Origin of the sequence: Pseudomonas sp. Irchel 3E19 (assembly GCF_900187585.1) — a bacterium.
Taxonomy (GTDB): Bacteria; Pseudomonadota; Gammaproteobacteria; order Pseudomonadales; family Pseudomonadaceae; genus Aquipseudomonas; species Aquipseudomonas baetica.
Genome location: NZ_FYDT01000035.1, coordinates 1 through 56489 on the forward strand (window position 1 = coordinate 1; position 56489 = coordinate 56489).

The 56489-nt window shown below is 59.1% G+C and carries 57 protein-coding genes (1 of these 57 running past the window's edge); 34 read left to right on the forward strand and 23 right to left on the reverse strand.

Annotated elements, in window-relative coordinates:
- The 3 genes from CKW18_RS30800 to CKW18_RS20275 all read left to right on the forward strand — a co-directional run.
- A partial coding sequence (locus tag CKW18_RS30800) for a hypothetical protein (protein WP_218274351.1) occupies positions 1–218 on the forward strand: 218 nt, incomplete at its 5' end.
- Positions 219–239: 21 nt separating this feature from the next.
- Positions 240–1388: an efflux RND transporter periplasmic adaptor subunit gene (locus CKW18_RS20270; RefSeq protein WP_095190430.1), complete on the forward strand. Its 1149-nt coding sequence runs from the start codon at positions 240–242 to the stop codon at positions 1386–1388.
- A 13-nt stretch (positions 1389–1401) separates the two neighbouring features.
- Complete coding sequence (locus CKW18_RS20275; RefSeq protein WP_095190431.1) at positions 1402–4428, forward strand: multidrug efflux RND transporter permease subunit; 3027 nt, start codon at positions 1402–1404, stop codon at positions 4426–4428.
- A 180-nt stretch (positions 4429–4608) separates the two neighbouring features.
- On the opposite strand, the gene CKW18_RS20280 is transcribed toward CKW18_RS20275, so the two are convergent.
- The 5 genes from CKW18_RS20280 to colR form a co-directional block, all read right to left on the reverse strand.
- Positions 4609–4836 (reverse strand): hypothetical protein, encoded by a 228-nt coding sequence (locus CKW18_RS20280; protein ID WP_034153490.1) that lies wholly within the window; start codon positions 4834–4836, stop codon positions 4609–4611.
- Between the two features lie 2 nt (positions 4837–4838).
- Complete coding sequence (locus CKW18_RS20285; protein WP_095190432.1) at positions 4839–5552, reverse strand: lipopolysaccharide kinase InaA family protein; 714 nt, start codon at positions 5550–5552, stop codon at positions 4839–4841.
- A 4-nt stretch (positions 5553–5556) separates the two neighbouring features.
- Positions 5557–6225 (reverse strand): class I SAM-dependent methyltransferase, encoded by a 669-nt coding sequence (locus CKW18_RS20290; RefSeq protein ID WP_095190433.1) that lies wholly within the window; start codon positions 6223–6225, stop codon positions 5557–5559.
- A gap of 161 nt (positions 6226–6386) precedes the next feature.
- A complete protein-coding gene (locus CKW18_RS20295; protein WP_095190434.1) occupies positions 6387–7661 on the reverse strand; it encodes a HAMP domain-containing sensor histidine kinase in 1275 nt (424 codons plus the stop codon).
- Positions 7651–8334: a two-component system response regulator ColR gene (colR, locus tag CKW18_RS20300; RefSeq protein ID WP_095190435.1), complete on the reverse strand. Its 684-nt coding sequence runs from the start codon at positions 8332–8334 to the stop codon at positions 7651–7653. Before colR ends, CKW18_RS20295 begins: the two co-directional genes overlap by 11 nt.
- A gap of 219 nt (positions 8335–8553) precedes the next feature.
- Here colR and CKW18_RS20305 point away from each other — a divergent pair, with 219 nt between their 5' ends.
- On the forward strand, positions 8554–9297 hold the full coding sequence (locus CKW18_RS20305) for a phosphatase PAP2 family protein (RefSeq protein ID WP_095190436.1): 744 nt from the start codon (positions 8554–8556) through the stop codon (positions 9295–9297).
- A gap of 193 nt (positions 9298–9490) precedes the next feature.
- On the opposite strand, the gene groL is transcribed toward CKW18_RS20305, so the two are convergent.
- From groL to CKW18_RS20325, 4 genes are all read right to left on the reverse strand, one after another.
- The gene (gene groL / locus CKW18_RS20310) at positions 9491–11137 is read right to left on the reverse strand and encodes a chaperonin GroEL (protein ID WP_095190437.1); all 1647 of its coding nucleotides are present in this window, start codon (positions 11135–11137) and stop codon (positions 9491–9493) included.
- A 49-nt stretch (positions 11138–11186) separates the two neighbouring features.
- Positions 11187–11480 (reverse strand): co-chaperone GroES, encoded by a 294-nt coding sequence (locus CKW18_RS20315; protein ID WP_003227685.1) that lies wholly within the window; start codon positions 11478–11480, stop codon positions 11187–11189.
- Between the two features lie 260 nt (positions 11481–11740).
- Complete coding sequence (locus tag CKW18_RS20320; protein WP_095190438.1) at positions 11741–12217, reverse strand: FxsA family protein; 477 nt, start codon at positions 12215–12217, stop codon at positions 11741–11743.
- 65 nt (positions 12218–12282) lie between these two features.
- Positions 12283–13014: a HugZ family protein gene (locus CKW18_RS20325; RefSeq protein WP_095190439.1), complete on the reverse strand. Its 732-nt coding sequence runs from the start codon at positions 13012–13014 to the stop codon at positions 12283–12285.
- Between the two features lie 163 nt (positions 13015–13177).
- Between CKW18_RS20325 and CKW18_RS20330 the strand changes: the two genes are divergently transcribed.
- Complete coding sequence (locus CKW18_RS20330; protein WP_095190486.1) at positions 13178–13936, forward strand: SDR family oxidoreductase; 759 nt, start codon at positions 13178–13180, stop codon at positions 13934–13936.
- Between the two features lie 137 nt (positions 13937–14073).
- On the opposite strand, the gene apbC is transcribed toward CKW18_RS20330, so the two are convergent.
- Complete coding sequence (gene apbC / locus CKW18_RS20335) at positions 14074–15168, reverse strand: iron-sulfur cluster carrier protein ApbC (protein ID WP_095190440.1); 1095 nt, start codon at positions 15166–15168, stop codon at positions 14074–14076.
- Between the two features lie 223 nt (positions 15169–15391).
- Between apbC and metG the strand changes: the two genes are divergently transcribed.
- The 8 genes from metG to CKW18_RS30640 all read left to right on the forward strand — a co-directional run bounded on the left by metG (position 15392) and on the right by CKW18_RS30640 (position 22423).
- Positions 15392–17443 carry a methionine--tRNA ligase gene (metG, locus tag CKW18_RS20340; protein WP_095190441.1) on the forward strand — a complete coding sequence of 684 codons (2052 nt, stop codon included), beginning with the start codon at positions 15392–15394 and terminating at the stop codon, positions 17441–17443.
- A gap of 131 nt (positions 17444–17574) precedes the next feature.
- Entirely contained in the window at positions 17575–18144 is a 570-nt protein-coding gene (locus CKW18_RS20345) for an electron transport complex protein RnfA (protein ID WP_095190442.1), read from the forward strand.
- A complete protein-coding gene (rsxB, locus tag CKW18_RS20350; RefSeq protein ID WP_095190443.1) occupies positions 18141–19355 on the forward strand; it encodes an electron transport complex subunit RsxB in 1215 nt (404 codons plus the stop codon). Before CKW18_RS20345 ends, rsxB begins: the two co-directional genes overlap by 4 nt.
- Positions 19342–20325 carry an RnfABCDGE type electron transport complex subunit D gene (locus tag CKW18_RS20355; RefSeq protein ID WP_095190444.1) on the forward strand — a complete coding sequence of 328 codons (984 nt, stop codon included), beginning with the start codon at positions 19342–19344 and terminating at the stop codon, positions 20323–20325. The genes rsxB and CKW18_RS20355 overlap by 14 nt, the downstream gene beginning before the upstream one ends.
- Complete coding sequence (locus CKW18_RS20360; protein WP_095190445.1) at positions 20322–20927, forward strand: RnfABCDGE type electron transport complex subunit G; 606 nt, start codon at positions 20322–20324, stop codon at positions 20925–20927. Before CKW18_RS20355 ends, CKW18_RS20360 begins: the two co-directional genes overlap by 4 nt.
- Positions 20924–21505, forward strand: coding sequence for an Rnf-Nqr domain containing protein (locus CKW18_RS20365; protein ID WP_095190446.1), 582 nt, complete (start codon positions 20924–20926; stop codon positions 21503–21505). Before CKW18_RS20360 ends, CKW18_RS20365 begins: the two co-directional genes overlap by 4 nt.
- Positions 21502–22140: an endonuclease III gene (nth, locus tag CKW18_RS20370; RefSeq protein ID WP_095190447.1), complete on the forward strand. Its 639-nt coding sequence runs from the start codon at positions 21502–21504 to the stop codon at positions 22138–22140. The genes CKW18_RS20365 and nth overlap by 4 nt, the downstream gene beginning before the upstream one ends.
- Positions 22141–22246: 106 nt before the next feature.
- Complete coding sequence (locus CKW18_RS30640) at positions 22247–22423, forward strand: PA3496 family putative envelope integrity protein (protein ID WP_095190448.1); 177 nt, start codon at positions 22247–22249, stop codon at positions 22421–22423.
- A gap of 88 nt (positions 22424–22511) precedes the next feature.
- On the opposite strand, the gene CKW18_RS20380 is transcribed toward CKW18_RS30640, so the two are convergent.
- Positions 22512–23138 (reverse strand): response regulator transcription factor, encoded by a 627-nt coding sequence (locus CKW18_RS20380; protein ID WP_064391960.1) that lies wholly within the window; start codon positions 23136–23138, stop codon positions 22512–22514.
- Positions 23139–23637: 499 nt separating this feature from the next.
- Here CKW18_RS20380 and CKW18_RS20385 point away from each other — a divergent pair, with 499 nt between their 5' ends.
- Entirely contained in the window at positions 23638–24345 is a 708-nt protein-coding gene (locus CKW18_RS20385; RefSeq protein WP_095190487.1) for a hypothetical protein, read from the forward strand.
- Positions 24346–24473: 128 nt separating this feature from the next.
- Here CKW18_RS20385 and CKW18_RS20390 read toward each other — a convergent pair whose 3' ends face one another.
- Both CKW18_RS20390 and CKW18_RS20395 read right to left on the reverse strand, forming a co-directional pair.
- The gene (locus tag CKW18_RS20390; RefSeq protein ID WP_095190449.1) at positions 24474–25691 is read right to left on the reverse strand and encodes an argininosuccinate synthase; all 1218 of its coding nucleotides are present in this window, start codon (positions 25689–25691) and stop codon (positions 24474–24476) included.
- A gap of 129 nt (positions 25692–25820) precedes the next feature.
- Positions 25821–26729, reverse strand: coding sequence for an OmpA family protein (locus tag CKW18_RS20395; protein WP_095190450.1), 909 nt, complete (start codon positions 26727–26729; stop codon positions 25821–25823).
- Between the two features lie 160 nt (positions 26730–26889).
- On the opposite strand from CKW18_RS20395, the gene pyrC reads away from it, so the two are divergent.
- Complete coding sequence (gene pyrC, locus CKW18_RS20400; protein WP_095190451.1) at positions 26890–27936, forward strand: dihydroorotase; 1047 nt, start codon at positions 26890–26892, stop codon at positions 27934–27936.
- Positions 27933–28610, forward strand: a complete 678-nt coding sequence (gene rnt / locus CKW18_RS20405; protein WP_095190452.1) for a ribonuclease T — start codon at positions 27933–27935, stop codon at positions 28608–28610. Before pyrC ends, rnt begins: the two co-directional genes overlap by 4 nt.
- A 72-nt stretch (positions 28611–28682) precedes the next feature.
- Here rnt and CKW18_RS20410 read toward each other — a convergent pair whose 3' ends face one another.
- On the reverse strand, positions 28683–29285 hold the full coding sequence (locus CKW18_RS20410; protein ID WP_003227723.1) for a peroxiredoxin: 603 nt from the start codon (positions 29283–29285) through the stop codon (positions 28683–28685).
- Between the two features lie 312 nt (positions 29286–29597).
- Between CKW18_RS20410 and CKW18_RS20415 the strand changes: the two genes are divergently transcribed.
- Both CKW18_RS20415 and bfr read left to right on the forward strand, forming a co-directional pair.
- The gene (locus tag CKW18_RS20415) at positions 29598–29816 is read left to right on the forward strand and encodes a bacterioferritin-associated ferredoxin (protein WP_003227725.1); all 219 of its coding nucleotides are present in this window, start codon (positions 29598–29600) and stop codon (positions 29814–29816) included.
- Between the two features lie 201 nt (positions 29817–30017).
- Positions 30018–30491, forward strand: coding sequence for a bacterioferritin (bfr, locus tag CKW18_RS20420; RefSeq protein ID WP_095190453.1), 474 nt, complete (start codon positions 30018–30020; stop codon positions 30489–30491).
- Between the two features lie 178 nt (positions 30492–30669).
- Here bfr and grxD read toward each other — a convergent pair whose 3' ends face one another.
- The 3 genes from grxD to CKW18_RS20435 form a co-directional block, all read right to left on the reverse strand.
- Positions 30670–31011, reverse strand: coding sequence for a Grx4 family monothiol glutaredoxin (gene grxD / locus CKW18_RS20425; protein WP_042560740.1), 342 nt, complete (start codon positions 31009–31011; stop codon positions 30670–30672).
- Between the two features lie 97 nt (positions 31012–31108).
- Entirely contained in the window at positions 31109–33214 is a 2106-nt protein-coding gene (locus CKW18_RS20430; protein ID WP_095190454.1) for a molybdopterin oxidoreductase family protein, read from the reverse strand.
- A gap of 137 nt (positions 33215–33351) precedes the next feature.
- Positions 33352–33642: a hypothetical protein gene (locus CKW18_RS20435; RefSeq protein WP_095190455.1), complete on the reverse strand. Its 291-nt coding sequence runs from the start codon at positions 33640–33642 to the stop codon at positions 33352–33354.
- A 403-nt stretch (positions 33643–34045) separates the two neighbouring features.
- On the opposite strand from CKW18_RS20435, the gene argF reads away from it, so the two are divergent.
- Together argF and CKW18_RS20445 are read left to right on the forward strand one after the other, a co-directional pair.
- A complete protein-coding gene (argF, locus tag CKW18_RS20440; protein WP_095190456.1) occupies positions 34046–34966 on the forward strand; it encodes an ornithine carbamoyltransferase in 921 nt (306 codons plus the stop codon).
- Positions 34963–36072: an ABC transporter ATP-binding protein gene (locus CKW18_RS20445; RefSeq protein ID WP_095190457.1), complete on the forward strand. Its 1110-nt coding sequence runs from the start codon at positions 34963–34965 to the stop codon at positions 36070–36072. The genes argF and CKW18_RS20445 overlap by 4 nt, the downstream gene beginning before the upstream one ends.
- Before the next feature lie 121 nt (positions 36073–36193).
- Here the strand turns inward: CKW18_RS20445 and CKW18_RS20450 are convergent, their stop codons facing one another.
- Both CKW18_RS20450 and ybaK read right to left on the reverse strand, forming a co-directional pair.
- A complete protein-coding gene (locus tag CKW18_RS20450) occupies positions 36194–36976 on the reverse strand; it encodes a PhzF family phenazine biosynthesis protein (RefSeq protein WP_095190458.1) in 783 nt (260 codons plus the stop codon).
- Between the two features lie 98 nt (positions 36977–37074).
- Positions 37075–37545, reverse strand: a complete 471-nt coding sequence (ybaK, locus tag CKW18_RS20455; protein ID WP_095190459.1) for a Cys-tRNA(Pro) deacylase — start codon at positions 37543–37545, stop codon at positions 37075–37077.
- A gap of 362 nt (positions 37546–37907) precedes the next feature.
- On the opposite strand from ybaK, the gene CKW18_RS20460 reads away from it, so the two are divergent.
- The 4 genes from CKW18_RS20460 to glpD all read left to right on the forward strand — a co-directional run bounded on the left by CKW18_RS20460 (position 37908) and on the right by glpD (position 42998).
- Positions 37908–38759: an MIP/aquaporin family protein gene (locus tag CKW18_RS20460; protein WP_095190460.1), complete on the forward strand. Its 852-nt coding sequence runs from the start codon at positions 37908–37910 to the stop codon at positions 38757–38759.
- Between the two features lie 77 nt (positions 38760–38836).
- Complete coding sequence (glpK, locus tag CKW18_RS20465; protein WP_095190461.1) at positions 38837–40339, forward strand: glycerol kinase GlpK; 1503 nt, start codon at positions 38837–38839, stop codon at positions 40337–40339.
- Between the two features lie 95 nt (positions 40340–40434).
- Complete coding sequence (locus CKW18_RS20470; RefSeq protein WP_007916700.1) at positions 40435–41190, forward strand: DeoR/GlpR family transcriptional regulator; 756 nt, start codon at positions 40435–40437, stop codon at positions 41188–41190.
- Between the two features lie 272 nt (positions 41191–41462).
- Complete coding sequence (gene glpD / locus CKW18_RS20475) at positions 41463–42998, forward strand: glycerol-3-phosphate dehydrogenase (protein ID WP_095190462.1); 1536 nt, start codon at positions 41463–41465, stop codon at positions 42996–42998.
- Positions 42999–43124: 126 nt separating this feature from the next.
- Here glpD and CKW18_RS20480 read toward each other — a convergent pair whose 3' ends face one another.
- Positions 43125–44012, reverse strand: a complete 888-nt coding sequence (locus tag CKW18_RS20480) for a LysR family transcriptional regulator (protein WP_095190488.1) — start codon at positions 44010–44012, stop codon at positions 43125–43127.
- 105 nt (positions 44013–44117) lie between these two features.
- Here CKW18_RS20480 and CKW18_RS20485 point away from each other — a divergent pair, with 105 nt between their 5' ends.
- The 9 genes from CKW18_RS20485 (at position 44118) to CKW18_RS20525 (ending at position 53132) form a co-directional block, all read left to right on the forward strand.
- A complete protein-coding gene (locus CKW18_RS20485; RefSeq protein WP_095190463.1) occupies positions 44118–45485 on the forward strand; it encodes an MFS transporter in 1368 nt (455 codons plus the stop codon).
- Positions 45466–45879: a DUF4440 domain-containing protein gene (locus CKW18_RS20490; protein WP_095190464.1), complete on the forward strand. Its 414-nt coding sequence runs from the start codon at positions 45466–45468 to the stop codon at positions 45877–45879. The genes CKW18_RS20485 and CKW18_RS20490 overlap by 20 nt, the downstream gene beginning before the upstream one ends.
- Positions 45880–46137: 258 nt before the next feature.
- Entirely contained in the window at positions 46138–47052 is a 915-nt protein-coding gene (locus CKW18_RS20495) for a glutamate/aspartate ABC transporter substrate-binding protein (protein WP_095190465.1), read from the forward strand.
- Between the two features lie 189 nt (positions 47053–47241).
- Positions 47242–47988 (forward strand): amino acid ABC transporter permease, encoded by a 747-nt coding sequence (locus CKW18_RS20500; protein WP_095190466.1) that lies wholly within the window; start codon positions 47242–47244, stop codon positions 47986–47988.
- On the forward strand, positions 47988–48659 hold the full coding sequence (locus tag CKW18_RS20505) for an amino acid ABC transporter permease (protein ID WP_095190467.1): 672 nt from the start codon (positions 47988–47990) through the stop codon (positions 48657–48659). The genes CKW18_RS20500 and CKW18_RS20505 overlap by 1 nt, the downstream gene beginning before the upstream one ends.
- Positions 48656–49390, forward strand: a complete 735-nt coding sequence (locus CKW18_RS20510; RefSeq protein WP_007916729.1) for an amino acid ABC transporter ATP-binding protein — start codon at positions 48656–48658, stop codon at positions 49388–49390. The genes CKW18_RS20505 and CKW18_RS20510 overlap by 4 nt, the downstream gene beginning before the upstream one ends.
- 177 nt (positions 49391–49567) lie before the next feature.
- Positions 49568–51469, forward strand: a complete 1902-nt coding sequence (locus CKW18_RS20515; protein WP_095190468.1) for an ATP-binding protein — start codon at positions 49568–49570, stop codon at positions 51467–51469.
- Positions 51466–52794, forward strand: coding sequence for a sigma-54 dependent transcriptional regulator (locus CKW18_RS20520; protein WP_095190469.1), 1329 nt, complete (start codon positions 51466–51468; stop codon positions 52792–52794). The genes CKW18_RS20515 and CKW18_RS20520 overlap by 4 nt, the downstream gene beginning before the upstream one ends.
- Positions 52794–53132 carry a GlpM family protein gene (locus CKW18_RS20525; RefSeq protein WP_095190470.1) on the forward strand — a complete coding sequence of 113 codons (339 nt, stop codon included), beginning with the start codon at positions 52794–52796 and terminating at the stop codon, positions 53130–53132. The genes CKW18_RS20520 and CKW18_RS20525 overlap by 1 nt, the downstream gene beginning before the upstream one ends.
- 145 nt (positions 53133–53277) lie before the next feature.
- Here the strand turns inward: CKW18_RS20525 and CKW18_RS20530 are convergent, their stop codons facing one another.
- Together CKW18_RS20530 and CKW18_RS20535 are read right to left on the reverse strand one after the other, a co-directional pair.
- Positions 53278–53946 (reverse strand): DsbA family oxidoreductase, encoded by a 669-nt coding sequence (locus CKW18_RS20530; RefSeq protein WP_095190471.1) that lies wholly within the window; start codon positions 53944–53946, stop codon positions 53278–53280.
- A 161-nt stretch (positions 53947–54107) separates the two neighbouring features.
- Positions 54108–55142, reverse strand: a complete 1035-nt coding sequence (locus CKW18_RS20535) for an alpha/beta fold hydrolase (RefSeq protein ID WP_095190472.1) — start codon at positions 55140–55142, stop codon at positions 54108–54110.
- 193 nt (positions 55143–55335) lie between these two features.
- On the opposite strand from CKW18_RS20535, the gene metR reads away from it, so the two are divergent.
- Positions 55336–56253 carry a transcriptional regulator MetR gene (metR, locus tag CKW18_RS20540; RefSeq protein WP_095190473.1) on the forward strand — a complete coding sequence of 306 codons (918 nt, stop codon included), beginning with the start codon at positions 55336–55338 and terminating at the stop codon, positions 56251–56253.
- A 98-nt stretch (positions 56254–56351) separates the two neighbouring features.
- Here metR and CKW18_RS20545 read toward each other — a convergent pair whose 3' ends face one another.
- On the reverse strand, positions 56352–56489 hold the end of the coding sequence (locus tag CKW18_RS20545; protein ID WP_095190474.1) for a GNAT family N-acetyltransferase. It continues 369 nt past the right edge of the window; the window shows 138 of its 507 coding nt (coding positions 370–507); its start codon lies beyond the right edge, outside the window; it ends in the stop codon at positions 56352–56354.

A 56489-nucleotide genomic window follows, 5' to 3' on the forward strand; every position in this document is an offset into this window, starting at 1 on the left:
GAAAAAAGCCGCAGCCGGCAACTGCGCGCCTTGGAACGCAAGGCACGCAAGCTGGGGATGCAGTTGGTGATGGCTGGATAGAATTTAGAGCAAAAACAATGCGTTATTTTTTGTTTGATAAGAGCTGCCACAGGCTGCGATCTTTTACATCACCTGTAAAAACTGCCAGTTGGAATCCCCCCTGCACTCGGAGTAATGTTCCCGCCTGTCTCGCCTGATTTATCCAAGGAACTGGAAATATGCTGCGTCGCCGCATGCTGATCATGTTGGGGGTTGTGTTGCTGATCGTCCTGGTGCTGGGCGGTTATAAAGCCTTTTCGATCTACACCATGATCCAGGGCTTCTCCAAGCCGAAACCGCCGATCAGCGTCGCCGTGGCTAATGCCAGCGAGCAGCCGTGGCAGATGCGCTTGCCCACCGTCGGCACGCTCAAGGCGCTGCAAGGGGTCGAGCTGAGCCTGGAAGTCGCCGGCACCGTCACCGAACTCAAGTTTGAATCAGGGCAGAAGGTCAAGGCCGGTCAACCGCTGCTGCAACTCGACAGCGCCGTCGAAACAGCCCTGCTGGAAACCGCCAAAGCTGATCTTGGCCTGGCGCAACTGGACTTCGGGCGTGGCAGCCAACTGGTCGACAGCCGCGCGATTTCCAAAGGTGAATACGACCGCCTCTCCGCCGTTCTGCAAAAGAACAAAGCCACGGTCAATCAGCTCAATGCCTCGCTGGCGAAAAAACGCATCCTCGCGCCGTTCAGCGGCACCATCGGCATCCGTCAGGTCGATATCGGCGACTACCTCGCCAGCGGCAGCAAAATCGCCACATTGCAGGATCTCAGCAGCCTCTACGCCGACTTCTATGTGCCCGAGCAATCGGTACCGAAACTGGCTGTCGGCCAACCGGTGAATATCTCGGCCGCCGCTTATCCCGGCCAGATTTTTCCGGGCAAGATCAGCGCGATCAACCCGCTCGTCGAAAGCACCACACGCAACATTCTGGTCCGCGCGACGCTGGCCAACCCCGACGGCAAATTGCTGCCCGGCATGTTCGCCAGCCTCGAAGTGCTGCTGCCGGATCCGCAGAAGCACGTCGTGGTGCCGGAGAGCGCGATCACCTACACCCTCTACGGCAATTCGATCTACGTGGTCGGGCAGAAGAAAGCCGAGGACGGCAGCGTCGAGAAAGACGACAAGGGCCAACCGGTGCTGATCGCCGAGCGTCGTTTCATCGAAACCGGTGAGCACCGCGATGGCCTGGTAATGATCAACAAGGGCGTGCAGAGCGGCGAACAAGTGGTGAAGGCCGGCCAGATCAAACTGGACAACGGCGCCCACATTGCCATCAGCGACGACAAGACCCTCGGCGAGCAGAACAGTCCGCGCCGCGCCGACTGATCAAGGAAACCCCATGGCTTTTACCGATCCGTTCATCCGCCGCCCGGTGCTCGCCACCGTGGTCAGCCTGCTGATTGTGCTGCTGGGTTTTCAGGCCTGGAGCAAGTTGCCGCTGCGCCAATACCCGCAAATGGAAAACGCCCTGATCACGGTGACCACCGCGTACCCCGGCGCCAACGCCGAAACCATTCAGGGCTACATCACCCAGCCGATGCAACAGAGCCTGGCCAGCGCCGAGGGCATCGACTACATGACCTCGGTCAGTCGCCAGAACTTCTCGACGATTTCGATCTACGCGCGCATCGGCTCGAACACCGACCGCCTGTTTACCGAGCTGCTGGCCAAGGCCAACGAGGTGAAGAACAAACTACCGCAAGACGCCGAAGACCCGGTGCTGAGCAAAGAGTCTGCCGACGCCTCGGCACTGATGTACATCAGTTTCTTCAGCAAGGACTTGAGCAATCCGCAGATCACCGATTATTTGTCGCGAGTCATTCAGCCAAAACTGGCGACCCTGCCGGGCATGGCCGAAGCGGAGATTCTCGGCAATCAGGTGTTCGCCATGCGCCTGTGGCTCGACCCGGTAAAACTCGCCGGTTTCGGCCTCAGCGCCGCCGACGTGACCACCGCCGTGCGCCAGTACAACTTTCTCTCCGCCGCAGGCGAAGTGAAAGGCGAGTACGTGGTCACCAGCATCAACGCCAACACTGAGTTGAAATCCGCCGAGGCCTTCGCGGCGATTCCGCTCAAGGTCAGTGGCGACAGCCGTGTGCTGCTCAGCGATGTCGCGCGGGTCGAAATGGGCGCGGAAAACTACGACTCGGTCAGCTCGTTTGGCGGTACGCCGTCGGTGTACATCGGTATCAAGTCGTCGCCGGGGGCCAACCCGCTGGACGTGATCAAAGAAGTGCGCAAGATCATGCCGGAGCTTGAGGCGCAACTGCCGCCCAACCTCAAGAGCGAGATCGCCTACGACGCCACTCTGTTCATCCAGGCCTCCATCGACGAAGTGGTGAAAACCCTTTTCGAAGCGGTGCTGATCGTCATCGTCGTGGTGTTCCTGTTCCTCGGCGCGCTGCGTTCGGTGGTGATCCCGGTGGTAACCATTCCGCTGTCGATGATCGGCGTGATGTTCTTCATGCAGATGATGGGCTATTCGATGAACCTGCTGACGCTGCTGGCGATGGTGCTGGCCATCGGTCTGGTGGTCGACGATGCAATTGTCGTGGTGGAAAACATCCACCGGCACATCGAGGAAGGCAAGACGCCGTTCGATGCGGCGCTGGAAGGCGCGCGGGAAATCGCCCTGCCGGTGGTGTCGATGACCATCACCCTGGCAGCGGTGTATGCGCCGATCGGCTTCCTCACCGGGCTGACCGGGGCGCTGTTCAAGGAGTTCGCCCTGACGCTGGCCGGTGCCGTGGTGATTTCTGGCGTTGTTGCCCTGACCCTGTCGCCGATGATGTGCGCCTTTTTGCTGCGCCACGAGGAAAACCCCAGCGGCCTGGCGCACCGCCTCGACCGTATCTTCGACGGCCTCAAGCGCCGCTATCAGAGCATGCTCCACGGGACGCTGAATACCCGGCCGGTGGTGTTGGTGTTCGCCCTGATCGTGCTGTGTCTGATTCCGGTGTTTCTCAAGTTCACCAAATCGGAACTGGCACCGGACGAAGACCAAGGCATCATTTTCATGATGGCCAGCGCGCCGCAGCCAACCAACCTCGATTATCTGAACACCTACACCGATGAATTCATCAAGATCTTCAAGGAATTCCCGGAGTACTACTCCTCGTTCCAGATCAACGGCTACAACGGCGTACAAGCGGGCATCGGCGGCTTTCTGCTCAAGCCCTGGAACGAGCGCAGCCGCACCCAGATGCAAATCCTTCCCGAGGTGCAAGGCAAACTGGAAGGCATCCCTGGCCTGCAGGTCTTCGGTTTCAACCTGCCCTCCCTGCCCGGCACCGGTGAAGGCTTGCCGTTCGAATTCGTGATCAACACCGCCAACGACTATGAACTGCTGCTGCAAGTGGCCGACCGGATCAAGAAGCGCGCCATGGAATCGGGCAAGTTCGCTTTCGTCGACCTTGATCTGGCCTTCGACAAACCGGAAGTCGTGGTCGATATCGACCGCGCCAAAGCGGCACAGATGGGCGTTTCGATGCTGGATCTGGGCGGCACCCTGGCGACGCTGCTCGGCGAGGCGGAAATCAACCGCTTCACCATCGACGGTCGCAGCTACAAGGTCATCGCTCAGGTCGAGCGGCCGTACCGTGACAACCCGGACTGGCTGAACAATTACTACGTGAAAAACACCCAGGGCGAGTTGCTGCCGCTGTCGACGCTGATCAAGATCAGCGACCGCGCGCGACCAAGACAACTCAATCAGTTCCAGCAACTCAACGCGGCGAAGATCTCCGGGGTCCCGCTGGTGAGCATGGGCGAAGCGATTGACACCGTATTGCAGATTGCGCGGGAAGAAGCCCCCGCCGGGTTTGCCTTCGATTATGGCGGTGCATCGCGGCAGTTCGTGCAGGAAGGCAGTGCCTTGTGGGTAACGTTTGCATTGGCGCTGGCGATCATTTTCCTGGTGCTGGCGGCGCAGTTTGAAAGCTTCCGCGACCCGCTGGTGATTCTGGTGACAGTGCCGCTGTCCATTTGCGGGGCGCTGATTCCGCTGTTCCTCGGCTGGTCGAGCATGAACATCTATACCCAGGTCGGGTTGGTGACACTGATCGGACTGATCAGCAAGCACGGGATCCTGATCGTCGAGTTCGCCAACCAGTTGCGCAAGGACAAAGGCCTGACGGCGCGTGAAGCCGTAGAGCAAGCAGCGGCGATTCGTTTACGGCCAGTGCTGATGACCACGGCGGCGATGGTGTTCGGCATGGTGCCGTTGATTCTGGCGACCGGTGCGGGGGCCGTCAGCCGGTTCGATATAGGGATGGTGATTGCGACGGGGATGTCGATCGGCACGTTGTTTACCCTGTTTGTTCTGCCGTGCGTTTACACCCTGCTGGCCAAACCCGATCCCAAGTAGCACATACATTCCCTGGTGGGAGCGAGCCTGCTCGCGAAGGAGTGTCAGTCGACACACATGTGACTGAAACACCGTATTCGCGAGCAGGCTCGCTCCCACATTGGTTGGCGTATATCCATAAAATCCGCACGTAAAAAAGGCCTCGCATTGGCGAGGCCTTTTATGTGGGCTTCAATCGGTTCAACTCTGCGGCCTCATCCCTTGAGAAAGTCCGAACATGAACAACAACAGATCATGATCGGGTTTGGTCGCCACGGAAGCTTTTGCCACCCGCGGGACAGCGCAGTGAGCATCGTCTACAGACGCGCCAACCACCTGCATGCGGGGCTGCTCCCAGGCAGCCACCGCCAGTGAAGCAACTGCCAAGGCCCCAACCAAAAACAAACCTCGTGCAATTTCGAGTTTCATCGCTATAAACCTTTGATAGCGCTGCCAAACGCCGTCTCATAAAAGTAGACGAGCTTCTTCCAGTCCGCGTCGCTGAACGACGAATGGCGACGCAATTGCTTCATGTCATGGGAAGCTGCGCGATGAGCGGTCAGACGCTGGCGGCATTTCTCCAGATCGATCAAGGCCACTTCGACCTTGGCTGACTGACCTTCACCGGTCACCCGTACGAAAACGTGCTTGATATAAATGCAGCTGTGCTGCCAGCGCCCCCTGTGCATGCGTGCCAGGTTCAACGCGAGATCCTGGAGGACCCGCTCGTAAACAGCTTCGCCATACTGCGCGCGGCCGCCGCCGGCCTCCCAATGTTCGAGCTCCTGAAAACCGTCCAGCGATTTGGTCACCAGCAGAGCACGCCATTTGTGCTGCGGATCAGGCTGGGCACCGCAAAAAACGATTTCCGGCACCCGTACGCCGAGGCGGCTTACGCCAGTCAGCGCGTCCAGTTCACGCAGTACCGTTGGCCGCCCGAAGGGGTGCAACCAGCTGCGGTAGATATGTCCGGTCTGGCGCTTGGCATACAGCAGTTGACCATCGCGCCCCACAACCCGCTGAACACCACTTTCGCCGCCACGGCGCACATTGGGTTCTTCCACCCACTCGCCGCGTTGGTTCCAGTAGTAGTCGAAGCGTTCCTGGGGAGCGACTTCATTTTCTGCCGCAAATTCAACCGCCACCCTGTTACCTCTTGCGTAATACGTAAACCCGCCACATGGCATAGAGCGGAATAAAGTCCAGTTGTTCCTGGATACGAAAACCTGCCGCTTCGAATTCCTTCTCAACGGTAGCTGCCGGCAACACAAATCGATTCTGGTAACCTTCCTGGCCACGCTTCTGCTCGGCGCGCTTGCGTTTCCACGCCTTGAAGTTGCCATCCACCCACAGCGAAATAATGACGCTGTCGCGAGTGACGCGTTCAAACTCACGCAGAATGGCCCGGCGATGCTCGGCTTCACCGATGTGATGAAGCAGGCGCATGCAGAAAATGCTGTCGACGGCGTTATCCGGCAAGGCAATGTCGAACGCGGAGGTGTGCAAGGGTTGTACCCGCTTCACCACGTCAGCTGGTTGCGCCTGCATCGCGGTCTTGATCATCGACTCGGAGTTGTCCGCACCAATAATCACCCGATTGGGCTTTTCCGCCAGCAATGGCCAGAAGCGTCCGGCACCGCAGGGCAAATCCAGTACCAGGCCGGGCTCGCCCGCCAGCGTCAGCGCCTTGCGGGCCAACTGTTCGTCACGCCAATGGGACAACCGACGACCGAGACCGTCCTGGTGCTTGCGCAAATATTTTTGCGCGTGGGTGTCATCGTACTTTTCGGAAAAATCGAGTTTGATCGGACCGGCCATCACCAGGACTCCTGAATTGCTGATGTCACCACCTTAAGTAACGGCGTGTCATCTTCAGGTCATCCAGTTGTGAAAATTTCGTCCGGTAAACCAGCAAAGTATTTCAGAGTTATACAGGATTTAGACAGGTTGACGGGAGTAGCATCGAGCCACTATCTGCGTCAGATTTTCCCCAGATCTACCTCGAAGCGGCAGCCATTGGGCTCCATCGTGCTCAGGCTGACATTCCAGCCCTGGTTTTCGCAGATGCGCTGTACCAGCGACAATCCCAGCCCCAAGCCTTCACCGCGCTTCTCGCTACCACGCACGAACGGCTCGAACATCGCCTCGCGTTTCTCCTCCGGAATGCCCACGCCGGAGTCCTCGACCCTGAATCCGTTGGCAGTGAGCGTCAGGCGGATAAAACCGTGTTCGGTGTAATGGCAGGCATTACGCAGCAGGTTGCCCATCACCGCCGTCAGCAAAGTGGCGTTGTAGCGCGTGTCCGGCGGGTGACCGGGTTCGAATTGCAACGTCAGCCCTTTGCTTTCGATCGGCTCACGCCATACGCACAGCAAGCTGTCAGCCACTTGGGCAAGATTCTGTTGCGGTGCCGACTCGGCGTCCTCGCGTTGAGCCCGGGCAAGCATCAGGAAGGTCTGCACCAGTTCGCGCATTTCCTCACTGGCGCGAGCAATGCGTTCTACCTGGGAGCGACCGCGCTGATCGATCGCCGGGTTCTCCAGCAGCAACTCGCAAGAGCTGGCCAGCACCATCAGCGGTGTGCGCAATTCGTGGCTGACATCGCTGGTGAACAGCCGCTCGCGGGTCAGCGCCTGGCGCAAGCGGCCTAGCGTGGCGTCGAACGCTACCGCAAGTTCGCCGACTTCGTCAGCCGCGTAGTCCGGCGCCAACGGGGGCGCCAGCCCCAGCAACTGATCGCGGTGGCGAACCTGACGCGCCAGACGTACGACCGGCGCCATCACTTTGCGCGCGAGCACCCAGCCGAGGAACACCGCCAAGGCCAGACTGAGCACGAAGCCCACCAGCACCACGGCAAACAGCACACGCTCACGTTCTTCAAAATCACTTTGGTCCTGCAGCAGGACGTAGCGCCGACCATCGACGACTTCAACCATCGCGTGGTACGACAGCTGCTCGCGGAACACTTCGTGGAAACCCGCGTCGAGATGGCGCAGATCCTTGGGCAGCTCGAAATCGCCCGGCCCGCCGCTGAAATAGAACAACTGGTCCGGCTCGGGGCGATGGCTCCAGTCCGAGACGTTGTCCATCAGCAACAGGCGCTGCAAATCGCCGCCCAGCCCCGCTGAAATCAATTTCTCCTCTACCAGATGCACCGTCGCGACAATGCCCATGGCGAACGCGCCGGCCACCAGTGCGCTCATCAGCGCAAAAGCAATGATGATCCGCTGGGAAAGGCTTTGCTTAAACTCCATCACGGCCCTCGGCCAAGCGGTAACCCACGCCGTGCACGGTGTGCAGCAATGGCTTGGCGAACGGCTTGTCGATCACCTGACGCAATTGGTGGACATGGCTGCGCAGGCTGTCGCTGTCCGGACAGTCATCGCCCCATAGCGCTTCTTCCAGAATTTCCCGGCGCAGCACGTGTGGGCTCTTTTGCATCAACACTGCCAGCAGCTTCAGGCCGACCGGGTTGAGTTTGAGGAACTTGCCTTCGCGCGTCACTTCCAGGGTGTCGAGGTCATAGCTCAGATCAGCGACTTGCAACGTGCGGCGCCCGCCGCCCTGGGTTCGGCGCATCACCGCCTCGACGCGCGCGGCCAGTTCGGACAAGGCGAACGGTTTGACCAGGTAATCGTCCGCGCCGGACTTGAAGCCCTGCAAGCGGTCGTCGAGTTGATCGCGCGCGGTGAGCATGATCACCGGGGTGTCGCGCCGGGCGTCTTCGCGCAAGCGCTTGCACAGCGTGTAGCCATCAATACCGGGCAGCATGATGTCGAGGACGATCAGGTCGTAATGCTCGGTGGCCGCCAGATGCAGGCCTGACAGACCGTCCTGGGCGCAATCGACGGTGTAGCCCTTGAGACCCAGGTAATCGGCCAGATTGGCCAGGATATCGCGGTTGTCTTCAACCAATAAAATTCGCATGGGCACCTCTTCCGTACACAGTAACGGCCGTCATGGCCCGCGCAGCTTACGGCCAAGTGTGGCTCAGGGCTAGGCGTGTGTCGGGTTGTTTATCAATAAAGATGCGGATTGCGCCAGCCAACGTTTTTTTCACTTTCGGTTAACAAATCAGCAACGCCATCACACGCAGACTCCGCGCAATTGCGCTCATCGAACCCACTTAAAGCCCAAGGAATTGCCATGGTGTCGACCTCTGCCCGCCCCGTTTCAAGGCCGCTGAATTTCTGGTTGTGCCTGGGCATTCCCGCCTTCGCCGCGTTCCTTCTGGTGCTGCTGGAGTTGACCGATCTGGACATGGATCTGGCCCGGCTGTTTTACGACCCTATCGCGGGCGACTTCATTGGCCGGCACAGTTTCTTCCTTGAAGACATCCTTCACGACCGCGCAAAAGAGGTGGTGATCGCGTTCTCGGTGTTTGCCGTTCTCGGCTTCATCGGTTCGTTTTTCATCGGCCGGCTGCAACCGTTCAAGCGTGAACTGGGCTGCCTGGTGCTGTCGCTGGCGCTGGCCACTTCGTTCGTGACCCCGGTAAAAGCAATGACTGCCGTGCAGTGTCCGTGGAGCCTGGAACAATTCGGCGGCCACGAAACCTACAGCAAACTGCTGGACCATCGCCCACCTACCGACAAGCCCGGCCGTTGCTGGCCTGGTGGCCATGCGGCGACGGGGTTCACCTTGTTTGCGTTGTTCTTTGTGCTGCGAGATCGGCGTCCACGTCTGGCCAGGCAGGCGTTCATCTTTGCCTTTGCGTTGGGCTCGGTGTTTTCGATCAGCCGCATGATGCAGGGCGCGCACTTCTTTTCGCACAACGTGTGGACGGCGATTTTCTGCTGGCTGATTTGTCTGGGCTCGTATTACTGGGTGCTGTATCGCCCGGCGGCAAGGGCTGAAGCGGCGGTGAAGGCACAACCGGTCAGCGTCTGAAACACAGATCCAAATGTGGGAGCGAGCCTGCTCGCGAATGCGGTGTGTTATTCAGCATTCATGTTGACTGATTCGACGCCTTCGCGAGCAGGCTCGCTCCCACAGGGTTTGGTGCAAAGCTGAAATTCGGGCAATAAAAAACCCCGCCTGCTTATCGCAGGCGGGGTTTTGCGTTACAGGGGGTAAGGCTGGCTTACATCATGCCGCCCATGCCACCCATGCCGCCCATGTCTGGCATGCCACCACCAGCGCCACCGTCTTTCTTCGGTGCGTCGGCAATGGCCGCTTCGGTGGTCAGGATCAGACCGCCGATCGACGATGCAGCCTGCAGAGCCGAACGGGTTACCTTGGTTGGGTCCAGGATGCCCATTTCGATCATGTCGCCGTACTCGCCAGTCGCAGCGTTGTAACCGAAGTTACCTTTGCCGTTCTTGACTTCGTTGACCACAACGCTTGGCTCGTCACCGCTGTTGGCAGCGATCTGGCGCATCGGTGCTTCAACAGCACGACGCAGAACAGCGATACCGACGTCCTGATCAGCGTTGTCGCCTTTCAGGTCGAGGATGGCTTCCAGAGCACGGATCAGCGCAACGCCACCGCCAGGTACCACGCCTTCTTCAACGGCTGCGCGGGTTGCGTGCAGGGCGTCTTCAACGCGGGCTTTCTTCTCTTTCATTTCGACTTCGGAACCCGCGCCAACCTTGATCACTGCAACGCCGCCGGACAGCTTGGCCAGACGCTCTTGCAGTTTTTCACGGTCGTAGTCGGACGAAGTTTCGCCAACCTGAGCACGGATCTGAGCGATACGCGCCTGGATGTCGGCTTCTACGCCAGCACCGTCAACGATGATGGTGTTTTCCTTGGAGATGGTCACGCGCTTGGCGCTGCCCAGGTTTTCCAGGGTGGCGCTTTCCAGGCTCAGGCCGATCTCTTCGGAGATAACGGTACCGCCGGTCAGAACGGCGATGTCCTGCAGCATGGCCTTGCGACGGTCGCCGAAGCCTGGAGCCTTGACGGCTGCAACCTTGACGATGCCACGCATGTTGTTCACGACCAGAGTCGCCAGGGCTTCGCCTTCAACGTCTTCCGATACGATCAGCAGTGGACGGCCGGCTTTGGCAACGGCTTCCAGTACTGGCAGCATTTCGCGGATGTTGGAGATCTTTTTGTCGACCAGCAGGATCAGCGGGCTGTCCAGCTCGGCAACCATGGTTTCCGGCTTGTTGACGAAGTACGGGGACAGGTAGCCACGGTCGAACTGCATGCCTTCTACAACCGACAGTTCGTTTTCCAGGCCAGTGCCTTCTTCAACGGTGATCACACCTTCTTTACCGACTTTTTCCATGGCTTCGGCAATGATGTCGCCGATGGAGCTGTCGGAGTTGGCCGAGATGGTGCCGACCTGAGCGATGGCTTTGGTGTCAGCGCATGGCTTGGACAGGTTTTTCAGCTCTTTGACAATGGCGATGGTCGCCTTGTCGATGCCGCGCTTGAGGTCCATCGGGTTCATGCCGGCAGCGACGGCTTTCAGGCCTTCGTTGACGATCGACTGAGCCAGAACGGTGGCGGTGGTAGTACCGTCACCGGCGTCATCGTTGGCACGGGAGGCAACGTCTTTGACCAGCTGCGCGCCCATGTTTTCGAAACGGTCTTCGAGTTCGATTTCTTTGGCGACAGAAACGCCGTCCTTGGTGATGGTCGGAGCGCCGAAGCTCTTCTCGATGAGCACGTTACGGCCTTTCGGGCCCAGGGTCGCTTTTACTGCGTCAGCCAGGACGTTAACACCGGTGAGCATTTTCTTACGGGCGGAATCGCCGAATTTAACTTCTTTAGCAGCCATGATCGATATTCCTTAAATACTTTGTAGTAGCGGGAAAATGAGCGGGAAATCAGCCTTCCAGTACAGCGAGAATCTCGTTCTCAGCCATTACCAGCAGGTCTTCGCCGTCGACTTTCACAGTGTTGCTGCCGGAGTAAGGACCGAACACAACCTTGTCGCCGACTTTAACGGCCAGCGCACGCACTTCACCGTTTTCCAGAGTCTTGCCTGGGCCTGCAGCGACGATCACACCGTGGTTGGCTTTTTCAGCAGCCGAACCTGGCAGGACGATACCGCCAGCGGTTTTCTTTTCTTCTTCGCTGCGACGGATAACGACGCGGTCATGCAGAGGACGAAGCTTCATTGTCGATCTCTCCTAATTGTGGTTTTCATCGGCCGGTGTAGTCCCGGCGGGTTTAACAAATCCGGCCTGCGCCGGTTGCGATTCGTCGAGCGAACCGCGGAAGTCTGTCCGACTCGAATGTCGGAAACCTTTCGGTGACCGTTACATAGGGGCGCATAAGCTTATTACAAGGGCGGGGCTAAAAAATTTTCGCGAATACTCTTCACAAAAACAGCCCATAAACGAGCACGGCACCCGAAGGTGCCGTGTCGATGTACAGGTTACTTGGTGTCGCGGTGTTCGAACTCACCTTCGATCACATCACCCTCTCGGCCGATAGGCTGGCGCGGTGCTGGACCGCCGCGAGGTTGCAGGTCGTCGGCGAACGCACGCTGGCGCATGGCCTGTTCTTCGGCACGCTGGCGCATTTTATTGGCCAGCAGACGCCGGGTGAATGGCAGCAGCATCACCAGACCCACCACGTCGCTGATGAAGCCCGGCAGGATCAACAGACCACCGGCCAGTGCCAGCATCAGGCCTTCGAGCATGGTTTGCGCGGGCAGTTCGCCGCGGTTCAGGCTTTCACGGGCACGCAGGGCCGTGGCCAGACCGGCGACGCGCAGCACGAACACACCGAACATCGAGCCGAGAATGATCAGCAGCAGGGCCGGAAAAAACCCGATAGCCCCTGCCACTTTGACGAATACGAACAGCTCCAGCACCGGAAACAGCAGAAAGAGCAACAAAAAAGGGCGCATCAAAGATTCCTCAACGCAAGAAATGCCTTGCAGTAAGCCTTAGATGACGTCGCCCTTTCGTGAATTCAAGCGTCGGCCACTGCATTTTTTGGCCAAACCTCTGCGTGAGCCAGAGAAACCAAGGCTTCGCGCACTTGTATCGGCGTATGACATGGTGCTTGAAACGGTAACCAGTACAACGCCTGACCGATGCGCAGGTGCATGCCTTCGGTGTCGATCCCGGCCAGTTGCGCCGGCACGGTTTTCGGCAGACCGGCCAGTTCTACGTAGTGCGCGATGGCTTTGGCGTGGTCGCTGTTCATGTGTTCGACCATGCTGATTTCAGCCTTGCCGGCGAACGGATTGGCCAAGGTCAGTTGGTCGATCCAATGAATGGCGCCGAAACCGCCGATGTAGCGATGGCGCACCGGATTGAGCACCCAGAAATCGAAGTCATGGGCCTTGTGGTAGTTCTGGGAGTCCGGGAAGTAGCGGTAGTAACGCTCGGCGGCCGCTTCGATGGCGGCGGGGTCTTGGAGCTTTTGCGCCTCAGCCAGATAGGTCAGGCGACCAACGGCCTGCACGTCATCGGCTTCGCGCTCACCCACCAGCATCGAACACTTCGGGTCTTTCTGCAGGTTGTGGGTGTGCTGGGCGATGCGGCTGATCAGGATCAACGGCCGGCCCTGCTCGTCCAGGCAATAAGGCACGACTGAGCCAAAGGGAAAACCGGGCATCGACTTGGAGTGGGTCGACAGCACTCCCCGGTATTCCTTGAGAAGCAATTCTCGGGCATTCTTCGCCACTTCAACGCTCAATTTATGACTCCTTAAATAGAATCCGTCGAAAAAACGGACAGGTGCCCGGGATAAGTTCCGGCCACCATCGGGGCATTTCTCATGTGCAGCCAGACCACGTCGGGCGCAGATTGAGAGGCTCTCTTAAGGGAAAACCACTCTGACCTGCTATCGGGGCATGCGCATGCAACTCAACGACAAAGTAATCATTATCACTGGCGGTTGCCAGGGTTTGGGCCGCTCGATGGCCGAGTATTTCGCCGGCAAAGGCGCGAAGCTGGCGCTGGTCGATCTGAACCAGGAAAAACTCGACGACGCAGTGGCTGCCTGCAAAGCCAAGGGTGTCGAGGCGCGCAGTTATCTGTGCAACGTCGCCAATGAAGAGCAGGTCGAGCACATGGTTGCCCAGGTCGCCGAAGATTTCGGCGCGATCCATGGTTTGATCAATAACGCCGGGATCCTGCGCGATGGCCTGCTGCTCAAGGTCAAGGACGGCGAAATGACCAAGATGAGCCTGGCCCAGTGGCAAGCAGTGATCGACGTCAACCTGACCGGCGTGTTCCTGTGCACCCGTGAAGTGGCAGCAAAAATGGTCGAGCTGAAGAACAGCGGTGCGATCATCAACATCTCGTCGATCTCGCGTGCGGGCAACGTTGGCCAGACCAACTACTCCGCCGCCAAGGCTGGCGTAGCGGCGGCCACCGTGACCTGGGCCAAGGAGCTGGCGCGCTATGGCATTCGCGTGGCGGGTATTGCCCCGGGCTTCATCGAAACCGAAATGACCCTGGGCATGAAGCCCGAAGCGCTGGAGAAAATGACCGCGGGGATTCCGCTCAAGCGTATGGGCAAGCCTGAAGAGATCGCCCATTCAGCGGCGTATATCTTCGAGAACGACTACTACACCGGGCGGATTCTGGAGATGGATGGCGGGTTGCGGATCTAAGTCTCACCACACAAAACAATGTGGGAGCGAGCCTGCTCGCGAATGCGGTGTGTCATTCAACCCATTGGTTGTCTGATCCACCGCATTCGCGAGCAGGCTCGCTCCCACAGTTTTGTCCTGCGCTTTACAGATAGTTTTCAATCGTCGCTGATGGTGATGTTCGGCATCGCCGGCGTTGCCGCTTCCTGCAACACAATCCGCGCGCCAACGTGGCGGGCCAGTTCCTGATAGACCATGGCAATCTGGCTGTCCGGCTCGGCGATCACCGTCGGCTTGCCGCCATCGGCCTGCTCGCGGATCAGCATCGACAACGGCAACGAAGCCAGCAGTTCGACGCCATACTGGGTTGCCAGCTTCTCACCACCGCCCTCACCGAACAGATGCTCGGCATGGCCGCAGTTCGAGCAGATGTGTACGGCCATGTTTTCCACCACGCCCAGCACCGGAATGTTGACCTTGCGGAACATTTCCACGCCTTTGCGCGCGTCAAGCAGGGCCAGATCCTGCGGTGTGGTGACGATGACCGCACCGGCCACCGGGACTTTCTGCGCCAGGGTCAGCTGGATATCGCCAGTGCCTGGCGGCATGTCGATCACCAGATAATCCAGATCACCCCAAGCAGTTTGCGTGACCAGTTGCAGCAACGCACCGGAGACCATCGGCCCACGCCAGACCATCGGCGTGTTGTCGTCGGTCAGGAAGGCCATCGACATGACTTCGACGCCGTGGGCCTTGAGCGGCACGAACCACTTCTGATCCTTGATTTCAGGACGGGTGCGCTCGGGGATGCCGAACATGATGCCCTGGCTCGGGCCGTAGATATCGGCGTCGAGAATGCCGACCTTGGCGCCTTCGCGGGCCAGGGCCAGCGCAAGGTTGGCCGCGGTGGTCGATTTACCGACACCGCCCTTGCCCGACGCCACGGCGACCACGTTCTTGACGTTGGCCAGCCCCGGAATCTGCGCCTGGGCCTTGTGCGCGGCGATCACGCTGTTGACCTCAACCTTGGCGATAACCACACCGTCGATGTTTTCGATGGCCAATTGCAGCAGTTGCGCCCAGCCGCTCTTGAACAGACCGGCGGCGTAACCGATTTCCAGCTGAACATTGACGCGGTCACCGACGATCTCGATGTTTTTCACGCAACCGGCGCTGACCGGGTCCTGGTTCAGGTAAGGGTCGGTGTATTGGCTGAGGACGGCTTCCACCGCTGCGCGAGTGACGGCACTCATGGGCAACTCCGATAACAAGACTGGAAAAGATGGCGAGTATCGTACCTGAAAAGATCGCAGCCTTCGGCAGCGCCTACAGTAGATCGACATACATCTGCAGGCGCTGGCGAAGGCCGCGATCTTTTCTGTCTGCTCATCCAATGAAACAGGTGCACAGGGTGAAAAATATGCGCCAGCGCTTTATAGTGGCCGACCTCCGTTTCATCAAGTAGCGAAGCCCCACATGTCCGAACCACGCAAGATCCTCGTCACCAGCGCCCTGCCCTACGCCAACGGTTCGATCCACCTTGGCCACATGCTGGAATATATCCAGACCGATATGTGGGTGCGCTTCCAGAAGCATCGCGGCAATCAATGCATCTATGTCTGCGCCGACGACGCCCACGGTTCGGCGATCATGCTGCGCGCGGAAAAGGAAGGCATCACCCCGGAACAACTGATCGCCAACGTGCAGGCTGAACACAGCGCCGACTTTGCCGAGTTCCTGGTTGATTTCGACAACTTCCACTCCACTCACGCCGAAGAAAACCGTGAGCTGTCGAGCCAGATCTACCTCAAGCTGCGTGACGCCGGGCACATTGCCCAGCGCTCGATCACCCAGTATTTCGACCCGGAAAAGAAAATGTTCCTGGCCGACCGCTTCATCAAGGGCACCTGCCCGAAATGCGGCACCGAAGACCAGTACGGCGACAACTGCGAAAAATGCGGTGCGACCTACGCACCAACCGACCTGAAGGATCCGAAGTCGGCCATCTCCGGCGCCACCCCGGTGCTCAAGGATTCCCAGCACTTCTTCTTCAAGCTCCCGGACTTCCAGGAAATGCTGCAGACCTGGACCCGCAGCGGCACCCTGCAAGACGCCGTAGCCAACAAGATCGCCGAGTGGCTGGACGCTGGCCTGCAGCAGTGGGACATCTCCCGCGATGCGCCATACTTCGGCTTCGAGATCCCGGGCGAGCCGGGCAAGTATTTCTACGTGTGGCTGGATGCGCCGATCGGTTACATGGCCAGCTTCAAGAACCTTTGCGACCGCACGCCTGCGCTGGATTTCGACGCGTTCTGGGGCAAGGATTCCACCGCCGAGCTGTACCACTTCATCGGCAAGGACATCGTCAACTTCCACGCCCTGTTCTGGCCGGCGATGCTCGAAGGCGCCGGTTTCCGCAAGCCGACCGGGATCAACGTGCACGGTTACCTGACCGTCAACGGGCAAAAAATGTCCAAGTCCCGCGGCACGTTCATCAAGGCCCGTACTTACCTGGATCACCTGTCACCGGAATACCTGCGTTACTACTACGCGGCCAAGCTGGGCCGTGGCGTCGATGACCTCGACCTGAACCTCGAAGATTTCGTGCAGAAGGTCAACTCTGACCTGGTCGGCAAAGTGGTCAACATCGCCAGCCGTTGCGCCGGCTTCATTCAGAAAGGCAACGCCGGTCTGTTGATCGACAACAATGCCGCGCCAGAGCTGACTGAAGCATTCCTGGCCGCAGCGCCAAGCATTGCCGACGCCTATGAAGCCCGCGATTTTGCCCGTGCCATGCGTGAAACCATGGCCCTGGCCGACCGCGCCAACGCGTGGATCGCCGACAAGGCGCCATGGTCGTTGAACAAGCAGGAAGGCAAACAGGATGAAGTCCAGGCGATCTGCGCCACCGGCATCAACCTGTTCCGCCAACTGGTGATCTTCCTCAAACCGGTGCTGCCGCTGCTTGCCGCCGATGCCGAGGCGTTCCTCAACGTCGCGCCGCTGACCTGGAACGACCACACCACCCTGCTGGCCAACCATCAGCTCAATGAATTCAAGCCGCTGATGACCCGCATCGACCCGGTAAAAGTACAAGCCATGAGCGACGCCTCCAAAGAAGACCTGACCGCCAGCCAGACCGATACCGGTGCCGCTGCCCCTGCTGGCAACGGTGAACTGACCAAGGATCCGCTGTCGGCGGAAATCGACTTCGACACCTTTGCTGCCGTCGACCTGCGCGTCGCGCTGATCGTCAAGGCTGAACACGTGGAAGGCGCCGACAAGCTGTTGCGCCTGACCCTGGACATCGGTGACGAGCAACGCAACGTGTTCTCCGGGATCAAGAGCGCCTACCCGGATCCGTCCAAACTCGACGGTCGCCTGACCATGATGATCGCCAACCTCAAGCCACGGAAAATGAAGTTCGGCATCTCCGAAGGCATGGTGATGGCGGCCGGCCCCGGCGGTGAAGAAATCTACCTGCTGAGCCCGGACAGCGGCGCCAAGCCCGGTCAACGCATCAAGTAAGACTGTTCAGTAAATCGATCCCACCGACGTGCCCCGCATGCCGGTGGGATTTTTCATATCTGGCCCACCCTCCATGGCGGCCGGATAATGCCTAACCTTATGAGACATCCGCCCGTTTCACCGGCAGAACCATGACCGAACTCGTGCTTACGCTTTTCAGTGCTGCGCTGCTCAACAACTTCGTGTTGCACTGGCCGCTGGGCGTCGATCCGCTGCTGGCCGGCAATCGCCGCCAAGTGCATGCGCTGGGGCTGGCGACGTTGTGCCTGATGGCGGTGGTCGGCGTGCTCAGTTACGCGGCCTGGCACTGGCTGTTGGTGCCGCTGCAACTTGAAGCCCTGCGCCTGTTCGTGTTTCTGCCGCTGAGCGTGCTGCTGATCGCGCCGATCCTGAAATGGCTGGCGCGCGGACTGCCCGACTGGCCATTCGATGGATTGTGGCCGTTACTGCTGAGCAATGCCGGCGTGCTCGGCCTGGCGCTGATCAATGCGCAGAACGATCAGGGCCTGTTGCAGGCGACAGCGCTGAGTTTCGGTGCCGGGCTGGGTTTCTGGCTGGCGCTGAGCCTGTTCAGTGATTTGCGCGAACGCAGCGCCGACAACGATATTCCCCTGCCCTTTCGCGGATTGCCGATCGATCTGATCAGCGCCGGACTGATGGCAGTGATTTTTCTCGGATTCAGTGGACTGATCAAAACATGAGTCTGATTCAACGCATCGATGCCCTGCTGCCGCAGACCCAATGCGGCAAGTGCGGCCACCCCGGATGCAAACCCTACGCGCAAGGCATCGTTGACGGCGAGCCGATCAACAAATGCCCGCCGGGCGGCGACGAAACTGTCGCGGCGCTGGCCGAACTGTTGAAAGTGCCGGTGCTGGAACTGGACGTCAGTCGCGGCACGGCACCGCCGCAAGTGGCGTACATCCGCGAAGCCGAATGCATCGGTTGCACCAAGTGCATTCAGGCCTGCCCGATCGACGCGATCGTTGGCGCCGCCAAACTGATGCACACGGTGATCATCGACGAATGCACCGGTTGCGATCTGTGCGTGGCGCCGTGCCCGGTGGACTGCATCGAAATGCATCCACTGCCGCTCGGCACGCTGCCAGTGGTCGGTGGCCTCGCCTTCAGCCTCGAAGACCAACGCGCCCGCGCCGCCAAACGCGATCATGCACGCCAGCGCTTCGAGCGACGCAACGCCCGCCTGCAACGGGAGGAACAGCAGAAACAGGCTGAGCGCGAGGCGCGGGCGAAAAAAACCGTGCAAGCCGAAGTCACGGCCACCGACCCGGTGCAAGCTGCCCTTGAACGCGTGCGCGCGCAGAAAATCGCCACCGCTGACGCCGCGCTGAAAAAAGCCAAGATCGACGTGGCGATGAGCCGCGCGCAATTGCACAAATCGCTGAAAGCCTTCGGCCATCCGCCGACGTTTGAGCAACAGTCGCAACTGATCGTTTTGCAGCAACAATTCGAAGCGGCTGAACAGGCGTTGGCGAACCTTGAAAGCACCGCACCCGCCGTTCCGCTCGCGCCAGCACCAGCCCCGGCGAAGGACGCTGATCTGAAGCGGGCGAAAATCCAGTTGGCCATGCGCCGCGCCGAACTGAAAAAGGCCCAGACCGTCGAAGCGCCGACGGAGCAGATCGCCACACTGGAACAAGCTCTGCGTGACGCCGAGCAAGCTCTGCACGCCGCCGAGGCCTCAAGCGATCAGCCCGCGCCGGACCTCGTGCGCGTGGAAAAGCGCCCTATCGACAGCCAACTGCGCCAGTTGAAAACCGAATTGGCCTACGCCCGCGCCGACCTGAGCAAACTCGAACGTAGCGGCGACACGCCAAGCGAAATTCTCGACAAGGCCCGCGCCCGCCTGCAAGACGCCGAGCGCCAGGTGCAAGACCATGTCGCCCCTTGAGACACCTGACGAGCGCCTGCAACAGGCGATGAAAATGGTGTTGCTCGCCATGCTGCCGGGCTTGTTGGCGTTGTTCTGGTTTTTCGGTTGGGGCGTGTTGATCAACCTGATCCTCGCCGTCAGCACCGCATTGATCGTCGAGGCAGGCGTCACACGCTTGCGTCGACAACCCTTGTTGCCAACGCTGAGCGACGGCAGTGCACTGGTCAGCGCGACACTGCTGGCCGCCGCCCTGCCGCCTTATTGCCCGTGGTGGCTGACAGTGACCGCGATGGCCTCGGGCCTGTTGTTTGGCAAACACCTTTACGGCGGCGTTGGCAAAAACCCGTTCAACCCGGCCATGCTCGGTTTTGCCATGGCCATCGTCATGTTCCCGCAACCCATGACCCACTGGCCGGCCCACGGCATGGCGCTGCTCGATGCTGTGCAACAGGTGTTCAACCCAGGTCAGGCGCCGGACGCCTGGGTTCAGGCGACCGCGCTGGACAGCCTGCGCATCAATAAAAGCCTGACCATCGACGAACTCTTCGCCGCCAACCCGGCGTTCGGGCGCTTCGGCGGGCGTGGTGCGGAGTGGGTGAACCTGGCGTTTCTCGTCGGTGGTCTGTTTCTGCTGCAACGGCGGGTGTTCGCCTGGCACGCGCCGGTCGGCATGCTCGCCAGCCTGTTTGTGGTCAGCTTGCTGTTCTGGAATGGCTCTGGCTCCGATTCTCACGGCTCGCCACTGTTTCATCTGCTGAGCGGGGCGACCATGCTCGGCGCGTTTTTCATCATCACTGAACCGGTATCCGGCGCAAAAAGCTCACTCGCTCGCCTGTTGTTTGGCGTCGGAGTCGGGGTGCTGACTTATCTGATCCGCACCTGGGGCGGTTACCCGGACGGTGTCGCGTTTGCCGTACTGCTGATGAATCTCTGCGTGCCGGCACTGGAGCGCTTTACCGCTGGCCGCCCGGCCCAGGTGCGCCCATGAACCACACGACCAGCGCAATCACCCTGCTGCTGTTGGCCGTGCTCGGCATCGGTACGACGTATCTGGTGCAACACAGCAATGCGCCGCAGATTGCCGCCGGGCAACGGCTGCTCGACAGTCGCAAACTGCTCGACGTCCTCGCGCCCGAGACTTACGACAACCAACCGCTGGCACAGCCGCTGGCATTGGCCGACACCGCCTTGAGACATAGCAACCTGAGCGGCGGCTATCGCGCGACCAAGGCGGGGCGAACGATTGCAGTGCTACTGCGTAGCCAGACCGAAGGCTATGCCGGCAGCATTGAACTGCTGATCGCGATTGATGCCAACGGAAAAATGCTCGGAGTGAAAACCCTCAAGCAATCAGAAACCCCGGCGCTCGGCGGGCATCTGGGCGACTGGCCGAATACCTGGCTCCAGGCATTTACCGGCAAATCGAGCAACGAGCCGACGGCTTCAGGTTGGGCGTTGAAAAAGGATCAGGGACAATTTGATCAACTAGCCGGGGCGACCATCACGTCTCGCGCGGCGGTCAATGCGATCCATGATGCCCTGCGCTACTTCGACGAACACCGTGCAGTGCTGCTGGGGAGCGAACAATGAACCGGACAACGCACCCGGCGAACGCATTGATGCTGGCGCTGGTGCTGGGCACGACCGGTTCGCTGGCTGCCGCGTCGGGAGCAGTCTTGATGTTTGCCATTGTCGTGGCGGCTTATGGCCTGTGCATGCCCCCCCTGCGGTCGCGCCTGACGGGAGCAAGTGCAGGGCTGGCCAGCGTTCTGCTCGCGGCGACCTTGACCAGTTGTGCCGAGATTTTCGCGCAACGCTGGATGTTGCCATGGCATCAGGCTTTCGGGCTCTATGCCGGTCTGATTGCCTTGCAGTGTGTGGTGCTGGAACACAATGGATTCTTCAGCCAGACGCTGCCTCGTCGTCTCAAGCTCGGCCTTGTGTTTGGTGGATTGATGTTGATACTCGCCGCGCTGCGTGAACTCGCAGGCCGGGGCAGCCTCGGTCGAGAACTTTTCGAACACGGGCAAGGACTTGTTTTATTCAGTGAGGGCCTGCATCTGGTCACTCTGGTTCCCGGCGCCTTCATCGTCCTGGGTCTGCTGCTCGCGGCCCGTCAGGCGTGGACTCGCACGAACTCAATTTCCAAGGAAACGCATCGCCCATGAATGCCGCAAAACGTCTTGAGATCTTTCGCCGACTGCATGAAGACAATCCGGAGCCGAAAACCGAGCTGGCTTATTCCTCGCCGTTCGAACTGCTGATCGCCGTGATTCTGTCGGCGCAGTCGACTGATGTCGGCGTCAACAAGGCGACGGCGAAGTTGTTCCCGATGGCCAATACCCCTGCGGCGATCCATGCGTTGGGTGTCGAAGGTCTGTCCGAATACATCAAGACCATCGGGCTCTACAACAGCAAGGCCAAGAACGTCATCGAGACCTGCCGTTTGCTGGTCGAACGACATGGCGGTGAGGTGCCGCAGACCCGCGAGGAGCTCGAAGCCTTGCCCGGCGTAGGCCGAAAAACCGCGAACGTGGTGCTCAATACGGCGTTCCGTCAACTGACCATGGCCGTCGACACGCATATTTTCCGTGTCAGCAACCGCACTGGCATTGCGCCCGGCAAAAACGTGGTTGAGGTAGAAAACAAGCTGATGAAGTTTGTACCCAAGCAATTTCTGCTCGACTCCCACCATTGGCTGATTCTTCACGGACGTTATGTGTGTCTGGCGCGCAAACCCCGCTGTGGTAGCTGTCGGATCGAAGACTTGTGCGAGTACAAGGCCAAAACGTCGGACGATTGACCCGCTATTGGATTTATTAACTGATCGATTGAAAAAATCTTTTTTACCCGTCGCTGCATTACCGATATAAGGAGCGCCAAAGGCAGTCTTAGCCGGAGTTAACCTTATGAGTAGCGACAAAGAACAACTGGACGTAGACGACGTTGACACCGCAGACGCTGACGCAGAGGAACCGGTGGTCGAGGTTGCCAAAACCAATCTAAGAAAGCGCCGCACTATCGATAACATGCTTGAGGAGCGCCGACTGCAAAAGCAATTGGCCGATTACGATTTTGATCTCTGATACTTGAAAGCCTCCCGAAACGGAGGCTTTTCACTTTCTGCGGCTAGCTGGTTTGATCGGCCCATGACCCCATCAGCGCAAAACCAGCTCAGACCAGACCATTACGTTGCGCCAACTCGATCAGGTCCACCAGAGAGCGTGCATTGAGTTTGAGTAACAAACGGGTTTTATAGGTGCTGACCGTCTTGTTGCTGAGAAACATGCCATCGGCAATTTCCTTGTTGGTCTTTCCCCGGGCCAATTGCTGCAAGACCATCATTTCACGCCCGGAAAGACGGTCCACCATATCCGCTTCGCTGGCATTGCCCAGACTGGTACGTACGGTATGCAGGGCCTGATTGGGAAAATAACTGTAGCCGGACAGTACCGCCTTGATGGCGCTGAGCAGCTCGGTCAAATCCTGTTGTTTGCACACATATCCCGCCGCCCCGGACTGCATGCAGCGCATTGAAAAATGACCCGGTGCCTGAGACGTCAGCACCAGAACCTTCATCGGCATCGCGGTCGACGCCAAACGCGCAATAACTTCCAGACCATCAAGTTTCGGTATTCCAATATCCAGAATGACAATATCCGGCATTTGTTCGCGAGCCAGTTGTAACGCATCCACGCCATTATCCGTTTCTGCAATAACTTCGTAGCCATGACGTTCCATCAGCATACGCACAGCAAGACGAATGACGGGGTGATCATCCACGATCAGCACTTTATTCATGGGCAAGTCCAGTTTCGCTGTTCGAATTTTTAGAACAGGCACAATAGCCGACTCAACTGATCGATGGCATGCCAAGGTTAGCGAGCACTTGCAGCGAGAGACATTCCCTACAAGCATTGAGGATTATTCCCACAAAAAACCGACCACCACCAAACACAGACTGCCTTCAGACCCCGGCGATCGGTTTAATCCCTGCGCGATTTTGTGTCTATATGCAACCTCTTCAATAGGCGCTTGCGCAACGCTCCTACGGCCATAAACGCTCTAAATCCGGGTCAGACGCTGTTACTTGCTGGCGATATCCACAATAACATTCCGCTGTTATTCGACAAAAACAAACCCGCTCACACACTAAATCCCAACACTGATCAAACATTGTTCTGGCAGCACTTATATTAACTGCCAAGACCTTGTTACGAAGCCCATAGCGTTAGTTACCTACAATACTTAAAAAGCACACCTACCCATTTTTAGAAGCAGTAAACCCATGAGAAGAAATATATTGAAGATACCCAAAAAAATCACTAACCCAATGACCATCATTGCCATCTTCGCACTCATCTCGGAAACCTCGGCCGCCATCTCGCTGCCCTTCCTGGATGGCGAGGATCGGCAAACTTATTTATGGTTTCTGATCAGCTTTCCGTTCTACTTGTTGTTTCTTTTCTTTCTCACCCTTAACTTTAATTACCGTTCACTCTACTCGCCTTCTGATTTCAGCGATGACAAGGCGTTCCTGAAAAACCTCGAAAAAAAGGACCGTGACAATAAGCGCAACTGTGCAGTGCAAGAGTCACTCTTGCGACCCGTTACGGGTGTCTCGATCTCCGTCCTGTTCTGTGAAGAGGCATCGGCACCGAGCAAGAACTCACAACGTACCGATAACACTTCAGACCCACCGTCAAACCGGAATAAGTTGTTTGTACGACACAACATTCAACTGTCTGGATCAACCTCCAATCTGGACATCATTGATGCGCGCCAGATGGGTACGCAAACCGATTTCGCCACCGTTCTGGAAAAAATCCGACAGAGCAACAAGCAACACTCTCGACTTATCGTATTTCTTTCCAATGACGTGTCGGATTTTTTACTCAAGGAAAACATACTGCGGAACAATAAACATTCGAAGAAAAGCGCAAATTTGACGTTTTGTATTATTTACAACACCAGCTCGCAGAACGTCTGCGTATTGGAAAGTTTTTGACCAACGAACAGGAATAAAAACGCGAACGGCTGAGAAGGGACGGCTATCAGAAGCCGCAAGGAGAAGATTTTGCACAATGGCGACCTTGCTCTACACAAGGTCGCCATTTTATTGCGCGTCTGAAGGGCTCAGAACAGTTTGCGGCCCTTGTTGGCAGCAATGCGCATGCGCAGCGCGTTGAGCTTGATGAAGCCCGCCGCGTCGGCCTGGTTGTAAGCACCGCCATCTTCTTCGAAGGTCGCGATGTTGGCGTCGAACAGCGAATCGTCGGACTTGCGGCCGGTGACGATGACGTTGCCTTTATACAGTTTCAAGCGAACCACACCGTTCACGTTGACCTGCGAAGCATCGATCATCTGCTGCAGCATCAGACGCTCAGGGCTCCACCAGTAGCCGGTGTAGATCAGGCTGGCGTATTTGGGCATCAACTCGTCTTTGAGGTGAGCGACTTCGCGATCCAGGGTGATCGACTCAATGGCGCGGTGAGCGCGCAGCATGATGGTGCCGCCCGGGGTTTCGTAGCAGCCACGGGACTTCATGCCGACGTAACGGTTTTCAACGATGTCCAGACGACCGATACCGTGTTCGCCACCGATCTTGTTCAGCGTCGCCAGCACGGTGGCCGGAGTCATTTCGACACCGTCCAGCGCAACGATGTCGCCGTTGCGGTAGGTCAGTTCCAGGTATTGCGGTTTGTCAGGCGCGTTCTCCGGGGAGACGGTCCAACGCCACATGTCTTCTTCGTGCTCGGTCCAGGTGTCTTCCAGCACGCCGCCTTCATAGGAGATGTGCAGCAGGTTGGCATCCATCGAGTACGGGGATTTCTTCTTGCCGTGGCGCTCGATCGGGATCGCGTGCTTCTCGGCGTAGTCCATCAGCTTCTCGCGGGACAGCAGGTCCCACTCACGCCATGGAGCAATCACCTTCACGCCTGGCTTGAGCGCGTAGGCACCCAGTTCGAAACGTACCTGGTCATTGCCCTTGCCGGTGGCACCATGGGAAATGGCGTCAGCGCCGGTTTCGTTGGCGATTTCGATCAGACGTTTGGCGATCAGCGGACGCGCGATGGAAGTACCCAGCAGGTACTCGCCCTCGTAAACGGTGTTGGCGCGGAACATCGGGAACACAAAGTCACGCACGAATTCTTCGCGCAGGTCGTCGATGTAGATTTCTTTGACGCCCATGGCCTGCGCCTTGGCGCGAGCCGGCTCGACCTCTTCGCCTTGACCCAGGTCAGCGGTGAACGTCACCACTTCACAGTTATAAGTATCCTGCAGCCACTTGAGGATCACCGAAGTGTCCAGGCCGCCGGAATACGCCAGAACGACCTTGTTTACGTCCGCCATGCCATCACTCCACGGGGTTCTACGGAAAGCCGAGGAGTCTACCGCCCAAACGCGATAATTTACAGAGGCGCGACAGCTTAAGACGACAAAGCGACAGAATCTGTCGAGAGCGCGACGATGACCGGCGGGTCAGGAAGTTGCTGCGGTGCTGGCAGGGGTGCTCGTCTGAGGCGCTGGAGCGGTGGTTGGCGCCACGCGTGCAAGCTTCACCGCAACCCGACGGTTCTTCGCCCGGTTGGCCGCATTGGTGTTCGGAACCAATGGGTATTGTTCACCGTGAAAACGTACTGTGATCTGCGATTCGGCGATGCCATTGGCCTTGAAGAAGTCGACCACCGCCAGTGCCCGGCGGCGCGACAATTCACGGTTGGTCAGGCGATTGCCGCTGTTATCGGAATGGCCGTCGAGTTCGATGTGATTGACCGTCGGATCGGCCTTCATGAATTCGAGCATCACTTGCAGTTTGGCCTTGGCGGCGGAGTCCAGATCAACGCCCTCGCCGGGGAAACCGATCTGCGACTGCTTGATCTGGTCAAAATTCTGCGGCAGCAATTTCGCCACACAGGTCTGATAGTCGTTAAACGCCTTGCTGAACTTGACCGGCAACAAACGCACTTCCGACACGCGTCCATCGCCCGAAGCACGGCGCACCACCGGGCTGCGACCATCCATCAGGCCGCTGATCAGACCTCCGGCCTGGGACTGAGAGCTGTTGAACAACACGTTACCACTGCCCAGTCTGACGGTGCCCAGATTGATGTCACCGCGTCCCGGCTGCCACGGCGCGGCTGCCGCGAGCAACGTCGCCGCCCCACCGCCCAGCATGGCGTTATAGGCGTTCAGACGGAATACCGCCTGCTCGCCTGCCTTGCGCACGAACTCCCCCGAGCCGAAATCAGTGATCGGCTGTGTCAGACGACATTCGAACTTGTCGCCGGCGACCGTCCACTCAATATTCTCCAGGCGGGTCTGGTACGTGAGCGCCATGGCGGGAAAGCTGGCAAACACACTGAGCAAGGCTAAATATCGCTGGCGCACGGGAGGCTCCATTGGCTTCTGAAACACAAAGACCGATTCACACTACGTTTACGGCATACCTACGGGATATCGGAAGGTTCCTGCAAAACTTGATAGCGAGTGCCTGCAAGAGTCTTTTCCGGTAGCATTCGCCTCAGTTTGACCCGCCTGGAATCCCCTCATGTCCGACCGCCTGACCCTGCTGCGTCCCGACGACTGGCACATTCATCTTCGCGATGGTGCCGTGTTGACCAATACCGTTGCCGATGTTGCGCGCACGTTTGGTCGCGCCATCATCATGCCCAACCTGGTACCTCCGGTGCGCAACGCCGCTGAAGCCGACGGCTATCGCCAGCGGATTCTCGCTGCCCGCCCGGCCGGCAGTCGTTTCGAGCCGTTGATGGTGCTGTACCTCACCGACCGCACCCAGCCCGAAGAAATTCGTGAGGCCAAGGCCAGCGGTTTCGTGCACGCCGCCAAGCTGTACCCGGCTGGCGCCACCACCAACTCCGACTCCGGGGTTACCAGCATCGACAAGATTTTCCCGGCGCTGGAAGCCATGGCCGAAGTTGGTATGCCGCTGCTGATCCACGGCGAAGTCACTCGTGGCGACGTCGATGTCTTCGACCGCGAAAAGATTTTCATCGATGAACACATGCGTCGTGTGGTCGAGCGTTTCCCGACCTTGAAAGTCGTGTTCGAACACATCACCACCGGCGATGCCGTGCAGTTCGTCAACGAGGCTTCGGCCAACGTTGGCGCGACCATCACCGCGCATCACCTGCTCTACAACCGCAACCACATGCTGGTTGGCGGGATTCGGCCGCACTTCTATTGCCTGCCGATCCTCAAGCGCAATACGCACCAGGAAGCCCTGCTCGATGCCGCCACCAGCGGCAGCGCGAAGTTCTTCCTCGGTACCGATTCGGCACCGCACGCCCAGCACGCCAAGGAAGCCGCTTGCGGCTGCGCCGGCTGCTACACCGCGTACGCCGCCATCGAACTGTATGCCGAAGCATTCGAACAGCGTAATGCGCTGGACAAGCTCGAAGCCTTCGCCAGCCTCAACGGCCCACGCTTCTATGGCCTGCCGGCGAACACCGATCGCATCACCCTGGTTCGCGAAGAATGGACCGCCCCAACCAGCCTGCCATTTGGCGAGCTGACCGTTATCCCGCTGCGCGCCGGTGAAAAACTGCGCTGGCGCCTGCTGGAGGAACACGCGTGAGTGAAGACCATTTCGACGACGAACTGGAAGGTCAAGGTGGCGGCGGCGGTTCCCGTCATCCGATGGCAGCGCGTTTTCGCGGTTACCTGCCGGTTGTCGTCGACGTAGAAACCGGTGGCTTCAACTCGGCCACCGATGCATTGCTGGAGATTGCCGCGACCACCATCGCCATGGATGAAAAGGGTTTCGTTTACCCGGATCACACCTACTTCTTCCGCGTTGAGCCTTTCGAAGGCGCCAACATCGAAGCGGCGGCGCTGGAGTTCACCGGCATCAAGCTCGATCACCCGCTGCGCATGGCCGTCAGCGAAGAAACGGCGCTGACCGACATCTTCCGTGGCATCCGCAAGGCGCTTAAGGCCAACGGCTGCAAGCGTGCGATTCTGGTCGGCCACAACAGCAGCTTCGACCTCGGCTTCCTCAATGCTGCCGTTGCGCGACTGGACATGAAGCGCAATCCGTTCCACCCGTTCTCCAGTTTCGATACCGCGACCCTGGCCGGTCTGGCTTATGGCCAAACCGTCCTGGCGAAAGCCTGTCAGGCAGCAGACATCGATTTCGACGGCCGTGAGGCGCATTCGGCGCGTTACGACACCGAAAAAACCGCTGAGCTGTTCTGCGGCATCGTCAATCGCTGGAAGCAGATGGGCGGCTGGGAAGATTTCGACGACTGATTGTCGCCGTTTCAACCGCGCATAAAAAAACCGGCCACGTGGGCCGGTTTTTTTGTACCTCGACGTTGCGCCTTACAGGGCTGCAGCGTTCTCGGTCAGGTAGGCCGCAACGCCTTCTGGCGAAGCGTTCATGCCTTTGTCGCCTTTTTTCCAGTTGGCAGGGCAGACTTCGCCGTGCTCTTCGTGGAATTGCAGAGCGTCGACCAGACGGATCAGCTCTTCCATGTTACGGCCCAGTGGCAGGTCGTTGATGATCTGCGAGCGGACAACGCCTTTGTCGTCGATCAGGAACGCGCCACGGAAAGCTACGCCGCCTTCGGACTCAACGTCGTAGGCCTTGGCGATGTCGTGCTTCATGTCGGCAGCCATGGTGTATTTCACCTGACCGATGCCGCCATTGTTCACTGGAGTGTTGCGCCAGGCGTTGTGGGTGAAGTGCGAGTCGATCGACACCGCGATCACTTCAACGTTGCGCGCCTTGAAGTCGGCCATGCGGTTGTCCAGAGCGATCAGCTCGGACGGGCAGACGAAGGTGAAGTCCAGTGGGTAGAAGAACACCAGGCCGTATTTGCCTTTGATGGCCGAGGACAGGGTGAAGCTGTCAACGATCTCGCCATTGCCGAGTACGGCCGGGACGGTGAAGTCAGGGGCTTGTTTGCCTACGAGTACGCTCATTGATATCTCCTGGTGTAAAAACTTGAAGTTCAGGGTCCGGCCAGCCTGCCATCCTCGGACGACAGCCCTGTGACACGACCCCCTTCGCAAGGGCCGACCATCATACACTGCGTTTTTGGCCTGTCCTTAACGGTTTTTTAAAGTAAGCGGATAGCAGTGCTGCATTTACGGGGCCAGGCAGATGGCCAGTCATTACCGCTCGTCAGTCCCTCACTCATCTCGGCAAAACCTTTCCGAAAGCACTTTGACAATCATTCTCGTTAACATTAAGATCCATCGCAATTGAGTCACAACCAGCGACGGTTCTCACTTATGTATGTTTGTCTCTGCACTGGCGTCACCGACGGACAGATCCGCGAAGCGATCTATGAAGGTTGCTGCAGCTATAAAGAAGTCCGCCAGGCCACCGGCGTCGCCAGCCAGTGCGGCAAATGTGCCTGCCTTGCCAAGGAAGTGGTTCGCGAAACCCTGACCAAGCTGCAAACCGCCCAGGCCGCGATTCCTTATCCGGTAGAATTTACTGCTGCGTAATTACCCCCTATTTCAAAGAACCGGACTTATGTCCGGTTTTTTTATGCCTGTAAATCAAGCGCTTAGGCTCCAGACGCGGAACACAAACATTCTTATTCCGATTAATTTTCATATATTATTCAATAACTTAGGTTTGACACTTATAAATACGAAGCTCAAACTCCGCCTTATATACAGCTATTACAGGGCAGGACTCCGATCATGAAAGGCGACATCACAGTCATCCAGCATCTCAACAAGATCCTTGCCAATGAGCTGGTCGCGATCAATCAGTACTTCCTGCATGCGCGCATGTATGAAGATTGGGGCCTGAACAAGCTGGGCAAGCACGAATACAAAGAATCCATCGACGAGATGAAGCACGCGGACAAGCTGATCAAGCGCATCCTGTTCCTTGAAGGCCTGCCGAACGTCCAGGACCTGGGCAAGCTGCACATCGGCGAGCACACCCAGGAAATGCTGGAATGCGATCTGCGCATCGAGAAGACCGGCCACGCCGACCTGAAAGCCGCGATCGCCCACTGCGAAACCGTTGGCGACTTTGGCAGCCGTGAGCTGCTGGAAGACATTCTCGAGTCTGAAGAAGAGCATATCGACTGGCTGGAAACCCAACTGGGCCTGATCGATAAAGTCGGTCTTGAGAATTACCTGCAGTCGCAGATGGGCGAAGAGTGATTTAACAACTCGCCAGATTCAAGACATCAAAAAGCCCCGCCCTCTTTCGAGGTGCGGGGCTTTTTATTGGCTGAAGATCAAAAGATCGCAGCCTCGTTTCACTCGACAGCTCCTACAGGGGAAGCGTTGTCGAATGAACCTGCGAGGAAGCAAAGAAGCTTGCTTCCCTACAAGCCGGTCAGGCTTCGGACTTGTTCGCAGCAGCGGCTTCAACAGCCGCCTTGATGGTGCTTTGCAGCGAACCGTCTGCCGACATTTCGGTCATGATATCGCTACCGCCGACCAGCTCACCACCGACCCACAGTTGCGGGAAAGTCGGCCAGTTGGCGTACTTTGGCAGGTTGGCGCGGATTTCCGGGTTCTGCAGGATGTCCACGTACGCAAACTTTTCGCCACACGCCATCACAGCCTGCGCAGCTTTCGCGGAGAAGCCACACTGTGGGGCATTCGGCGAGCCTTTCATGTAAAGCAGAATGGTGTTGTTGGCAATCTGCTCTTTAATCGTTTCGATGATATCCATGGAGCACCTCGGCTGAACTTTCCGACTCATGGGTCGGCACGGTGGCGCATTGTAACGGAATCCCGAGCGCCATGCTCGGTCTCCCCGACAGACATGCTCAAGCCGCCGCTACCTTCACCGGCACGCCATTGAGCGCCGCATTGCCGGACAACTCATCGAGCTGACATTCATCGGTCAGATCATTGGCACTCGACCCCGGCTGGCCGCTGGCAATCGTCATCTGCACACCCGGCCGCGCATGGCCCCAACCGTGCGGCAGGCTGACCACGCCCTTCATCATGTCCAGACTGCCGAGCACTTCCACTTCGATCTGTCCGACCCGCGAACTGACGCGCACCAACTGACCGTCATTGAGGCCGCGACTGGCGAGATCATCCGGGTGCATCAGCAATTGATGACGCGGCTTGCCCTTCACCAGTCGATGGTAGTTGTGCATCCACGAATTGTTGCTGCGCACATGGCGGCGGCCAATCATCAGCAATTCATCGGCGGCCGGTGCCTGCAAGGCGGCGAAGCGTGCGAGATCAGCAAGGATCTCCGGCGGCGCAGCTTGCACGCGCTGATCAGGTGTTTTCAAACGCTTCGCCAGATTCGGTTTCAACGCGCCCAGATCAACGCCGTGGGGATGATCGAACAGCGTTGCCAGTGACAGTTTTTGCTCGGAGGCGTCACCGTACATGCCCATGCGCAGGCCCATGTCGATCATCTTCGACGGTGGCATGGTTGGCTTCAGTTCCTTGCCGGTTTTCTCGGCAAAGGCCTTGGCCAGGCCCACAAAGATCTCCCAGTCATGCAAAGCGCCCTCAGGCTTGGCGAGGATCGCGCGATTGAAGCGAGTGACGTTGCGCACCGCAAACAGGTTGAACGTGGTGTCGTAATGGTCGTTCTCCAGCGCCGAGGTCGACGGCAGGATCAGGTCGGCATAACGCGTGGTTTCGTTGATGTACAGGTCAATACTGACCATGAACTCCAGGCCGTCCAGCGCTTGCTCCAGTTGACGTCCGTTCGGCGTCGACAACACCGGGTTGCCGGCCACGGTGATCAGCGCGCGGATCTGGCCTTCGCCGCCAGTGAGCATCTCTTCGGCCAGCGCCGACACCGGTAGCTCACCGCCATATTCCGGACGCCCGGAAACACGGCTCTGCCACTTATTGAAGTGCCCTCCCGAAGTCGACGCCACCAAATCCACCGCCGGCTCGGTGCACAGTGCCCCCCCCACACGGTCGAGGTTGCCGGTAACCAGATTGATCAACTGCACGACCCAATGGCACAGCGTGCCGAATGCCTGCGTCGATACGCCCATTCGCCCATAACAAACCGCACTCGGCGCCGCGGCAAAGTCGCGGGCCAACTGACGAATCTGTTCAGCGGGAACGGCACATAGCGGACTCATCGCCTCGGCAGTAAACGTCGCCACTGCTGCGCGCACTTCATCCAGCCCCTCGATCGGCAAGTGACTGTCGCGCGTCAGTCCTTCGCTAAACAGCGTGTTGAGCAGCCCAAACAATAACGCCGCATCGCCACCGGGGCGCACGAACAGATGCTGATCGGCCATCGCCGCCGTTTCGCTGCGCCGTGGATCGACCACCACGACTTTGCCGCCCCGGGCCTGAATGGCTTTCAGGCGCTTCTCGACGTCAGGCACGGTCATGATGCTGCCGTTGGAGGCCAGCGGATTGCCGCCGAGGATCAGCATGAAATCGGTGTGGTCGATGTCCGGAATCGGCAGCAACAGGCCATGGCCGTACATCAGGTAACTGCTCAAGTGATGCGGCAACTGATCGACCGAGGTCGCCGAAAAGCGATTGCGCGTCTTCAGCAAGCCGAGGAAGTAATTGCTGTGGGTCATCAGCCCGTAGTTATGCACGCTCGGGTTGCCTTGATAGACCGCCACGGCGTTCTGCCCATGACGCTCCTGAATCGCCGCCAGTTTTTCCGCCACCAAGGCAAATGCCTCGTCCCACGCGATCGGCAGCCATTCGCTGCCAACCCGACGCATCGGCTGGCGCAGGCGATCCGGATCATTCTGAATGTCTTGCAAAGCCACAGCCTTGGGACAGATGTGGCCACGGCTGAACGTGTCGAGGGCATCGCCCTTGATCGAAGTGATCGCCACATCGCCATCGGTTTCGGTGGTCTCGATGGTCAGGCCGCAGATGGCTTCGCACAGGTGGCAGGCACGGTGATGGAGAGTCTTGGTCATGGCCAGTCTCTGTCTTGTTCTGGGCAGGCAACGGTAATGCCTGCGGGAACAAAACTATGGCCCGTGTGCCAGTGCAGCGCCAGCGACGTTCGTCTTGTGAATCGACGGCTATCAGGCGCCCCGATAACCCGCCACGATCAGTTGGACGGCAGTTGCGGCGGCGCCTGCAACTGGATTTCCTGAATGGTTTCGATCTGCTCGTGGGCGACGTGCACGCCGGTGAGTTCGCCGATCAGGCGCCAGTGCTCGTCGAGGCCGGCGCTGATGGTCGCCATGCGGTCGATCATCTGGCGGCTGGCGGCCTTGACCACTTCGTCTTCGCTGCGCAGCAGTTCGAACGACATTGAGGTGACCGAGGCGGTGAGATGGGTCAGAGAGCGAGCCGTGTGGCCCAGCAATTCCATTAACAGTTGTTCTTTCGATTCCATGCGGAGGCTTCCTGCGTCGCTCGAAAGGTAGTTATAACCCAGCACTTTGCTTTAGCAAATGTTTCAGCCCAAGCACCCGACCAAGTGGTGGCATGGCGCTCTGGTCGAAAACCGACCAGCCCGGCGCCATCCCCGCCACGCCGGATTGCCAAGCCCTGCGAGGCCAGTGTACAAAGAGGCTCGCTGCTCTACTGAACCCGGCTTCAAATGCGTAACTGATACGTTCAGTCCGCCCTCAGAATCCCGCAAAAAAAGTAGCCTATTGGAAAAACGCGACATTTAGTGTCAATATCGCGCCTTCCCCTATTTCGTCGCCCCGTGCGGCTTACGCCGCAGGTCTCGCCCGTTGTTCCGATAAACAAGGCTTTGAGCATCTGCGGTTTGTAGCAAAAGGTAGTCAATGATGAGCGCAAGGCACTTTCTCTCCCTGATGGATTGCACGCCCGAAGAGCTGGTCAGCGTGATCCGTCGAGGCGTTGAGCTCAAGGACCTGCGTAACCGCGGCGTACTGTTCGAGCCTCTGAAAAACCGCGTGCTGGGGATGATCTTCGAGAAATCCTCGACCCGCACACGGATCTCCTTCGAAGCCGGCATGATCCAGCTCGGCGGCCAGGCGATCTTCCTTTCGCCGCGCGACACCCAACTGGGCCGTGGCGAGCCGATCGGCGACTGCGCCATCGTCATGTCGAGCATGCTCGACGCGGTGATGATCCGTACCTTTGCCCACAGCACCCTGACCGAATTCGCCGCCAACTCGCGCGTACCGGTGATCAACGGCCTGTCCGATGACCTGCACCCGTGCCAGTTGCTGGCCGACATGCAGACGTTCCTCGAACACCGTGGCTCGATCCAGGGCAAGACCGTGGCCTGGATCGGCGACGGCAACAACATGTGCAACAGCTATATAGAAGCGGCGATCCAGTTCGACTTCCAGTTGCGCATCGCCTGCCCCGAAGGCTACGAGCCGAACCCTGAGTTCATCGCCAAGGCCGGCGATCGCGTGACCATCGTCCGCGATCCGCAGGACGCCGTGCGTGGCGCGCACCTGGTCAGTACCGACGTCTGGACCTCCATGGGCCAGGAAGAGGAAACTGCCAAGCGCCTGAAGTTGTTCGCACCGTTTCAGGTCAACCGCGCCCTGCTCGATCTCGCCGCCGAGGACGTGCTGTTCATGCACTGTCTGCCAGCGCACCGTGGCGAAGAAATCAGCCTCGACCTGCTTGATGACCCGCGCTCCGTCGCCTGGGATCAGGCAGAAAACCGTCTCCACGCACAGAAGGCCCTGCTCGAGTTCCTCGTCGAACCGGCATATCACCACGCATGAGCCATGAATTACTGCTGAACCTGCGCAACCTCGCTTGCGGCTATCAAGACCAACGCGTGGTGCAGAACCTCAATCTGCACCTCAATGCCGGTGACATCGGCTGCCTGCTCGGCTCGTCCGGTTGCGGCAAGACCACCACCCTGCGCGCGATTGCCGGTTTCGAACCGGTGCACGAAGGCGAAATCACCTTGGGTGGCGAGACCATTTCCAGCGCCGGTTTCACCTTGGCGCCGGAGAAACGCCGGATCGGCATGGTGTTCCAGGACTACGCGCTGTTCCCGCACCTGAGCGTCGCGGACAACATCGCCTTCGGCATCCGCAAGCACCCGCAAAAGGATCGCGTGACCGAAGAGCTGCTGGAACTGGTCAACCTGAAGAACCTCGGCAAGCGTTTCCCGCACGAATTGTCCGGCGGCCAGCAACAGCGCGTCGCCCTCGCCCGCGCCTTGGCACCGGAGCCGCAACTGCTGTTGCTCGATGAACCGTTCTCCAACCTCGATGGCGAATTGCGCCGCAAGCTCAGCCACGAAGTGCGTGACATCCTCAAGGCCCGTGGCACCAGTGCAATTCTGGTGACTCACGACCAGGAAGAAGCCTTCGCCGTGAGCGATCACGTGGGCGTCTTCAAGGAAGGTCGACTGGAACAGTGGGACACGCCCTACAACCTCTATCACGAACCGGCGACGCCGTTTGTGGCCAGCTTCATCGGTCAGGGTTATTTCATTCGCGGCCAACTGAACAGTCCGGAATCGGTGCAGACCGAACTGGGTGAACTGCGCGGCAATCGTGCCTACACCTGGCCGATTGGCGGTGCGGTGGATGTGTTGCTGCGTCCGGATGACATCGTTTATGCGCCGGACAGTGCGTTGAAGGCGCGGATTGTGGGCAAGACGTTCCTGGGGGCATCGACACTGTATCGCCTGCAATTGCCGACGGGGGCGCAGCTGGAGTCGATATTCCCGAGTCATGCTGATCATCAGGTTGGCGCAGAGGTGGGGATTCGTGTTGCAGCCGAGCACTTGGTGTTGTTCCAGGCTTCGGGCAGCACTGCGGCGCAGATTCCGGCAGTAGAAAACGGCGTGCGCCGCTACAACACTGTCCTCTGATCGGTCCTGGATCAGTACTGTGGGAGCGGGCTTGCTCGCGAAGGCGTTGTATCAGTCACCATTATCGTTGACTGACACAACGCCTTCGCGAGCAAGCCCGCTCCCACAGTTGGTTTTGGGTTTATCCCAATAACAGGGTGCCGCTGGCTACCAGCGTTGCATGCCCGCCAATCTTCACCCGCTCGCCCTCCAGCCGACAGAACAACTCCCCGCCCCGCGCCGAACGCTGGCAAGCGGTCAGGCTGGATTTGCCCAGGCGCTTCGACCAATACGGAATCAGGCTGCAATGGGTCGAACCGGTCACCGGATCTTCATTGATGCCGATGGCCGGAGCGAAGTAGCGCGACACGAAATCATGCTGGTTGCCGCGCGCGGTAACGATCGCTCCCAGCCACGGCAGCTTGGCCAGTGCGACCATATCCGGCTTACAGTCGAGCACCGCTTGTTCAGACTCCAGCACCACGAACAGTTCATTTGAACCCAGCACATCCACCGCTTCGACACCCAGCGCACGCTCGACATCCAGGGTCACGCCAATCTCTGATGGCACCATCGACGGGAAGTCCAGCCACAAGCGGCCATCCTCTCGACTGACACTCAGCGGCCCGGACTTGCAGACGAAATCCAGACGTTCAGTGCTTTCCTTGTAAATGTCGAACAACACGTAGGCACTGGCCAGCGTGGCGTGGCCGCACAACGGTACTTCCGTGGCCGGCGTGAACCAGCGGATATGCCAGGCCTGACCTTCACGCACCAGAAATGCGGTTTCCGCCAGATTGTGTTCGGCGGCGATTTTCTGCATCAACTCGTCCGCCAGCCATGCATCGAGCCGATAAACCATCGCGGGATTGCCACTGAACGGTCGATCACTGAATGCGTCGACCTGATAAAACTCGAGCTGCATAACCTTCTCCCTAAGTCCGTCGGCAGAGCATGCAGCGCGGGCCGGATCAGCGCCAGTGACAGAATCGGCCAATTTTCTTCATACAGTGCAGGCTTTTCTTACGCGCGACCGATGTCGGCGAATCTGGCCTGGATGTGCTCAGCGAGCACCGCCGGCGCCAGCTCGACTTCCAGCCCACGCCGACCGGCACTGACATAAATAGTCGCAAAAGCCTGGGCCGAGTTATCGATGAACGTGCGCAAGCGCTTCTTCTGGCCCAAAGGGCTGATGCCGCCCAACAGATAACCGGTGGAGCGCTGAGCAGCCGCCGGATCAGCCATCTCGACTTTTTTCACGCCAGCCGCATGCGCCAGACCTTTGAGATCGAGACTTCCGACGACCGGCACCACCGCCACCAACAATTCACCCTTTTCACTGGCCGCCAGCAGCGTCTTGAACACCTGAGCCGGCGCAAGTGCCAGTTTTTCTGCAGCCTCCAGCCCATAGGACGCGGCCTTCGGGTCATGTTCGTAACTGTGCACGCGATGTTCGGCACGAACTTTTTTCAACAAGTTCAACGCAGGGGTCATGGCAGCTCCAGGCTCGGCAGTAACAGAAAAATCCTGCGCAGGATTCTAGGCGATCAGATCACAAAAGGCTCTATTCCAACGCCGCGTTTCCCGTGGCTTGCAGACAGGTCGGCGGGACGAAATTCGTCGCCCGCCGAGGATCATTCACCGCGCCAATAGTTTTATTGTGACCGACAGTTCACTTTCGACCTTTGACAGGTTTGTTTCTTGTCTATATTTTTTCGAATCTGAATAATGTAAGAATTGTGGTTATCGCAGCACCCAGCAGTAAACCGGGATCAGGATGGGGATCCTGCCCTGGTGAAAATCGCGCCTTGCCCTGTTGGCAGAGCGCCAGACAACAACAAAAATCGAGGTTTTCAATGACAACTGCTTTACAGCAACCAACGCTCTCGGGCCAATGCATGGCCGAGTTTCTGGGTACTGCACTGCTGATCTTTTTCGGCACTGGCTGCGTCGCCGCGCTCAAGGTCGCTGGCGCCAGCTTCGGTCTGTGGGAAATCAGCATCATCTGGGGCGTCGGCGTCAGCATGGCGATCTACCTCACCGCCGGCGTTTCCGGTGCGCATCTGAACCCTGCCGTGAGCATCGCCCTGACGATCTTCGCCGACTTCGAAAAGCGCAAACTGCCGTTCTATATCCTCGCGCAAATCGCCGGCGCCTTCTGCGGTGCACTGTTGGTTTACACGCTGTACAGCAACCTGTTCTTCGATTTCGAACAAACTCACCAAATGGTTCGTGGTTCGGCAGCCAGCCTTGAACTGGCGTCGGTGTTCTCCACCTTCCCGAACCCGGTGCTGTCCACCGCTCAGGCGTTCCTCGTCGAGATGATCATCACCGCGATCCTGATGGGCGTGATCATGGCCCTGACCGACGACAACAATGGCCTGCCGAAAGGCCCAATGGCGCCGCTGCTGATCGGTTTGCTGATCGCGGTAATCGGCAGCTCGATGGGCCCGCTGACCGGTTTTGCGATGAACCCGGCGCGCGACTTCGGTCCAAAGCTAATGACTTTCTTCGCCGGCTGGGGTGAAATTTCCTTCACTGGCGGCCGCGATATTCCGTATTTCCTGATTCCGATTTTTGCACCGATTGTCGGTGCCTGCCTCGGTGCTGCCGGGTATCGCGGGCTCATTGCCCGTCACCTGACCGGCGTCACACCTGCTACAAAGGATGCAGAACCGGCCATTGACGGCAAACCAAGAACTTCTTGAAACAGTCGGCGCAGGTTCCTGCCCGTTAGAACCTGCGCCCCGGCCCACTCACCCTTATTTCGTCCAAGGCAATCGACATGACCGACATTCAGAATAAGAACTACATCATTGCCCTTGATCAGGGTACGACCAGCTCCCGCGCGATCATTTTCGACCGCGACGCGAACGTGGTCTGCACTGCGCAGCGCGAATTCGCTCAGCACTATCCGCAAGCCGGTTGGGTTGAACACGACCCGATGGAAATCTTCGCCACCCAGAGCGCGGTGATGGTTGAAGCGCTGGCCCAGGCCGGCCTGCATCACGATCAGGTGGCCGCCATCGGCATCACCAACCAGCGTGAAACCACCGTGGTCTGGGACAAGACCACCGGCCGCCCGGTGTACAACGCCATCGTCTGGCAGTGCCGCCGCAGCACCGAGATCTGCCAGCAACTCAAGCGTGATGGCCACGAAGAATACATCCGCGACACCACCGGCCTGGTCACCGACCCGTATTTCTCCGGCACCAAATTGAAGTGGATCCTCGACAACGTCGAAGGCAGTCGCGAGCGTGCGCGCAACGGCGAACTGCTGTTCGGCACCGTCGATAGCTGGCTGATCTGGAAATTCACCGGCGGCAAGGTGCACGTCACCGACTACACCAACGCCTCGCGCACCATGCTCTTCAACATCCATTCGCTTGAGTGGGATTCGAAGATGCTCGAGATCCTCGACATCCCGCGCGAAATGCTCCCGCAAGTCAAAGCCTCCTCGGAAATCTACGGTCGCACCAAGAGCGGCATCGCCATCGGCGGTATCGCCGGCGACCAGCAAGCGGCACTGTTCGGTCAGATGTGCGTCGAGCCGGGCCAGGCGAAAAACACCTACGGCACCGGTTGCTTCCTGCTGATGAACACCGGCGACAAAGCGGTGAAATCCAAGCACGGCATGCTCACCACCATCGCTTGCGGCCCGCGCGGCGAAGTCGCTTACGCGCTCGAAGGTGCGGTGTTCAACGGCGGTTCGACCGTGCAGTGGCTGCGTGACGAGCTGAAAATCATCAACGACGCCCACGACACCGAATACTTCGCCAACAAGGTCAAGGACAGCAACGGCGTGTACCTGGTGCCGGCCTTCACAGGTTTAGGCGCTCCGTACTGGGACCCGTATGCCCGTGGCGCGCTGTTCGGCCTGACTCGCGGCGTGCGCGTGGATCACATCATCCGCGCCGCGCTGGAATCGATCGCCTACCAGACCCGCGACGTGCTCGACGCCATGCAACAGGACTCCGGCGAACGCCTCAAGGCCCTGCGCGTGGACGGTGGCGCAGTGGCGAACAACTTCCTCATGCAGTTCCAGGCCGACATCCTCGGCACTCAGGTCGAGCGCCCGCAAATGCGCGAAACCACGGCACTTGGCGCGGCTTACCTGGCCGGTCTGGCGTGCGGCTTCTGGGGCAGCCTGGAAGAACTGCGCGGCAAGGCGGTGATCGAGCGCGAGTTCGAACCGAGCCTGGACGAAGTCGAGAAAGAGAAGCTGTACAAAGGCTGGAAAAAAGCCGTCAGCCGCACCCGTGACTGGGCGCGTGAAGACGCTGAATAAGCCAACCTTCAGAGACTGAAAGGCAACTAACTGGTCGGGAGCGGATTCCTGCGGCATCATGGGCAAATTTTGCACGGCAGCCCAAAGGAAGCCCCATGAATCTGCCTCCCCGTCAGCAGCAAATCCTCGAGCTGGTCCGCGAACGCGGCTATGTGAGCATCGAGGAAATGGCCACGCTGTTCGTTGTTACCCCGCAAACCATCCGCCGCGACATCAATCAACTCGCGGAAGCCAATCTGCTGCGTCGCTACCATGGCGGTGCGGCCTATGATTCCAGCGTCGAAAACACTGCCTATGCGATGCGCGCCGATCAGATGCGCGATGAAAAACAACGCATCGGCGAAGCCATCGCCGCCCAGATCCCCGATCACGCCTCGCTGTTCATCAACATCGGTACCACCACCGAATCGATTGCCCGCGCCCTGCTCAATCACAACCATCTGAAGATCATCACCAACAACCTGCACGTAGCGTCGATGCTCAGTGCCAAGGATGATTTCGATGTGCTGCTGACGGGCGGTAACGTGCGCCGTGATGGCGGTGTGGTGGGTCAGGCGAGTGTGGATTTCATCAACCAGTTCAAGGTCGATTTTGCCCTGGTCGGCATCAGTGGTATCGACGAGGACGGCAGCCTGCTCGACTTCGATTATCAGGAAGTACGCGTTTCCCAGGCGATCATTGCCAATGCGCGGCAGGTGATTCTGGCGGCGGATTCGAGCAAGTTTGGGCGCAATGCGATGATTCGGTTGGGGCCGATCAGCCTGATCGATTGCCTGGTCACCGATCAGCAGCCGGTGCCGGCGCTGGCGCAGTTGTTGAGTCAGCACAAGATTCGTCTGGAAGTCGTTTAACCCCTCGTTCCCATGCTCTGCGTGGGAATGCCGCCCGGGACGCTCTGCGTCCCATCTCAAAGCCGACGCAGAGCGTCGATGGATGCATTCCCACGCGGAGCATGGGAACGATCTGCCTGTGAATGTTCGAAAATTTTCCTTTTGCTGTCCTTCGATGAGTTTTTTCAATCGAAGGCGACTGGCTGTGCGCGTGTTTATGGGCTACCATTTTCGCAAATGAACATTTATGTTCAATTTCCAAACAGAAAATCAAAAGAGCCCGAGGCCAGCCGATGTCCACATCTACCTTGCGTACGCCCCCTATCTCCGAGATCTACGACGTTGCCGTCATCGGCGGCGGGATCAATGGGGTGGGGATCGCAGCGGATGCCGCCGGTCGCGGTCTCTCGGTGTTCCTTTGCGAAAAGGATGACCTGGCCAGCCACACCTCGTCAGCCAGCAGCAAGCTGATCCACGGTGGCCTGCGCTACCTCGAACATTACGAATTCCGTCTGGTGCGCGAAGCACTGGCCGAGCGCGAAGTGCTGCTGGCCAAGGCGCCGCACATCGTCAAGCCGATGCGCTTTGTGTTGCCGCACCGTCCGCACCTGCGTCCGGCGTGGATGATCCGTGCCGGTCTGTTCCTGTATGACAACCTCGGCAAGCGCGAAAAACTGCCAGGCTCGAAAAGCTTGAAGTTCGGCGCCGACAGCGCGCTGAAAAGCGAAATCACCAAGGGCTTCGAATACTCCGATTGCTGGGTCGATGACGCCCGGCTCGTTGTACTCAACGCCATGGCCGCCCGTGAAAAAGGCGCCCACGTGCACACCCAGACCCGTTGCGTCAGCGCCCGCCGCGCCAAAGGCCTGTGGCACCTGAACCTAGAGCGTGCCGACGGCAGCCTGTTTTCGATCACCGCCAAAGCGCTGGTGAACGCCGCTGGCCCATGGGTCGCCAAGTTCATTCGTGACGACTTGAAGATGGAATCGCCGTACGGCATCCGTCTGATTCAGGGCAGCCACATCATCGTGCCGAAACTGTACGAAGGCGAGCAAGCGCACATTCTGCAAAACGAAGATCAGCGCATCGTGTTCACCATTCCGTACCTGAACCACTTCACCCTGATCGGTACCACCGACCGTGAGTACACCGGCGACCCGGCCAAAGTGGCGATCACCGATGGCGAAACCGAATACCTGTTGAAAGTGGTCAACGCCCACTTCAAGAAGCAGATCAGCCGTGACGACATCCAGCACAGCTACTCGGGCGTACGTCCGCTGTGCAACGACGAATCCGACAACCCGTCGGCGGTGACCCGCGATTACACCTTGGCACTGTCAGGTGGCGGTGAAGAAGCACCGCTGCTGTCGGTATTCGGCGGCAAGCTGACCACCTACCGCAAACTCGCCGAGTCAGCGATGGCGCAACTGCTGCCATTCTTCACCCAAATGCGCCCGAGCTGGACGGCCGCCGCCACCCTGCCCGGCGGTGAAGACATGACCACCCCACAGGCCTTGAGCGCGCTGATCCGCGACAAGTTCGACTTCGTCCCGACCGAGATCGCCCGCCGCTGGTCGACCACCTACGGCAGCCGCACCTGGCGCATGCTCGAAGGCGTGGAAACCCTCGCCGACATGGGCGAACACCTGGGTGGCGGGCTCTACACCCGTGAAGTCGATTACCTGTGCAGCGAAGAGTGGGCGACCACGGCGCATGACATTCTGTGGCGCCGCAGCAAGCTGGGGTTGTTCACCACCCCGGCTGAGCAGGAGAAACTGGCGGCGTATCTGGGCCAGGTTGAGCAGAACCGCAAGATTGAAGCGGCCTGATCTTCGGATCATCGCTTGAATGAAAAAGCCCCTGAATCGTGAGGTTCAGGGGCTTTTTGTTGCGCCAATGAAATCCGCCCCCCTCTCCCTCGGGGAGGGCTGGAGTGAGGGGCTGTTGGACCGACCTCAATTCGCCAGATGCAACAACAGAAAATCAATAAACACCCGCGACTTGTGTGGCAGGTGCGGGCTGCTGGGGAAAACCACATTGATCGACCGCGACGGCAACGAATATTCCGGCAACAAACGGATCAGGCGTCCGCTGGCAAGGTCATCCTCGATCAGCCACTGCGGTAACACCGATACACCAAGCGACGACAGCGTCATCGCACGCATGGCCGCCGAAGAATTCGATTCGAAATAATGCGCGCCGCTGACCTCCATGCCCCGCCCTTGCCGATCACGCAACAACCACTGCGTCGGTGTCTGCAGATTGCTGTTGGCGATCCATGGCACGCCATTAAGATCCAGTGGATCACGCACCGGATGACGCGAGAGAAATTGCTCGGTGGCCACCAGTACGATTTCATAGTCAGCAATTTTGCGACTCTTGAACGCCGAGTCGGCCAGGCTGCCCAGACGAATCACCAGATCGAGTTTCTCGGCGACCAAGTCATTCAATGAAGAATTGACGTGGTAACTCAGCCGGATCTCCGGATACGTCTGCGAAAACAACGGTAGCAGCGGCAGGATGTATTTCTCGCCGTACTCACTGGTCGAACTGATCCGCAACTTTCCCGAAACCCGATTACTGCCCTTCAAGACGTTTTCAAAGGCACTGTCGATGTCCGCGACAATGCCTTTGAACTCGGCATAAAAACTCTGCCCGGTTTCAGTCAGCGCTATCGTGCGGGTATTGCGGATCAGCAGCGTGGTGGCCAGCGCCTGTTCCAGCGCCTTGACGTGCAGGCTGGCCATGGCCCGGCTGATGTTCAGGTAATCCGCAGCCTTGGTGAACGAACCCAGATCGACGATCGCGAGGAACGTCTGCACCCGATTCATGTGCGTATGCATGGCGCCGTGATTCACTGTCAAATCCTGTCAAACATTGTGTTCAGCCCCATTGCATCGACGGTCGGAGTCTATCGCCCCTATCCTCGTCGACAAAGGGGAAACACCATGAGTTACCGCTACAAAGTTGCGTCAATCTTTCTGCTCGGGTTCTTTATCGACTGCATCAACATCTTCATGTCGGCGGTGGCATTGCCCAGTTTGTCGGTGAGTTTACAAGTCAGTACTTCCTCAGTTGCCTGGGTGGCCAACGCTTACATTCTCGGGCTGACGTTGATCATTCCGCTGAGCACCTGGCTGGCGGCTCGTTTCGGTAGCCGGAAGATTCTCACGGTGTCCATGCTGGTGTTCAGCGGATCGGTGTGGATGTGTGGTCTGGCCGAGCAGTTCCCGGCACTGGTGTTCTGGCGCTTCGTGCAGGGCATCGGCGGCGGCTTGCTGATTCCGGTCGGACAGGCGCTGACCTTCAATCTGTTTCAGGGCGAGCAACGGGCAAAAATCTCTACTCTGGTGATGGCTGTAGCACTGATTGCTCCGGCGATTTCGCCGACCCTCGGCGGGGCCATCGTCGACAGCAGTTCGTGGCGCTGGGTGTTCTACAGCAATATTCCGTTCTCGTTGATTGCCGCCGGATTGTCGTGGTGGTGGATCAAGGACGCCAGACCGGCCAGCCTGCCGCGTCCAGACATTAAAGGTCTGCTGCTGGTGAGCGCAGCACTCGCCACTCTGCTGATGGGCATGTCGTTGTATGGCGGCGACTATCCGCCGTCGATGGCACTTGCCTGGGTGACGGCCGGCCTGCTGTTTATTGCCCTGTACCTGCGCCATTACCGCCAAGCGAACCAGCCGATCATCGATCTGGGCCTGCTCAAAAGCACCAGGCTCAGCACTTCGATCTTCATCTATTACGCCATTCCGGGTGTGTTCACCGGGGTCAACCTGCTGAGCATGTTCTTTCTGCAGAACATCCTGCACTTCAGCGCCCGACTGACCGGGATGTTCATGATCGTCTACGCCATCGGCGCGTTCATCGCGATGCTGATCGGTGGCCGGGTCTACAACCAGGTCGGCGCCAAACGCCTGTTCACGCTTGGCCTGCTGCTACACAGCGCCGGCATCGCCACACTGACGCTGGTAAATGCGCCAGCCAGTATCGGGGTAATTGTCATCGCCTATGGCTTGATGGGCATTGGCGGCGGCCTCGGCGCGAACACCGCGCAAGCCACTGCGCTGCTGGATTTCAGCGGCAGCGACACGCACAAGGCCAGCGTGATCTGGAACATCAATCGGCAGCTGTCGTTCAGCTTCGGTGCGGCGCTGTTGCTGATGATCTTCAACCTGCTGCTCAAGCCGTTCGGCACGACCGATGCCTACCACGCGACGTTTGTGATAGCGGCGCTGGCCGGACTGCTCCCGCTTTTTTCGATGAGTCAATTGAACCCTGCAAAGGCACCCCATGAACGACAACCTGATTGAACAAGCGCAATACAGCATTCACCACGTGCATGAACTGATTCATCGCGTATTTACCGATAGCGACGGCAGCGGCGAAGCCGCCATCGCGCCACTGATGAGCGTCTTCGCCAACGACTTCGCCATGGTCACCACCTCGGGCATGAAGGTTGATCGCGCGCAAGTGGAGCAATTGTTCAAAGCAACAGTGGGAGGCAGGCCTGGCCTGAAGATCGAGATCAGCGACCTGCATACGGTCTGGCAAGAAGGCGAGACCATTGCGTTGAGTTATATCGAAACGCATTACCAGGGCGACACCGTCCACGCTCGACTTTCTGTGGCGATCCTTCAGGTTCAGGCAGATCACGTCGAATGGCAGTACCTGCATGAAACGGCGCTCAGCGCGAACAACGGCTGACCGTTCATTCGGTTTTCCGAACGCGACTTTCCGGTCGGTTCGGTTAACCGGATCGTCCGTGGCAAAAAATATCGCCACAAAAAATTAATCACTATACAGATCAAAGAGTTAAGTCTTGTCGACTGGTCTGGCACGACTCATGCTCTACACTCTCTCGACGAATGCCTGTGAGCCAACACTTCAGGAGCCGTCAGGCATTCGAAGCACAAAAGGGCCGACAAACTGGCTCCATAAAAAAAACAATTCGAGGAAAATTTGATGCGCATCGTTCCCCATATCCTGGGCGCAGCCATTGCTGCCGCTCTGATCATCACGCCAGTTTTCGCCGCCGAGCTCACCGGCACCCTGAAGAAGATCAAAGAGTCGGGTGTGATCACTCTGGGTCACCGCGACGCCTCCATCCCGTTTTCCTACATCGCTGACGCTTCCGGCAAACCAGTGGGCTATTCCCACGACATCCAGCTGGCCATCGTCGAAGCCATCAAGAAAGACCTCGACCTGCCGAACCTGCAAGTCAAATACAACCTGGTGACCTCGCAAACCCGTATCCCGCTGGTGCAGAACGGCACCGTGGACGTCGAGTGCGGTTCCACCACCAACAACGTCGAGCGTCAGCAGCAAGTTGACTTCTCCGTCGGCATCTTCGAAATCGGTACCCGTCTGCTGTCCAAGGCTGACTCCAAGTACAAGGATTTCGACGACCTCAAAGGCAAGAACGTCGTGACCACCGCTGGCACCACGTCCGAGCGCATCCTCAAGGCGATGAACGCCGACAAGCAGATGGGCATGAACGTCATCTCCGCCAAAGACCACGGCGAATCCTTCCAGATGCTGGAATCGGGCCGTGCCGTTGCGTTCATGATGGACGACGCCCTGCTGGCCGGCGAAGCCGCCAAGGCCAAGAAAGCCACCGACTGGGCCGTCACCGGCACACCACAGTCGTACGAAATCTACGGCTGCATGATGCGCAAAGGCGACGAGCCGTTCAAAAAGGCTGTCGATGACGCCATCGTGGCGACCTACAAGTCGGGCGCGATCAACAAGATCTACGAGAAGTGGTTCATGCAGCCGATTCCGCCAAAAGGCCTGAACCTGAACTTCCCGATGAGCGACGAGCTCAAGGCCCTGATCGCCAATCCGACCGACAAAGCGGCTGACGACAAGAAATCCTGATTTCTGACTAACCTTATCTCCTGAAGGGGCGCCGCCCTTTCAGGAGTTTGTCACTCCCTGCTGCACTTTTTGGAAACACTCGAACCGGTGGCTGTCGAGCCGATCGCGTGTGCCTGATCTACACGATCAGAGGGAACGGAGTTTCCCGGGCGGGCACTTGTACATTGATCGAATCGAGGGGAGACCCTAATGAATTACAACTGGGACTGGGGCGTGTTCTTCAAGTCCACCGGCGTGGGCAGCGAGACCTATCTCGACTGGTTCATCTCCGGGCTGGGCTGGACCATCGCCATCGCCATCGTGGCCTGGATCATCGCCCTGCTGCTGGGCTCGATACTGGGTGTCATGCGTACTGTGCCGAACCGCATCGTGTCGGGCATCGCCACCTGCTACGTCGAACTCTTCCGTAACGTGCCGCTGCTGGTTCAGCTGTTCATCTGGTACTTCCTGGTGCCCGACTTGCTGCCGGCGGATCTGCAGGAGTGGTACAAGCAGGATCTGAACCCGACCACCTCGGCTTACCTGAGTGTTGTCGTGTGCCTGGGTCTGTTCACCGCCGCCCGTGTCTGCGAACAGGTACGCACCGGTATCCAGGCGCTGCCACGCGGCCAGGAATCGGCGGCCCGCGCCATGGGTTTCAAGCTGCCGCAGATCTACTGGAACGTGCTGCTGCCCCAGGCCTACCGGATCATCATTCCGCCGCTTACCTCGGAATTCCTGAACGTCTTCAAGAACTCCTCCGTGGCTTCGCTGATCGGTTTGATGGAGCTGCTCGCGCAGACCAAACAGACCGCCGAGTTCTCGGCCAACCTGTTCGAAGCGTTCACCCTGGCGACCCTGATCTACTTCACCCTGAACATGAGCCTCATGCTGCTGATGCGCGTGGTCGAGAAGAAAGTCGCCGTGCCCGGCCTGATCTCCGTGGGGGGTAAATAATGGAATTCGATTTCAGTGGCATCGTCCCGGCCATTCCCGGTTTGTGGAACGGCATGGTGATGACCCTCAAGCTGATGGCCATGGGCGTGGTGGGCGGGATCATTCTCGGCACCATCCTTGCGCTGTGCCGGCTGTCGCATAACAAACTGCTGTCCAACGTTGCCGGCGCGTACGTCAACTATTTCCGTTCGATCCCGCTGCTGCTGGTGATCACCTGGTTCTATCTGGCGGTGCCGTTCGTGCTGCGCTGGATCACCGGCGAAGACACCCCGATCGGTGCGTTCACCTCGTGCATCGTGGCGTTCATGATGTTCGAAGCGGCGTACTTCTGCGAAATCGTCCGGGCCGGCGTGCAGTCGATTCCCAAAGGCCAGATGGGTGCTGCGCAAGCGCTGGGCATGAGCTACGGCCAGATGATGCGTCTGATCATCCTGCCGCAGGCCTTTCGCAAGATGACCCCGCTGCTGCTGCAGCAGAGCATCATTCTGTTCCAGGACACCTCGCTGGTTTACACCGTGGGCCTGGTGGATTTCCTCAACGCCTCCCGCGCCAGCGGCGACATCATTGGTCGTTCCAATGAGTTCCTGATTTTCGCCGGTGTCGTGTACTTCATCATCAGCTTTGCCGCCTCGCTGCTGGTCAAGCGTCTGCAAAAAAGGTTCGCCGTATGATCTCTATCAAAAACATCAACAAGTGGTATGGGGACTTCCAGGTGCTGACTGATTGCAGCACCGAGGTCAAAAAAGGCGAAGTGATCGTGGTCTGCGGCCCGTCGGGTTCCGGCAAATCGACCCTGATCAAGTGCGTCAACGCGCTGGAGCCGTTCCAGAAAGGCGACATCGTCGTCGACGGCACTTCGATTGCCGACCCGAAGACCAACCTGCCGAAACTGCGTTCGCGCGTGGGCATGGTGTTCCAGCATTTCGAACTGTTCCCGCACCTGACCATCACCGAAAACCTGACCATCGCGCAGATCAAGGTGTTGGGCCGCAGCAAGGAAGAGGCGACCAAGAAAGGTCTGCAACTGCTTGAGCGTGTAGGTCTGTCTGCTCACGCCCACAAGCACCCGGGCCAATTGTCCGGCGGTCAGCAACAGCGTGTGGCGATTGCCCGTGCGCTGGCGATGGACCCGATCGTCATGCTGTTCGACGAACCGACCTCGGCGCTCGACCCGGAAATGGTCAACGAAGTGCTCGACGTGATGGTGCAACTGGCCCACGAAGGCATGACCATGATGTGCGTGACCCACGAAATGGGCTTCGCCCGCAAAGTGGCGGACCGGGTGATCTTCATGGACGCCGGCAAGATCATCGAAGACTGCCCGAAAGAGGAGTTCTTCGGCGACATCAGCGCCCGCTCCGAACGCGCGCAGCACTTCCTCGAGAAAATCCTGCAGCACTAAAAGCAACACACCCGCCGGGGCATTGCTCCTTCCCTGTGGGAGCGAGCCTGCTCGCGAAGAGGCCATTACATTCAGCCTGGATGTTGAATGTCAGTCCGCTTTCGCGAGCAGGCTCGCTCCCACAAGGGCCGGCGTTGCCCTCGCAACAAGTGTGGTGGTTGACCCAAGGCATCTGTGATGAAATGCGACCCCAATCTCTATCGCGCAGCGCCGCCATCACTTGCCGTGAAGCCCCGTCTGATTCGCCATCTGTTCCTGCCGCCGCTGGTCATCGCCCTGATGATCGGTCTGGGTTTTGTCGGCTTCTGGACCAGTGAACATTTCGGTATCCGCAGCCTCGGCGAGAACGGCCAGCGCCAGCTGGAACTGCACGCCCGTGCGGTCGAGAGCGAGATCAGCAAATACACCTATCTGCCCAGCCTGCTGGAACTGGAAACCAGTGTCCCGCAACTGCTGACCGACCCGACCCCGGAACACCGGCAAACGGTCAACGAATACCTTGAAGGCCTGAACCGGCGCAGCCGCAGTCGGGCCATCTACGTGATGGACACCACCGGCCGCGTCATGGCCACCAGCAACTGGCGCGATGTCGACAGTTACCTGGGGGAAGACCTGTCCTTCCGCGCCTACTTTCAAAAAGCCGTGCGTGGCGAACCGGGCCGGTTCTACGGGATCGGCAGCACCAACGGCGAACCCGGTTACTACCTGGCCCATGGCCTGGAAGAACACGGCAAGATCGTCGGCGTCGCCGTGGTCAAAGTGCGTCTGGAAGCCATGGAAGAACGCTGGCAGCGGGCGCGCCTCGAAGCCTTCGTCAGCGACGAAAACGGCATCATCATTCTCTCCAGCGATCCGGCCCGGCGCCTGAAATCGGTGATTGCGCTGAGTGACGAGATCAAGGAAAAACTCGCCCGCAGCCTGCAGTACTACTGGTTCCCGCTCAATGAACTGCAACCGCTGGCCCGAGAAACACTCTCCGAAGGCGTAGAAAAACTCACCTTCCCGGCCAACAGCGAAGTGCATTCCGGCGAAGACGACATCAGCTATCTGGCGCAGACCCGGCCGTTGAGCGATACGCCGTGGAATTTCACCCTGCTGACGCCGTTGCAGGATCTGCGTCGCGAGGCCATCAATCAGGGGATTCTGGTGGCCGTGGCGTTTGCGCTGGTGGCGTTCCTGCTGATCGCCTGGAACGAGCGACGCAAGGTCATCGCCACGCGCCTCGCCGCCCGCGAAGCCTTGCAGGAAGCCAACAATCAACTGGAGCGTCGGATTACCGAACGCACCGCCGACCTGCGTGCGAGCAATGAGCGCCTCAAGAGCCAGATCCGCGAACGCCGGCAGGCCGAAGAAACCTTGCGCCGCGCTCAGGATGAACTGGTGCAGGCCGGCAAACTCGCCGCCATCGGCCAGATGTCGACCAGCATCGCCCACGAATTGAACCAGCCACTGGCGGCGATGCGCACGCTGTCGGGCAATACCGTGCGCTTTCTGGAGCGTGGTCAACTGGATGTCGCCAGCACCAACCTCAAGACCATCAACGACCTGATCGACCGCATGGGCCGAATCACCGCGAGCCTGCGCTCGTTTGCCCGGCGCGGTGACAATCAGGGCCAGGCCAGCCTCGGCAAAGCCGTGGACGCCGCACTGCAATTGCTCGGCGCCCGTCTGGAAAACCCGGCACTGCAACTGCACCGACAATTCATCGATGTGCAGTTGCACATCGACCAGACCCGCCTCGAACAGATTCTGGTCAACCTGATCGGCAACGCCCTCGACGCCATGCAGGCACAACCGCTGCCGCAACTGTGGCTGGAGGGTGAGGAATTCAACGGCAAATATCGCCTGCGGGTGCGCGACAACGGCCATGGTGTCGACGCCGAAGCACGTAAGCATCTGTTCGAACCGTTCTTCACCACCAAGCCCGGCGAGCAAGGCCTGGGTCTGGGCCTGACCCTCTCGGCCAGCCTCGCCGCTGCCACCGGCGGCCACCTGGGTGTCGAACACCCAGGCGGTGGTGGCACCACCTTCGTCCTCAGTTTACCGTTGGTAAGCCCTACTCCTGCCGAGCCAATATGAATCACGACCTTAGTGTGCTGATCGTCGAAGACGACCCCCATGTGTTGCTCGGCTGCCAGCAAGCGCTGACGCTGGAAGACATTCCCTGCATCGGCGTCGGCAGTGCCGAAGAAGCGCTGGAGCGCGTCGGCGACAACTTTGCCGGCATCGTCATCAGCGACATTCGTCTGCCCGGCATCGATGGCCTGGAACTGCTGACCCGCCTCAAGCAACGCGACCGCAGCTTGCCCGTGGTGTTGATCACCGGCCACGGCGACATCTCCATGGCCGTCGGCGCAATGCAGAAAGGCGCCTACGACTTCATGGAAAAACCGTTCTCGCCGGAGCGTCTGGTGGACGTTGCACGCCGCGCGCTGGAGCAACGCAGCCTGGCGCGCGAAGTCTCGTCGTTGCGTCGGCAACTGGCTGAGCGTGATTCCCTTGAAGGGCGGATCATCGGGCGCTCGCCAGCCATGCAGAAGCTGCGCGAACTGATCGCCAACGTCGCCGACACCTCGGCCAACGTGTTGATCGAAGGCGAGACCGGTACCGGCAAAGAACTGGTCGCCCGTTGTCTGCACGATTTCAGCCGCCGTCACAGCAAACAATTCGTTGCGCTGAACTGCGGCGGCCTGCCGGAAAACCTTTTTGAAAGCGAGATTTTCGGCCACGAAGCCAACGCCTTCACCGGCGCAGGCAAACGCCGCATCGGCAAGATCGAACACGCCGACGGTGGCACGCTGTTCCTCGACGAAGTGGAAAGCATGCCGCTGCCATTGCAGATCAAATTGCTGCGGGTGTTGCAGGAACGCACCCTCGAACGCCTCGGTTCGAACCAGAGCGTGGCGGTGGATTGCCGGGTGATCGCAGCCACCAAATCCGATCTCGACGAGTCGAGCAAGGCCGGCGAATTCCGTAGCGACCTGTATTACCGCCTCAACGTGGTAACGCTGGAATTGCCGCCATTGCGCGAACGCCGCGAAGATATCCTGCAACTGTTCGAACACTTCACCCAGCAGTCGGCGCTGCGCTTTGACCGTGCAATGCCGGAACTGGATAACCAGACGCTGTCACACCTGATGAGCCACGACTGGCCGGGCAACGTGCGTGAACTGCGCAACGTCGCCGAGCGCTTCGCCCTCGGCCTGCCAGCCTTCAAAAAATCCGGCGCGGGCAGCGCGGGCCAGGGCCTGGCGTTTGCCGAAGCGGTGGAAGCCTTCGAGCGCAACCTGCTCAGCGATGCCCTGCAACGCAGCGGCGGCAACCTGACCCAGGCCAGCCTGGAACTGGGTATGGCCAAAACCACACTGTTCGACAAAGTTAAAAAATACGGGTTGAGCCACTGATGGATCTGCTACTCAAAGCTGCACTCGGCGCCGCCGTGGTGGTGATACTGGCGGCGCTGGCCAAGACCAAAAACTACTACATCGCAGGTTTGGTGCCGCTGTTTCCGACCTTTGCCTTGATCGCGCATTACATCGTCGGCAAGGGGCGTTCGATTGACGATTTGAAGACCACCATCGTGTTCGGGATGTGGTCAATCATTCCGTATTTTGTGTACCTGGCGACGTTGTATGTGATGGTCGACCGAATGCGCCTGGAGGCTTCGCTGGCGGTGGCGGCGGTGGCGTGGTTGATGGCGGCGACCGTACTGGTGACGGTTTGGGTCCGCATTCACTCGTGACCACTCCCCCTGGAGCTGCCGCAGGCGGCGATCTTTTGATCTTGTCTTGATCATGCTCCGCGTTTTAATGGGACGCAGAGCGTCCGGGGCTGCATTCCCACGCAAAGCGTGGGAACGATCAAGATCAAAACCACACGGCGGGCGATTAGCGACTGACAGTGCCGCCCTTGGCTTCGGCCATGATCTGCCGAATCGCCCCGACAAACGTCTCCACCGGTTGGCCCCCAGTCACCGCGTATTGACCGTTGAAGACCACCGTCGGCACTGAACTCACCCCGCGTTGCAGCCACACCTGCTCTTCTTCACGCACCTCATCAGTAAATTCGTCCGAGGCCAGAATCGCCGCGGCCCGCTGGCGATCCAGCCCGACGCTTTCAGCTATCTGCACCAACTGCGCGTGATCCGAGGGGTTGCCGCCATCGGTGAAATACGCTTTGAACAGCGCCTCCTTCAGCGGCAATTGCACACCTTCCAGCCCCGCCCAATGCAGCAAACGGTGCGCATCGAAGGTGTTGTAGATGCGGCTGTTGCCATCGGTGCGAAAGGCAAATCCGAGTTCGGCGCCACGGGCGCGAATGGCCTCGCGATTCTTCTGCGATTGCTCCGGCGTCGAGCCGTACTTCTCTTGAATGTGTTCAGCGATGTTCTGGCCCTCGGCGCCCATCTTCGGATTCAACTCGAACGGTTGAAAATGGATCTCGGCCTGCACCTCGTTACGCAGGATTTCCAGTGCCTGCTGCAAGCCACGCAGCCCCACCACGCACCAGGGGCAGGAGACGTCGCTGACAAAGTCGATTTTCAGAGTGGAGTTCATGAACCACCTCGCGCCGCAAAACCCAGACGATACACCTGTCCGGTCTTGCGGCGACAGTGATGACCCCTTCGGGAGCAAGCCCCCTCCCACTTGGCAATGCGTTCCCCTGTGGGAGGGGGCTTGCTCCCGAAGGGGCCAGTACAGACACCGCGAAACCTCAGCTACAAGAGATTCCCGCCCGCCACCGGCTCAATCTGCGCCCAGTGCGAAGTGTCCTCACGATGCGCCTGCAAGTACGGCAACACCGCCGCCAGCAACGGTTCCTTGAACGCTTCCTGAAAACGGTGCGCCAGCCCCGGGATCAGTTTCAACTGACTGCCACGAATATGTGCCGCCAGGTGCACGCCATGCATCACCGGCAGTAACGGATCGGCCGTGCCGTGCACCACCAGCGTCGGCACGCGCAACTGGTTGAGCAACGCCACCCGGCTCGGTTCGGCGAGGATCGCCATGATCTGGCGTTTCACGCCTTCGGGATTGAAGGCTCGGTCATAGGAAGCAGCAGCCTGTTGCAGCAACGCCTGGCGATCATCGCTGACCGCCGGGCTGCCCAGCGCCGCCAGCAGATCGGCCTGCTGTTCCAGCGCCACTTGACGGTTCGGCGCGCCACGGCGCGACAACAATTGCACCAACGCCGCACTCGGCGCCGGCAAGCCTTCGGCCCCGGAAGTGGTCATGATCAGGGTCAGGCTCTCGACCCGTTGCGGCGCCATGGCCGCCATGTGCTGGGCGATCATCCCGCCCATGCTGGCACCCAGTACATGGAACTGTTCGACGTGCAGCGCACTCATCAACCCCAATGCGTCATCGGCCATGTCCGTCAGGCTGTACGGCGCCGATACCGGTAAACCAAGTTTGTAGCGCAGCACTTCAAACGTCAGGTTGGCCTCGACCGGCGCCTGACGCCAGGTCGACAAACCGACATCGCGATTGTCGTAGCGAATCACCCGGAAGCCTTGCTGACACAGCGCGACCACCACTTCGTCCGGCCAGTGAATCAATTGCCCGCCCAGGCCCATCACCAGCAACAACGCCGGGTCCGACGCCCGACCGATGCTCTGGTAAGCGATGCTGACTTGCTGCAGATCGACGTGCTCGGTCGGCACATTGACATCGCAGCGCGGCGCGGAGAATGACGGCGCCGCGAACAAAAGCGCGGCCAACATGGCCGCGATTGATAAAAAAGCCTTATGCATGAAAAACACCGAAACGCAGAACCCCAGTAGAGCGCGAGTCTGATGAACTTTGTTCAAGCGCGCTGCCACAGTTGCATGACAGTTTGATGAAGAGTGCCGAGCGGTCGTGACGGGCCACGGTCGACAGGTCGCGCAACATGAGACAAACTCACCAGTATTGCCTTATCCACAAATTTTACTCATGGAGCCTGCGGTGCTTGAGATCCGTCACCTGAAAACCCTGCACGCCCTGCGCGAAGCCGACAGCCTGGTGGATGCCGCCGACCGCCTGCACCTGACCCAATCGGCGCTGTCCCACCAATTCAAGGAGCTCGAAGAACGGTTGGGGATGCCGTTGTTCGTGCGCAAGACCAAACCGGTGCGCTTCACCAGCGCCGGCCTGCGCCTGCTGCAACTGGCCGACGCGACCCTGCCGCTGCTGCGCGCCGCCGAGCGTGACATCAGCCGTCTCGCGGGTGGGACGGCCGGGCGTCTGCACATGGCGATCGAGTGCCACAGTTGCTTCCAGTGGCTGATGCCGACCATCGACCAGTTCCGCGATGCCTGGCCGGAAGTCGAACTCGACCTCGCTTCAGGCTTTTCGTTTGCGCCACTGCCGGCGCTGGCCCGTGGCGATCTGGACCTGGTGGTCACCTCTGATCCACTGGAAATTGCCGGCATCACGTATGTGCCGCTATTCACCTATGAAGCCATGCTTGCGGTCGCCAACCAGCACGCGCTGGCGAGCAAACCGTACATCGTCCCGGAAGACTTGCTGACCGAAACCCTGATCACCTACCCGGTGGAGCGGGATCGGCTGGACATCTTCACGCGCTTCCTCGAACCGGCCGACATCGAACCGGCACAAGTACGCACCTCGGAACTGACAGTGATGATGATGCAACTGGTCGCCAGCGGCCGTGGCGTCTGCGGCATGCCGCACTGGGCACTGCATGAATACAGCTCGCGCGGTTACGTCAAAGCCAAGCGGCTGGGTGAAAAAGGCCTGTTTGCGACGTTGTACGCGGCGATTCGGGCGGACATGCTCGATGCGCCGTACATGCGCGATTTCCTGCTGACGGCCAAGGACACATCGTTCTCGACCCTGGATGGCGTCAGCGCGGTGCGCTGACAATCCAGATCAACAGATCGCAGCCTGCGGCAGCCCCAACAGATTTGCGGATACGCACGCCCTGTGTAGGAGCGGCCGCAGGCTGCGATCTTTTGCTCTTATGCGTGGGAGAGTTCACGCCACATGTGGATCTTGTCGAAGTAATCTTCACCCACCCGCACGGCCAAAGGTTCGAGGCCGAACTGGATGAAGCCGCAGCGTTGGTAGAGCTTGAACGCGGCGTCGTTGCCGGCCGT

What these genes read in the sequence shown, in the direction of transcription:
- CKW18_RS20270 (WP_095190430.1), top strand. Translation starts at nt 240, where the DNA reads ATGCTGCGTCGCCGCATGCTGATCATGTTGGGGGTTGTGTTGCTGATC.
- CKW18_RS20275 (WP_095190431.1), top strand. Translation starts at nt 1,402, where the DNA reads ATGGCTTTTACCGATCCGTTCATCCGCCGCCCGGTGCTCGCCACCGTG.
- CKW18_RS20280 (WP_034153490.1), bottom strand. Translation starts at nt 4,836, where the DNA reads ATGAAACTCGAAATTGCACGAGGTTTGTTTTTGGTTGGGGCCTTGGCA.
- CKW18_RS20290 (WP_095190433.1), bottom strand. Translation starts at nt 6,225, where the DNA reads ATGGCCGGTCCGATCAAACTCGATTTTTCCGAAAAGTACGATGACACC.
- CKW18_RS20295 (WP_095190434.1), bottom strand. Translation starts at nt 7,661, where the DNA reads ATGGAGTTTAAGCAAAGCCTTTCCCAGCGGATCATCATTGCTTTTGCG.
- colR (WP_095190435.1), bottom strand. Translation starts at nt 8,334, where the DNA reads ATGCGAATTTTATTGGTTGAAGACAACCGCGATATCCTGGCCAATCTG.
- CKW18_RS20305 (WP_095190436.1), top strand. Translation starts at nt 8,554, where the DNA reads ATGGTGTCGACCTCTGCCCGCCCCGTTTCAAGGCCGCTGAATTTCTGG.
- groL (WP_095190437.1), bottom strand. Translation starts at nt 11,137, where the DNA reads ATGGCTGCTAAAGAAGTTAAATTCGGCGATTCCGCCCGTAAGAAAATG.
- CKW18_RS20315 (WP_003227685.1), bottom strand. Translation starts at nt 11,480, where the DNA reads ATGAAGCTTCGTCCTCTGCATGACCGCGTCGTTATCCGTCGCAGCGAA.
- CKW18_RS20320 (WP_095190438.1), bottom strand. Translation starts at nt 12,217, where the DNA reads ATGCGCCCTTTTTTGTTGCTCTTTCTGCTGTTTCCGGTGCTGGAGCTG.
- CKW18_RS20330 (WP_095190486.1), top strand. Translation starts at nt 13,178, where the DNA reads ATGCAACTCAACGACAAAGTAATCATTATCACTGGCGGTTGCCAGGGT.
- apbC (WP_095190440.1), bottom strand. Translation starts at nt 15,168, where the DNA reads ATGAGTGCCGTCACTCGCGCAGCGGTGGAAGCCGTCCTCAGCCAATAC.
- metG (WP_095190441.1), top strand. Translation starts at nt 15,392, where the DNA reads ATGTCCGAACCACGCAAGATCCTCGTCACCAGCGCCCTGCCCTACGCC.
- CKW18_RS20345 (WP_095190442.1), top strand. Translation starts at nt 17,575, where the DNA reads ATGACCGAACTCGTGCTTACGCTTTTCAGTGCTGCGCTGCTCAACAAC.
- rsxB (WP_095190443.1), top strand. Translation starts at nt 18,141, where the DNA reads ATGAGTCTGATTCAACGCATCGATGCCCTGCTGCCGCAGACCCAATGC.
- CKW18_RS20355 (WP_095190444.1), top strand. Translation starts at nt 19,342, where the DNA reads ATGTCGCCCCTTGAGACACCTGACGAGCGCCTGCAACAGGCGATGAAA.
- CKW18_RS20360 (WP_095190445.1), top strand. Translation starts at nt 20,322, where the DNA reads ATGAACCACACGACCAGCGCAATCACCCTGCTGCTGTTGGCCGTGCTC.
- CKW18_RS20365 (WP_095190446.1), top strand. Translation starts at nt 20,924, where the DNA reads ATGAACCGGACAACGCACCCGGCGAACGCATTGATGCTGGCGCTGGTG.
- nth (WP_095190447.1), top strand. Translation starts at nt 21,502, where the DNA reads ATGAATGCCGCAAAACGTCTTGAGATCTTTCGCCGACTGCATGAAGAC.
- CKW18_RS30640 (WP_095190448.1), top strand. Translation starts at nt 22,247, where the DNA reads ATGAGTAGCGACAAAGAACAACTGGACGTAGACGACGTTGACACCGCA.
- CKW18_RS20380 (WP_064391960.1), bottom strand. Translation starts at nt 23,138, where the DNA reads ATGAATAAAGTGCTGATCGTGGATGATCACCCCGTCATTCGTCTTGCT.
- CKW18_RS20390 (WP_095190449.1), bottom strand. Translation starts at nt 25,691, where the DNA reads ATGGCGGACGTAAACAAGGTCGTTCTGGCGTATTCCGGCGGCCTGGAC.
- pyrC (WP_095190451.1), top strand. Translation starts at nt 26,890, where the DNA reads ATGTCCGACCGCCTGACCCTGCTGCGTCCCGACGACTGGCACATTCAT.
- CKW18_RS20410 (WP_003227723.1), bottom strand. Translation starts at nt 29,285, where the DNA reads ATGAGCGTACTCGTAGGCAAACAAGCCCCTGACTTCACCGTCCCGGCC.
- CKW18_RS20415 (WP_003227725.1), top strand. Translation starts at nt 29,598, where the DNA reads ATGTATGTTTGTCTCTGCACTGGCGTCACCGACGGACAGATCCGCGAA.
- bfr (WP_095190453.1), top strand. Translation starts at nt 30,018, where the DNA reads ATGAAAGGCGACATCACAGTCATCCAGCATCTCAACAAGATCCTTGCC.
- grxD (WP_042560740.1), bottom strand. Translation starts at nt 31,011, where the DNA reads ATGGATATCATCGAAACGATTAAAGAGCAGATTGCCAACAACACCATT.
- CKW18_RS20430 (WP_095190454.1), bottom strand. Translation starts at nt 33,214, where the DNA reads ATGACCAAGACTCTCCATCACCGTGCCTGCCACCTGTGCGAAGCCATC.
- CKW18_RS20435 (WP_095190455.1), bottom strand. Translation starts at nt 33,642, where the DNA reads ATGGAATCGAAAGAACAACTGTTAATGGAATTGCTGGGCCACACGGCT.
- argF (WP_095190456.1), top strand. Translation starts at nt 34,046, where the DNA reads ATGAGCGCAAGGCACTTTCTCTCCCTGATGGATTGCACGCCCGAAGAG.
- CKW18_RS20445 (WP_095190457.1), top strand. Translation starts at nt 34,963, where the DNA reads ATGAGCCATGAATTACTGCTGAACCTGCGCAACCTCGCTTGCGGCTAT.
- CKW18_RS20450 (WP_095190458.1), bottom strand. Translation starts at nt 36,976, where the DNA reads ATGCAGCTCGAGTTTTATCAGGTCGACGCATTCAGTGATCGACCGTTC.
- ybaK (WP_095190459.1), bottom strand. Translation starts at nt 37,545, where the DNA reads ATGACCCCTGCGTTGAACTTGTTGAAAAAAGTTCGTGCCGAACATCGC.
- CKW18_RS20460 (WP_095190460.1), top strand. Translation starts at nt 37,908, where the DNA reads ATGACAACTGCTTTACAGCAACCAACGCTCTCGGGCCAATGCATGGCC.
- glpK (WP_095190461.1), top strand. Translation starts at nt 38,837, where the DNA reads ATGACCGACATTCAGAATAAGAACTACATCATTGCCCTTGATCAGGGT.
- CKW18_RS20470 (WP_007916700.1), top strand. Translation starts at nt 40,435, where the DNA reads ATGAATCTGCCTCCCCGTCAGCAGCAAATCCTCGAGCTGGTCCGCGAA.
- glpD (WP_095190462.1), top strand. Translation starts at nt 41,463, where the DNA reads ATGTCCACATCTACCTTGCGTACGCCCCCTATCTCCGAGATCTACGAC.
- CKW18_RS20480 (WP_095190488.1), bottom strand. Translation starts at nt 44,012, where the DNA reads ATGCATACGCACATGAATCGGGTGCAGACGTTCCTCGCGATCGTCGAT.
- CKW18_RS20485 (WP_095190463.1), top strand. Translation starts at nt 44,118, where the DNA reads ATGAGTTACCGCTACAAAGTTGCGTCAATCTTTCTGCTCGGGTTCTTT.
- CKW18_RS20490 (WP_095190464.1), top strand. Translation starts at nt 45,466, where the DNA reads ATGAACGACAACCTGATTGAACAAGCGCAATACAGCATTCACCACGTG.
- CKW18_RS20495 (WP_095190465.1), top strand. Translation starts at nt 46,138, where the DNA reads ATGCGCATCGTTCCCCATATCCTGGGCGCAGCCATTGCTGCCGCTCTG.
- CKW18_RS20500 (WP_095190466.1), top strand. Translation starts at nt 47,242, where the DNA reads ATGAATTACAACTGGGACTGGGGCGTGTTCTTCAAGTCCACCGGCGTG.
- CKW18_RS20505 (WP_095190467.1), top strand. Translation starts at nt 47,988, where the DNA reads ATGGAATTCGATTTCAGTGGCATCGTCCCGGCCATTCCCGGTTTGTGG.
- CKW18_RS20510 (WP_007916729.1), top strand. Translation starts at nt 48,656, where the DNA reads ATGATCTCTATCAAAAACATCAACAAGTGGTATGGGGACTTCCAGGTG.
- CKW18_RS20515 (WP_095190468.1), top strand. Translation starts at nt 49,568, where the DNA reads ATGAAATGCGACCCCAATCTCTATCGCGCAGCGCCGCCATCACTTGCC.
- CKW18_RS20520 (WP_095190469.1), top strand. Translation starts at nt 51,466, where the DNA reads ATGAATCACGACCTTAGTGTGCTGATCGTCGAAGACGACCCCCATGTG.
- CKW18_RS20525 (WP_095190470.1), top strand. Translation starts at nt 52,794, where the DNA reads ATGGATCTGCTACTCAAAGCTGCACTCGGCGCCGCCGTGGTGGTGATA.
- CKW18_RS20530 (WP_095190471.1), bottom strand. Translation starts at nt 53,946, where the DNA reads ATGAACTCCACTCTGAAAATCGACTTTGTCAGCGACGTCTCCTGCCCC.
- CKW18_RS20535 (WP_095190472.1), bottom strand. Translation starts at nt 55,142, where the DNA reads ATGCATAAGGCTTTTTTATCAATCGCGGCCATGTTGGCCGCGCTTTTG.